Origin of the sequence: Methylocaldum sp. RMAD-M (genome assembly GCF_017832375.1) — a bacterium.
Taxonomy (GTDB): Bacteria; Pseudomonadota; Gammaproteobacteria; order Methylococcales; family Methylococcaceae; genus Methylocaldum.
The window spans coordinates 284004-340632 of sequence record NZ_JAFIBZ010000002.1 but is presented as its reverse complement, the minus strand read 5'-3'; the positions used below and the strand labels follow the sequence as shown (position 1 = coordinate 340632).

Below are 56629 nucleotides of genomic sequence, written 5' to 3'. Positions count from 1 at the left end.
CCTGCTCGGCGGCCCAGGCAACCGCGCCCCGGTGCCCGACTTGGAGATTGACCGGCGAAACCACCGGCAATCCGCCATTCTCGTAACCGATAGACGCCAGAAAATCGAAAATGCCTTGCCACCAGGCTACGATCGCGTCGTGGCCGACGAAGACCTCGGGGGTATCGGTGCCCAAGGCCAAGGCATCCGGCGAACGCGAGGTGATGAATTCCATGAAGTCGATATCGCCGGTCGTGGATGCATTATGGAACTGCATTATCAACCCTTTGATCTCGTCGTCGACGGCATCGGCGCGAACGGCTTGCGGTGCGGCAAAAGCGAGCATGAATCCGCATACGGTGGCTATTAATGGAAAAATGATGAATTTCGAGCGCGATGAGTTAGTCATTCCTGTAGTCCTTCGATGTAATGAAATCTATGGGAAATTGAAGGCTGGCTTTGTCCAATTCCTTATGGACGCCTCCCGAGCGACCTCCCTTCGATTCGGATTCTAGAGGGCTTGATCTCCGCCGGAAGTGAACTATTCACGCGAATCGAGGCGCTTGCTCGCCGCCGGAAAATCGGTGCGGCGCGCTGGCGGGATATGAATCGATTTGTCGAGATAAAATGGAACAGCGGCCGATAATCGGCTTATCGGCCATGATGGCAGGAAAAGCGAAGGAGGCGGAGAATAGATCTCCGCCCGTGGCTTCGTTGGATGTGAGAAAGTGTCAGGCCGAGCGCCGCTCCATCCTGTGGATCACCTCTTTGATTTCCTCGCCGCTGACGACTTCCCGTTCCTGCAATATCTTGGCGATTTCATCCAAAGTTGTGCGTCGCTGCGTGAGAATTTCCCGCGACCGGCGCTGCCCCTCCTCGACCAGTTCCCTGACTTCCGAGTCGATTAGCTGCGCGGTCTCTTCGCTAAAATTCCGCTCCTCGGTTCCTTCGATATTGAGATATGCGAGCTGCTGCCTTTTTCCGTAGGTGAGCGGGCCGAGTTTCTTGCTCATGCCCAATTGGCAAACCATGGCCCTCGCGATTTCGCTGGCTTTCTCGAGATCGTTGTGAGTGCCGCTGGATATATTGCCGAATACCAACTCTTCGGCCGCGCGTCCTGCAAGCAGGATGGCGATCTTGTCGCGGAGTTCGTCCTCGGTGGCGAGGAATTTTTCCTCGATCGGCAATTGTAGGGTAAAGCCCAAGGCGGCCGCGCCGCGTGGAATGATGGAGACCTTGTGTACCGGTTCGCCGGTGGGAACGACCTCGGCCACCAGTGCGTGGCCGGACTCGTGATATGCAACTCGGCGCTTCTCCGGTTCGCTGAGCGTACGGCTCTTTTTCTCGGGGCCGGCGATGATTCGGTCAATGGCCGCCTCGAAGTGCCTCATGCCGACCGCTTCCTGGTTTTCGCGCACGGCGATGATGGCGGCTTCGTTGCAGATATTGGCGAGATCCGCGCCAACCAGACCAGGCGTCCGTTGGGCTACGACCCGGAGATTCACGTCCGGCCCCAACTTGATATTGCGGGTATGCAGCTGGAGTATGGCAACCCGGTCGTCCAGGCCCGGCTTGTCGACCACGATCTGCCGGTCGAAGCGGCCCGCGCGCAGCAGGGCTCTATCGAGGATTTCCGGGCGGTTGGTGGCCGCCATGACCACCACCCCGATCGATGGATCGAAGCCGTCCATTTCCGTGAGCAGTTGGTTCAAGGTCTGTTCGCGCTCGTCATGACCGCCCATGACCACCGGGCCGCCGCGCGCCCGCCCGATGGCGTCGAGTTCGTCGATGAAGATCATGCAGGGCGCTTTTTGCCGGGCTTGTTCGAAGAGGTCGCGAACCCGCGCCGCGCCCACTCCGACGAACATCTCGATGAACTCGGAACCGCTGATATTGAAGAACGGCACCCCGGCCTCGCCGGCCACTGCGCGCGCCAGCAAGGTCTTGCCCGTGCCGGGTGCGCCGACCAGAAGGACGCCCTTCGGCATGCGGCCGCCCAGTCGTTGGATACGGGCCGGATTGCGTAAGAATTCGATGGTTTCCTTGAGCTCTTGCTTGGCTTCCTCGGCGCCCGCGACGTCCTGAAACGTGACCTTGACCGACGATTCCGCATGAATGCGAACCCGGCTGCGGCCGAAGTTCAAAAGCCCGCGCCCGCCGGTCATGCGGCGCGCCATCCAGGTCCAGAGCGCGAACAGAATGCCGATAGGCAACAACCAATTGAAGATGAAGTTGCCCAACCAGTTGTTGCCGTAGCGAACGGTGTATTTGACGCCTTTTTCTTCCAGGGCCTGCGCCAAATCCTGATTCCATAATGGCACGGTGATGAAACGGCGTCGTTCTTCGCCGGGAGCCTCGGGCTTCAGGTACCCGGTGATCACTTGATCCATCACGACGACGTCCTCTACCTGCTGTTCCTGCACGTATTTCAGAAAATCGCTATATGGGATTTCGTCCTGGCGCACTTCCTGATAGCCCTGCCAGAAATACAAGGTGGCTAAGATCAGAAGGAGATAAAGCCAGAGATTGATGCGCCGTCGCCGCATGCTCTGATAATCGCTCTCATCGCCGGCGCGCGGATTGATTTCCGTATCGGGTTTCCCGTCGAGGTCTGCGTTTCGCAAGTTGTCGGTCAGTTTTTTCCAGAACTCCTGAACACCTTTACCGAGGGAATCCAACAAGGAATCTCGTGAATTCTTATTCATATGAATCTCCCAATGGAACCGCGGGACAGCCGACGGATACAGTTTCGAACCCGATGGGGTGCGATTGGTTCCGCCGGCGGCGTTGACTCAAAAAAGGCTCTTTTTGACGTGGTCAGAACTCGGATTCGTCGGGTGCCGTAGAATCCGCTCGAGAATTCGGACCCAGCCACTGATTGACGATCGCGAGATCCGCTGGGTTCAAGGTCCCGGCGGCCTGTTTGAGCGCCAGACTGTTGATGATGTAATCGTAGCGCGCCCGCGCATAATCGCGCTTGGTCCGAAACAGATTGCGCTGTTCGGCGAGGACGTCGACCATCGTTCGGGTGCCGACTTCCAACCCGGCTTCGGTCGCTTCCACGGCACTTTGCGACGACACTACCGCCGCCTGGAGGGCCTCCACCTGACTGATGGCGGACAGAATACCACGGTAAGCATCTTTCACTTGACGCTTGACCGACCGCCGTACGCCGTCCAGATTTTCCTGGGCCGCTTCGTATTCATGGCGGGCCTGGCGAACCCGCGAGTTGACGCCGCCGCCCGCGAACATCGGTACGTTGACTTGCATTCCGATGACTTGATATTCGGTAGGTATGCCGCGCGGCCGGTTGGTATCGGTGAATCCCGCCGAGCCGACCAGATCCATCGACGGAAGATGGCCGGCGAACTGAAGATCGATATCTTTTTTCGCCACCAGGCTGCGGTTCTCGGCTGCAACGATACTGAGATTGTTTTGCTGGGCCAGGTCGCTCCAGTTCTCGATGTTTTCGGGATCCGGGCCCTTCAACGGAATCTTTTCGGCGAGTTCGGCCAGGGCAAGGTCGTATTCGCCGATGATTTCCTGGAGCGCTTCCCGCGCGTTGTCCACCTGGTTTTCGGCCTGTATGACATTAGCCCGGGCCTGGTCGTAACCCGCTTGGGCTTCGTGCACGTCGGTAATGGCGATCAGTCCCACCTCGAACCGTGCCTTGGCTTGTTCGAGCTGGCGCTCGATGGCGCGCTGCTCGGCCAGCGCGAATTCGCGGCTGTCCTGGGCGAACAAAACATCGAAATAGGCCCGCGCGGTACGCAGCATCAGGTTTTGTTGCTCCGCCGCGTAATTGGCTTCCGCCTCGGCGATTTGATTGTCCGCCTGGCTCAGCTGGACCCAATAGTCGTGATGATAAATCGGCTGAGTCAGGTTGATGCTGGCCGCACTGTTCCAGAAGCCGACATTCCGGGCACCGGCGATGAAGGCGAGCTGAAACTCCTCGAACTTCGACAGCACGGAGTTGCGGTTGAGCTCGCCGGTCAGCGACAAAGTCGGCAATAGACGGGCGACACTTTGCGGCTTGGCTTCCAGGACGGCGTTGCGGGTCGCTTCCACTTCACGCAGCCTTGGATCGCGTTGCAACGCGAGTTCGAGGATTTGCAAGAGATCCTGCGCCTTCGCGCCTGCCGTCACGAGCAACAATAGAGCGAGCAAGATGCCTTTTTTCATTGGTAATGCAGCTTCACCTTATCGGTTCCGACACGCTTTTTAAGACGCGCGAGCAGTTCATCGCCGGGATGTACGCGCCATGCTTCCCCGAGCTGAATCGTCGTCTGTGCCGCTTTCCCTCGGTATTCGATATAAATCGGACAGCTGCCGCCTCGGAACGGTGCGAGCAGATCGACGAGTTCGTTGACCCACTGGGCTTCCGAAGGGGCGGTGTTTGGGCCCGACGGCGGCCATTGAATGAAGAGATGTTTGGCGAAGTGCGCGCGCGCCTGCGCCATGGTGAACAGGTGTTCCGCGGTCAGGCGGAGTTGGCCGGCATAGTCGTCGAAACCCAGATTGCCTTCGACGACTAGCAGCGCGTCCTTCACCAAATGCTCCCGGTATTTTTCCAAAACCTCCGAAAACACCGCTACTTCCAGCCTTCCGGTTCGGTCATCCAGAGTGGCGAAGGCCATGCGCTTGCCGTTCTTGTTCTGCCGGGCGCGAAGCTCCACGACGAGCCCCGCGACTACGGCGCGCACTTCCCGGCGTCCTCCGGGCCCCCGCTCGTTGTCGAGCGACAATTTTCCGAGACGGCCGGTAACGAAGTGCTGGATCTCGGCCTCGTAAGGGCCGATCGGATGGCCGGTGAGATAGAGCCCTAGCGTCATTTTCTCGTAAGCCAGGCGCTCGTCTTCCGGCCAAGGTTCGACGGCTGTTGCGACGCGCGGCGTATCCTCGGCCTCTGCCGGGCCCCCGAGCCCGAACAAGTCGTCCTGCCCGGTTTCGGCCATGGTACCGTGTTGTTCGGCCGCTTTGATCGCGTCCGACAGCTCCGCCATATGGCGTGCGCGATTCGAATCGATGGAATCCAGGGTGCCGGAGCGGATCAGCGCTTCGATCACGCGCCGGTTGACCTTGCGCAGATCGACCCGGCGGCAGAAATCGTACAGATCCTCGAATGGGCCGCCGCGTTTGCGCTCCTCGAGAATATCCCGGATCGCCGTTTCGCCAACTCCTTTGATCGCGCCTAGGCCATACAGGATGGTGCGGTCGTTGAGCACCGCGAAGCGGTATTCTGAGCGGTTGATGTCCGGCGGCTGGACGGCCAGTTTCATTTCCCGGCACTCTTCGATCAGGACCACGACCTTGTCGGTGTTGTCCATGTCCGAGGACAGCACCGCAGCCATGAAGGCAGCCGGAAAATGGGCCTTGAGCCAGGCGGTCTGGTAGGACACCAGCGCGTAGGCCGCCGAGTGCGACTTGTTGAAGCCGTAGCCGGCGAACTTCTCCATGAGATCGAAGATGTAGCCGGCGATATTCTCGTCGACCCCTAGCCCGACCGAGCCGGTGACGAAGATTTCCCGCTGTTTCGCCATTTCCTCGGGCTTTTTCTTGCCCATCGCGCGGCGCAGGAGATCGGCGCCGCCCAGAGTGTAACCGGCCATGTCGCGGGCGATTTGCATCACCTGTTCCTGGTATACGATGACGCCGTTGGTGGGCCTGAGAATCGGCTCTAGGACTGGGTGCGGGAATTCCGCCTTGGTGCGGCCGTGCTTGACGTTGATGTAGTCGTCGACCATGCCTGACTGCAGCGGGCCCGGACGGAACAGCGCCACCAGGGCGATGATGTCCTCGAAGCAGTCCGGTTGCAGGCGCCGGATCAGGTCCTTCATGCCGCGTGATTCGAGCTGGAAGACGGCGGTTGTCGAACAGCTTTTCAGCAGCTTGTAGGTGTCGGGGTCGTCCAGGGGAATTTGGGCGATGTCCACCGGCGGCGCGTCTTTCTCGGCCCGCTGTTTGTTGATGGTTTCCAGCGCCCAGTCGATGATGGTGAGAGTGCGGAGTCCCAGAAAGTCGAACTTGACCAGACCCACCGCTTCCACGTCGTCCTTGTCGAACTGGGTCACCAGGTTTTCGCCGCCCGGTTCGCAGTACAGCGGGGAAAAATCGATCAGCTGGGACGGTGCGATGACGACGCCGCCCGCGTGCTTGCCGGCGTTGCGGGTAATGCCTTCGAGCGACTTGGCGAGGTCGATCAGCGTTCGGACTTCCTCGTCGCTCTCGTACAGCTTTCTGAGGTCTTCGCTGTCGGTGAGGGCCTTGTCCAGGGTGATGCCCAGCTCGAACGGAATCAGCTTGGCGATCTTGTCCACGAAGCCGTAGGAATGGCCCAGCACCCGGCCCACGTCGCGTACCACGGCCTTGGCCGCCATGCTGCCGTAGGTGATGATCTGGGACACCCGGTCGCGCCCGTATTTCCGGGCTACGTAATCGATCACCTCGTCGCGGCGCTCCATGCAGAAATCCACGTCGAAGTCGGGCATGGACACGCGCTCGGGATTCAGGAAGCGCTCGAACAGCAGTTCGAATTCGATGGGGTCGAGGTCGGTGATCTTGAGGGCGTAGGCCACCAGCGAGCCCGCGCCGGAACCGCGTCCGGGCCCCACCGGAATGCCGTTTTTCTTGGCCCACTGGATGAAATCGGCCACGATCAGGAAGTAGCCGGGGAAATCCATCTGATTGATGACCGAGATTTCCAGTTCCAGCCGCTCTTCGTAGCGCTTGCGCCGGTCTTCGAGACTCCCGCTCCCGGTGGGCGGTCGGACCGCCAGACGTTCCTTCAACCCCTTGCGCGACTCCTCGGCGAAAAATTCCGCCGTACTCATGCCTTCGGGTACGGGGAATTGCGGCAGAAAGTTCTTGCCTAGGGTCAGTTCGAGATTGCAGCGTTTGGCGATCTCGACCGAGTTTTCCAGGGCTTCGGGGAGATCGGCGAACAACTCCGCCATCTCCTCGGGGCTTCGGAGATATTGCTGCTCGGTGTAATCGCGCGGGCGGCGCGGATCGTCCAATACCCGGCCCTGATGGATGCAGACCCGGGCTTCGTGAGCCTCGAATTCCGACGGGCTGATGAATCGTACGTCGTTGGTGGCGACCACCGGGACGTCGAGCTCGATCGCGAGGCTCACGGCACCCTCGATGTATTCCTCCTCGTCCGGACGTCCGGTGCGTTGCAGCTCCAGATAAAAGCGCCGGTCGAAAATTCCGAGCCAGCGTTCGAGCAGGCGTTTCGCTTCGCTTACGTTGCCCATCAGCAAAGCCTGTCCGATATCGCCTCGGCGGGCGCCGGAGAGCGCCAAGAGTCCCTCGTTTTTTTCTTCCAGCCACTCGGGCATCAGCAAGGGCACGCCTTGATGCTGATTTTCCCGATAGCTGCGGGAAATCAATTCGGTGAGGGTGCGGTATCCCGCGGTATTCTGCACGTACAGCGTCAAAGCATGCGGAGAGGCCGGGTCGGCTTCGTTGTATAGCTGCACATCGGCTCCGGCAATGGGCTTAACCCCTTCGGCCAAGGCCGCTTTATAGAACTTGACCAGGGCGAACAGATTGGACTGGTCGGTCACGGCCACCGCCGGCATGCCCAGCGCCGCCGTGCGCTTGACCAGGGCTTTCACGTCGACCAGTCCGTCGACCAGGGAGTATTCCGTGTGGACGCGCAGGTGAATGAAACGGGGATCGAGCGCTTCGGTCATGAAGTTCGGGTAGCTTGCAGGTTTGTCTAAAAGATCGTTTTCCGTCACTTGTTGCGGTGCGTGATCGGCATTCTCCTAGTTTTCGTGAGAATGTACGTTCTAGGCTCGAACGTGTTCTCGCCAATCAGGCGCATCCGAACTGCTGCGTTGTCATTTTATTCGCACGTGTGTCGACCATTCGTTCATCAGACGATCTTCCATCGTATGGTAAACATCGGCGTCAAAGTCGGCTCGATTTGGCTTCGCGGCCACTGGACCGGATTCGAACTTTGCGGAACCGCAGTAATTCAGGCGTGAGAAACGGTTCAGGCATGTTTGCCAACGCCGAGGATAGGTAATTCAATCCTTTGTTCGGTATGCAAATTCATCCAGGCAAAAACGGAGAGCCTGGTCCCAATCGGGTAAGCCCAGACCGAATTCCTCGAAGAGCCTTTTATTGGAAAGCACGGAATATTTCGGACGCCGTGCGGGAGTGGGGTATTCGGAGCTCGGGATTGGTTCGAGCCTGGCGGCGGATTCCGGCAACAATCCCTTTTCGAGGGAGTAGTCGCGTATATTGCAGGCGAAGCCGTGCCAACTCGTCTGTCCGTCGCAGCTCAGATGATAAATTCCTTGCCGATCGCCCGGCTCGAACCGTCCGTTCGCGGTGGACTTGGCAAGCATCAAGGCGGTGGCCTCGGCGATGAGACGGCTCCAGGTAGGAGCGCCGTACTGATCGTCCACGACGCGGACGAGTTCGCGTTCCCGCATCAGTCTCAGCATCGTGAGCAGAAAGTTCTGGCCGCGCCGTCCGTAAACCCAGGCAGTGCGCAGGATGAAGTGAGGCACGCCGACCTGGCGGATGGCCTCTTCGCCGGCCAGTTTGCTTCGGCCGTAGGCATTTTGCGGGCCCACCGGATCGTCCTCGCGATAGGGCGCATCGTCGTCGCCGTCGCCCGGGAAAACATAGTCGGTGGAATAATGGATCAGGCCGGCGCCGACGTTCAGCGCTTCCTCCGCCAGGATGCCCGGCGCCAAGGCATTGACCCGGAAGGCGAGATCGTTTTCCTGTTCCGCTTTGTCCACGGCGGTGTAGGCACCCGCATTGACGATCAAGCCGGGCCGGATTTGCCGCACCGACGCGCGGATGGAATCGGGATCGGTCAAGTCCAAAGCCGGAGTCGACCGGCGATCCAGCGCTATCGTTTCTCCCAGGCAGGCGAGACTCCGGCGTAGCTCCCACGCCACCTGTCCTTCACGTCCGATCAGGAGAATCTTCATGCTTGCCAGACGGGGAGCAGCTCGCGGGGAAAATCCTTCAAATTCCGGGCGGATTGGTCCTTCGCCGACAAAACGGGATTGTCGATCGGCCAAGTGATGCCCAGATCCGGATCGTCCCAGCGGAGGCTGTATTCCGCGCTCGGATTATAAAAATCGGTGCACTTGTAGGAAAAAAGCGCAGTCTCGCTCAGCACGCAGAACCCATGGGCGAAACCTTCCGGCACATAAAGCTGATGGTGGTTTTCTTCCGAAAGGAGCGCACCGAACCACTGGCCGAAAGTCGGCGAGCCGGTGCGGATGTCGACCGCCACGTCGAATACCTCGCCTTGCAAGGCCTGCACGAGCTTGCCCTGCGGGGTGGGATTCTGGAAGTGCAGACCGCGCAGAATGCCTTTGCGCGACAGCGATACGTTGTCTTGAACGAACTCCCGGTCCAAACCGGCGTCCCGATAGCGCCGCCGATTCCAGGTTTCCAGAAAGAAGCCGCGGGCATCGCCGAAGACGTCGGGCTTGATCAGCAACACGCCCGGCAATGGAGTGGATTCTATATTCATGCGGGGCGGCCCAGTTCTAGAAGTCTGATCAGGTATTCTCCATAGCCGCTCTTGTTCAGCTTCATGGCGTGCTTTTCCAGATCGCCGCCGCTGATCCAGCCCTGGCTCCAGGCAATTTCCTCCGGGCAGCAGATTTTCAGGCCTTGGCGTTCTTCTATGGTTTGAATGAAATTGGAAGCTTGCAGCAGCGAGTCGTGCGTTCCGGTGTCGAGCCACGCCACGCCGCGGCCGAGTTTTTCGACCTGAAGCCGTCCTTGCTCCAGATACAGGTTGTTGATGTCGGTGATTTCGAGCTCGCCGCGGGCCGAGGGTTTCAGGTCGGCCGCCATGTCGACCACCTGGTTGTCGTAAAAGTAAAGACCGGTGATGGCGTAATTGGATTTGGGGCGCTTGGGTTTTTCCACGAGATTCACCACGCGGCCACTCTCATCGAACTCTGCGACGCCGTAGCGTTCGGGGTCCTTGACCCAATAACCGAAAACCGTAGCACCGGTTTCGCGGGCAACCGCTTTTTCCAGATAAGTCTGGAGGCCATGGCCGTAGAAAATGTTGTCGCCCAGGATCAGGCAGGAACGATCCTTGCCGACAAACTCCCGTCCGATGATGAAGGCTTGGGCGAGTCCTTCGGGTTTCGGCTGCACGGCATAACGGATAGACATGCCCCATTGCTCGCCGTCGCCCAATAGACTTTGGAATAAAGGCGCGTCCTGGGGAGTAGTGATGATCAGTATGTCCCGTATGCCCGCCAGCATTTGCACCGACAGGGGATAATAGATCATCGGTTTGTCGTAAACCGGCAGTAGCTGTTTGCTGACGACATAGGTCAACGGATGCAGGCGAGTGCCCGAGCCCCCGGCCAGAATAATCCCCTTCAAGTTATCGGACTTCAAAGATATTCCCCCCTTGCATGCTGTTTGTTGTCGCCGGCAGACCGCTGCACTCAGGACTTTTCGATTCCCAGGCGTTCTCCCCGGTAACTGCCGTCCATGACCCGCTGGCACCAGTTCTGGTTTTCCAGATACCACTCCACGGTCTTGCGGAGTCCGGTCTCGAAGGTTTCGGCCGGTTCCCATCCCAGATCCCGGCGTATCTTGCCGGCATCGATCGCGTAGCGGAGATCGTGGCCGGGGCGGTCCGTAACGAAAGTGATCAGTTCGCGGTGCGGACGGTATTTGGAATTAGGCAACAATTCATCGAGCAAGCTGCAGATGGTCTCGACGACTTCCAGATTGGTTTTTTCGTTGTTGCCGCCGATATTGTAGACCTCGCCCGCTTTGCCATCCTCAAGGACTCGTTCGACGGCCCGGCAATGGTCCTCGACGTAAAGCCAGTCGCGCACGTTGGCACCGGTCCCGTAGACCGGCAGCGGCTTGCCGTTCATGGCATTGTGGATCATCAGCGGAATCAGCTTTTCCGGGAATTGGTATGGTCCGTAGTTGTTGGAGCAGTTGGTGGTTAGAGTCGGCATTCCATAAGTGTGGAAGTAGGCTCTGACCAGATGGTCCGACGAGGCCTTCGAAGCCGAGTAGGGCGAGTTTGGTCGGTAAGGGTTTTCCTCGGTGAAGAACCCCTCTGATCCCAGCGTTCCGTAGACCTCGTCGGTGGAGACGTGGAGGAAGCGAAACGCTTTGTGCGCCTTGGGAGAAAGCGACCGCCAATAACGGCGCGCCGCTTCCAGCAATTGGAATGTGCCGAGAATATTGGTCTGAATAAAAGGTTCCGGCGAGTCGATCGAGCGGTCCACGTGGCTTTCCGCGGCGAAATTGACGATGGCGTCCGGCTGATAGCGTTCCAGTAGATAATCCACCAGGCTGCGGTCGCCGATGGAGCCCAAGACAAAGACGTGGGCGGGGTTGTCCTTGATGCTTTCCAGCGTATCCAGATTGCCCGCATAGGTCAGGGCATCCAGGTTGACGACTTGAAGATTCGCCCGGCGCATTTGGCGAAGCACGAAATTTCCCCCGATGAATCCGGCACCTCCGGTTACCAATATTGTTTTCGATTGTGTCATGCGGCTGGTCCACCCTTACGTTGCATCATTCCTCGTGAGGGATTGTATCCGATGATGGCGATGATCAGAAAAACAATCAGCGCCACGGATGTGTAGATACAAGCGTAAAGATTGAACTGACCGTAGAGCGCGAAACGGATGAGTTCCACGGCTTGGGAGAATGGGTTGTACGAGGCGAGAGTGTAGAGGAGTTCGCTGGATTCCTGGATTTTCCACAGCGGATAGAGCGCGGTGGACAGGAAGAACATCGGAAAAATCACGAAGTTCATGACGCCGGCGAAATTCTCAAGCTGCTTGACGAAGGAAGACAGCAGCAGGCCGAGCGCGCCCAACATCAAACCGGAGAGGACCAGCGCCGGCAACACGCTCAGATAGCCTTCCAAGGGAGCTCGGATGTCGTAAAACCAGGCGATGAGGAGAAAGGTGTACGCCTGCAATACCGCGACCAGAACGCCGGCCAGGAGTTTGTCCACCAGCAAATACCAGCGGGGCAAGGGACACACCAAGAGGGTTTTCATGCTGCCCATCTCGCGGTCGTAAACCATGGAGAGAGAACTCTGCATGCCGTTGAACAGCAGAATCATCCCGAGCAGTCCCGGCGTGATGTAGACCTCGTACAGAATATACGTTTCATAGGGCGGAATGATCGCGACGCCCAAAGTCGAGCGGAAACCGGCAGCGAAGATGAACAGCCAGACCAGGGGGCGCACCAGGGCCGAGACGAAGCGTTCGCGCTGGTGCACGAAGCGCAGCAGTTCCCGCGCCATGATGCCGCGCAAGGCGCGGAGGTAGTGCATGAGCCTCATGCGGCCTCCCGCGTCAGCCTGTGGAACGCGTCGCCCACGGTTTCAGCGCCGGTGGTTTTCAATACCTCCGGGATAGAACCGTCGGCCCTAACGGCTCCCTTGTGCAATACGACCAGACGATCGTTTTCGTAGATCTCGTCGATCAGATGAGTGGCCCAGAGCACGGCGATGCCGCTATCGGAACACAGCCGATGCACGTAGTCGACGATGGCCTTACGGCTCGGAACATCCAGGCCGACCGTGGGTTCGTCCAAAAGCAGTAGCCGGGGCTCATGCAACAAGGCCCGCGCGATTTCGACCCTGCGCCGGTGGCCGCCGTTGAGCTGCCTAACCTTCTCTTTCCGCCGCTCGAACATACCTTGACGCTCCAGTTCTTCCCGGATGCGCGCGTCGGCGCGGCGGCGGCTCAGACCGTGCAGCGAAGCGTGATAGTGAAGGTTTTGCAGCACGGTCAGATCGAGATCCAGGGTCGTTTGCTGAAAAACGACGCCCAGTTGCGCCAGGGCTCGGCTGAATTCTTTCCTGACATCGTGTCCCGCAATAAGGATTCGTCCTTCGCGACTGTCGTACAGCCTTGTGATCAGGGAAAACAGCGTGGTCTTGCCGGCGCCGTTGGGGCCCAGCAAAATGGTGCATTCACCGGGCGCAACGGCAAAGCTCACGCGGTCAAGCGCCTTCTTTTTGCCGTAGGCATAGGAAAGTCCCGCCACGGTCAGGGCAGGTGTGGCATTAAGAGTCATGGTTCAAGGTTTAACGACGAGCCCCCATGGGTAATGGCCCACGGCGACGGACTTCAGAACCTTGTGCTGTTTGAGATCAATGATCGAAATGTCGTTGCTCACGCCGTTGGTGGTATAGAGCCGGGATTGATCCGGCGAAAATTCGAGGTTCCAAACCCGCTGACCGACCAGGAGATAGTCGACGACTTCCAGCTTTTGCGCGTCGATGACGGCGACCCGGTTCGCCGGCCCCAAGGCCACGTACCCGTAACGTCGATCCTTATCGATACGAATGCCGACCGGCTGGATTTTCTCCTGAGTGACGCCGGGAATCTTGAAGCCGATCTTTTTGACCGGCTGTTTGGTGTCGACATCGAATACGGTCAAGGTGCCGGCAATTTCCGAAGTGACCCAGAGCTGCCGGCTGTCGTCGGTGAATGCGCAGGCGCGTGGACGCGGATCGACCAGCGTGTTGTCCACGATGTCGAGACTACTGCGGTCGATCCAGTGGGCCATATTGGTGGTTTCGCTGGTGCTGACCACCCATTTCCCGTCCGGGCTGACCGCGATGCCTTCCGGTTCAACCCCGACCGGAACGGTTTTGACGGCCTTCTTGGAGGCGATCTCGATCACGGTCACCTGATTGTCGTCTTCGTTGGAGACGTACAGGAACCGGCCTTCGGGGTCCCTCGCGAAGGTTTCCGGATCTTCCCCCGAAGGCAGTTTGCCGACCACTTTCAAGCTTTCCGTATCGATGACCTGAATGGTGTTATCGTCGCTGGCCGCGACGTAGAGCTGGCGTTGATCCTTGCTCAGCACGATGCCCCGAGGGCGTTTCCCGATCTTGACGGTTTTTATGAGTTTTCCTTGTGCGGCATCGACCACGGCCAGAGCATTGTCTTTTTCCAAGGTGACGAAGACCGTTTCGCCGAAAGCGGAGCTAGAGGCCATTCCTCCCAGCAAAAGGGCCGACATCATCAGTTTTTTCATCGATTGTTTCCTCTGGTAAGACTGGGATTTATTGCGCGGCTTAGAAGCGGCACTTCGACTCGGGTTCATCGTAACCCAGGGTATCCAATTCGTTCTTGGGATGGAGAAAGCCTTCCACCGGAGCGACGGCTACCATCGACCGTTCGGAAGCGATCAGCACCGGTTGCCGCAATTGGCCGTTCCAGCGTCGGAACGACAAGGGCACGCCCTTGAATCCGGCCAGGGCGAATTCTTCTCCGAGCATAAAGGTTTTCACCTTGTCGAAATCGACCGATTTGGTGCGCGTGGCCGATTCACCGATGGCCCGAACCGCCAGCCAGGCACCGTAATCTTCCTCGGTCATCCAGCGGCCGGCTTGATCGCGGAAACGGTTCTGCAATTGCAGCGCGCCCCATGCCTCGTGCGTCCGGTGCCAAGCGGTCGCCACCAGCCCTTGAGTGCCGGCGACGGGGCGCGGCTGCCAGGTGCGATAAGGAAGAAAATCGCCGAATAAACCCGATTCGTCGGCGACGATGAGTATGTCGTAGTCGACGCCCTGGGTGAAAACCGGTACTTCCGATTCCGGCGTGCGGCGTTCGTCGAAGCTGTGTTGCCAGGTCCTTTCCGCAACGATTTTCGCTCCGAAACGTTTGGCGGCGCGTTTAACCGCTTCGGCGTAAAGCTTGTCGCCATCGTTGGGTCCGGCAGCCAGGAACCACTTGTTCCAGCGCTTCTTCGCCAGGTATTGCCCCAAGGCATCGGCGCGCATCGCTCGGCTGGGCAAAAGGTGGAGTACGTTGGGGCGGCAGGCTTCGCCGCGGAATTCATCGTCCCGGGTGGCGATATCGTATAGCAAAACATTTTGCGATTCGGGCAAAGCCGCCAGTTCGCGGATCCTTGTGGACTCCAGGTTGAGGAGGATGTGTCTATGGCCGTCTGCCAGCAGGGCTTTGAATGCTGCGGCAACATCGCCGTCCGGCGGCACGATGCTTTCACGCACGCTGAAGTTCTGGCGGGTGAAGCGGCCGGTGGTATTGTTGTCCTGAATGCCGAGACGTGCGCCCTGTAGCCCTCCGTCGGTGACCGCCTGCTCGAAAAAAGGCAGGATCGGCGGGCCTTGAGGGGCCTGCGCGAGATAAGCGATGGGCAATTTATCGAGCTTCGCTTCGGCGCTTGCCTTGGGTTGGGATTTCGGCGCCGGCGCCGTTTTCTTGGCTCCGTAGGCCGGCGTGAAGGCCGCCAGAAGGAGGCTGAGAAAAATAAGCGGTAGTGTTTTTGAAATTGAAAGCATGATTCCGCACCGTTCGACCGTGGGAATTATAACGAAACCGGCTGTGGCCCGGAAAAACGCCAGACCCGATGTCCGTGCGGTCCGGCGTCGGGGCTAATTCAAGTCCCTATGCCGAACAAGAATATCGTACGTATCCGAACGGAAGCGCTCTGCCAGCGCTTCCACCAGATAGACCGAACGATGCTGTCCGCCGGTGCATCCGATGGCGGCGGTCAGATAGCTGCGGTCTTCGTCCGCGAACCGGGGTATCCAGCGTTGCAATAGGGCGACGACGTCGTCCAGGTAGCTTTGAACCTCGGTAATGTTTGCGAGAAACTCGATCACTTCCGCGTCTTTACCGGTCTTGCTGCGCAGGCTGGGTTCCCAATGCGGGTTGGGTAGACAGCGCGCATCGAACACGAAGTCCGCGTCGAGCGGAATGCCGTTCTTGTAGCCGAAAGACAGGAAATACAAGGACATCGAATGCTCCTGCTTCGCTCCGAGACGGCCTCTTATCAGTTCACGCAACTGATGTATGTTGGTGTAAGTGGTGTCTACAAGGAGATGGGCGCGACTCGCGACCGGTTCCAGCAGCTTACGCTCCAGTTCGATCGCTTCGCTGAGCGGACGAGCCGAATCGGTTAACGGATGCTTGCGGCGGGTCTCGCTGAAACGCTTGAGTAGAGTGTCGGTCTCCGCCTGTAGAAAGAGAATCTGACACTCTATCCCGAACCTGTCGGCCAGTTCCAAAGTCAGGGGAAACTGGTCCAGACTCGCGCTCTGATTTCGGGCATCGATGCTGATCGCGGTTTTCCGGAACGCTCCCGGGTTGCTGATCACGGCTTGCCGTATAAAAGATTCGAACAGCGAGACCGGCAGGTTATCGATGCAGTAGTAACCGGAATCCTCTAGAGTTTCCAGCGCGATACTCTTGCCCGACCCGGATAAACCGCTGACGATGACGAGTTTCATGGCGACGTTTTGCTCACGCCTATATCAGCCGAAAAAACGAATGTGCTGTGGGGCGAGTGATCAGTGCTCTTGAACTTTTTCTTTATGTTTGACGACTTGTCGATCGAGCTTGTCGACCATGCCGTCGATGGCGGCATACAGATCCTCGCTTTCCTCCTGAGCGAACAAGCTGGCGCCGTTGACTTGCACCGTCGCTTCCGCTTTTTGAGCCAGTTTTTGCACTTCGAGCACCACGTGCACATTTACGATCTTGTCGAAATGACGTTCGATCCGCTGCATTTTTTCCATGACGTAATTTCTCAGGGCTTCGGTTACGTCGATGTGATGGCCGGTGATGCTGATTTGCATGATGATCTCCCTAGTTTTGGATGATTGTTATCAAAAAACACGTTTTCTTTCGTTGGACGGCGGAATAGCCATGGCTTCCCTATATTTGGCGATGGTGCGGCGCGCCACGTTGATGCCCCGTCCCTTCAGCATGGCTGCGATCGTGTGGTCGCTCAGAGGCTTCAGCGGATCTTCGCCTTCGATGATTTCTTTCAAATATGCTTTGATGGCGGTTGCCGAACATTCTCCGCCGGCATTCGTCGAGACATGACTGGAGAAGAAGTACTTGAATTCGAAGACGCCATTCGGCGTGTGGATATATTTCTGCGTTGTAACCCTGGAAATGGTGGATTCGTGCATTCCCACTTCTTCGGCGATGTCTCGCAAAACGAGCGGTTTCATGGCCGTCTCGCCGTATTCCAAAAAGTCTTTCTGGCGTTCGACGATGCAGCGAGCCACTTTCAGCAGGGTGTCGTTCCGGCTTTGCAGGCTTTTGATGAACCAGCGCGCTTCCTGCAGATGGTTCTTCATGGTGACGTTGTCCGCGCTGTTGTCGGCGCGCTTGATCATGCCCGAATAAAACGGATTGACGCGCAGCTTGGGCGAAATTTCGGGGTTGAGAGCGACGATCCAATCGTTTCCCTGCTTGACCACGAACACATCGGGAATCACGTACTGAGATTCCGAGGCAGAGATCTTGCGGCCGGGTTTGGGTTCCAAAGTACGGATCAAAGCCACCACGTGGTTCAGATCCTCTTCGGACAGCTCCAGCGTGCGTCTGAGCTTGGCCAGATCTTTCTTGGCCAGGAGCTCCAGATGCCGGGTCACCAGCGTGAACGCCTCCTTTTTCCACGGAGTGTCATCGGGCAGCTGATTCAATTGGATCGCCAGGCAATTCGCGAGGTCCGGCGCGGCCACTCCGGGCGGATCGAAATTCTGAACCCGATGCAGAACGGCCGTCACTTCCTCGATCTCCAATCCGTTGATTTGATTGACGAGGCCCTGATGGATGTCTTCCACGCTGACCGTCAGATAGCCGTCGTCATCGATAGCGTCGATAATCGCCGTGGCGATGGCGTAGTCCTGTTCGCTGAACGTCGTCAGCTCCATCTGCCAGTGCAGGTAATCCTGCAAGGACTGGGCCGGCGCCCGCTGAAAAATGAAATCGTCGCTGTCCGAATCTGAGGCCGCGACGGAGTAGCTCTGAAAACTGTCGTACACCTCGTCCCATGAGGTATCGACCGGTAATTCCTGGGGGATATCGGTTTGGGCGTCGAGATTCGACAACTCCTTGAATTCCGGCTCGCTGGACGGGGCAGGGGTTTCTACCGAGTCATGAAACTCCCCGTGGCTGCCTTCGTCTTCCGCCACTTCGAGCATCATGTTTGAGTCCAGCGCCTGTTGTATTTCCTGCTGTAAATCCAGGCTTGACAACTGCAGCAGCTTGATAGCCTGTTGCAATTGGGGGGTCATGGTCAGCTGCTGACCCAACCGGAGTTGCAGAGTTTGCTTCATGAAGCTTTACGTCCAGAAATGCGCGTTGGCAGTGTGAGAGTGAAAAATCAGAACCATTCTAGTGCACAGGTACTAACCATGAAAGGGACTGTCTAAAGGGAAAAATGTTCGCCCAGATAAACTTGGCGTACTTCCTTGTTTTGTACTATGTCTTGCGCCGTGCCTTCTGCGATCACGACGCCTCCGCTGAGGATATAGGCGCGGTTGCATATTCCGAGCGTCTCGCGCACGTTATGTTCGGTAATGAGAATACCGATGCCGCGGTCTCTCAGGTGCTCGATGATCTTTTGGATGTCGATGATCGAGATCGGATCGACCCCCGCGAACGGTTCGTCCAACAGCATGAACTGCGGCTCGCAGGCCAGGGCCCGCGCGATTTCCACTCTTCGGCGCTCTCCGCCCGAGAGTCCCAGGGCGGGCTGGTTGCGCAGATGGCCGATACTGAATTCCTCGAGAAGCTCCTCGATCACCAGTTCTCGCTGTCCGTTGGTCAATCCTTTGCGCAATTCCAATACCGCCCGCAAATTGTCGGCTACGGTCAACTTCCGGAAGATCGAAGGCTCCTGCGGCAGATAGCCTACGCCGAGTTGCGCCCTGGCATGCATGGGGAGATTCGTGATGTTGTGTTCGTCGAGGTAGATTGTACCGCTATCCGGACGTATTACCCCCACGATCATGTAAAAACTGGTGGTTTTTCCGGCCCCGTTGGGCCCCAGCAAGCCTACGACTTCTCCGCTGTGGATTTGCAGCGAGACACCGTTGACGACATTGCGCTTGTTGTAGCGTTTGAGTAGATCGGTAGCAACTAGAATCGCCATCGCTTATTCGGATTTCTCTTTCGGCTGCATTTTTACATGTACGCGTTTGCTGCCGGTGGTGGGGCTGCCGGCCTTGAATAAACCGTTTTTGGTGTCGTACTCGATGATGTCGCTGGCGGTCGAATTCTGTCCCTGCCAGACCAATGCCTTGTCGTAGAGGATCAGTATTCCGGTATCCGGAAAATAATCGGCACGTTGCGAGGTCCCGTGAATGTCTTCCTTGCCGCCTTCCGGGGTTTGTTTCAGCCGGGTGGGATTTCCGGTAACGATAATTTTCTCGGTCTGGCCGCCTTTCTGATAAACGGTCATTTGGTCGCCTTGAACATCGAGGCTGCCTTGAGTGGCTTTCACATCACCGGTGTATACGGTTTGGCCGGTCTTTTCATCGTAAGTCGCCGTGTTGGCTTCGATATAAATCGGCTGCTTCGAGTCGCTGTCCAATGCGAACGTGTTCTCAGCGGCGAATAAAAACCATAAGGCGATCAGCAGGGTTGAAATAAAACCGACGATCCTTTCAGGGAACGCTTGCTGAATACGTATTGGAAGGGTCATTCCGGTGCTCCAATCGCAAACGGCCTGGCCGGGAGCGCCGGCCAGCCCCTTCCCGAAGACGCCGTTTGCGATTGGATAAAAACGGTAGGTCTCGCATCCGGGGCTGTCGCTCGGATCTACCGAGTTGCAGCCGCGGCTCTTAGGGGAATTCATGCTTTCTTCGTACATTGGAAAGAATCGTGACTTTTAAATCATCGCCGAAGTGAACTCGTGCGCCATTGCCGGTCAGTTCGTCCGGCGGACTCAGTACCTGTATGAACTCGTCGGTTTCGGCGTAGTTGTTGTCCGGTTGGACTCTGGCGTTCTGGGTGACGATTTTCAGCGTACGGCCGTTTTCGTCCCGCTCGCGCAGAATAAGGACGTTTCCGTTCAAAAATATGGTATCGCTTTCGCCCGGCATGAGGGCGTTATCGGAATGAATGACCCACGGCGGTCCGTCTTTTCCGTAGAGCGTCAGAACCGGCTGTACCAATTCGGTACGGTCTTGATCCACATAATGGGTAAGGTTTACGGCAAACAGCAGTTGCTTCGGTTTGCCGTTTTCGTCCATCAGCGTACGACTCAGGTTTTTTGAATAATAATCGATCGTTCCGTGGGTTCTCGGTCCGGCAGATTCTTCGGCCGGCATAAAAACGCCGGCAAGCCACCAGGTAAACAATGCCAGGGTGGCCAATCCCAGATAGGTTACCAGCGATCTCAGAGCAAAAATGCTCATCAGAAATGACTCTCGATAACGCCTTGCAAGGTGCCTTGGGCTTTCATAACGAGATCGCAGACTTCCCGTGCGGCGCCCGCTCCGCCGGGACTGGGCGTAACCCAGTGGGCATGCTGTCGAATGCTGAAGTGGGCGTCCGCTACCGCCACCGCCAGTCCGACTCGGCGCATGATCGGCAGATCCAGGAGATCGTCGCCGACATGGGCGATTTCATCGGGAGCCAGCGCCAGCTCATTGCGAAGATGCTCGAACGCGTCCAGTTTGTCTTGGTACCCCTGATAGACATGACGAATGCCGAGGCTCTCCATGCGCAGCGCCACCGACTGCGAACGCCGACCGGAAATCACTGCCGTCGCTACGCCCGTCCCCTGAAGCAACTTGATGCCATGACCGTCGCGGGCATGAAAGCTTTTGTATTCCTGGCCTTGCTGGTCGAAAAAAAGCCGGCCGTCGGTCAGAACGCCGTCCACATCGAAAATGACCAGGCGGATGCCGGCCGCGCGAGCCAGCACGTCTTGAGGCGCATGCTCGGGCATCAAACCACCCCGGCTCTCAGCAAATCGTGCATATTGAGTGCGCCGATCAGCCTGTTCTCCTCGTCGACGACCAAGAGAGCGCTGATCCGCTTTTCCTCCATGATGCGTACCGATTCCGCGGCTAACAGTTCGGCCGAAACTTTGGTGCAATATTGTGTCATGGCTTCATTGATCGGCGTGGTGTGAATATCGCCGGCCTTTTCGAACAATCGCCGGAGGTCGCCGTCGGTAAAAATTCCGAGCACTCGATAGTCGCTATCGACGATAGCGGTCATTCCGAGCTTTTTCGCCGTCATTTCCAGAACCGCGTCGCGTACCAGGGCCGTTTCCGGCACCGCCGGAATTTCCGGGCCGGTGTGCATGACGTCCTGCACCCGGGTTAACAGTCGCCGTCCGAGACTCCCTCCCGGATGCGCGAATGCAAAATCCTCCCGGGTGAATCCTCGCGCTTCCAACAATGCGACGGCCAAAGCATCTCCCATCGCCAGCGTCGCGGTCGTGCTCGATGTGGGGGCCAGACCGAGCGGGCAGGCTTCTTCCTTTACGGATGTGTCGATATGCACCAGCGATTGCCTGGCCAGCGTGGATTTGGGGTTGCCCGTCATGCCGATCAAAGGAACGTCGAGTCGTTTGATCAGGTGCAAGATGGCCAAAATCTCGGGGGTTTCCCCCGAATTCGACAAGGCCAGAACGACATCGTGCGCCGTGATCATGCCGAAATCGCCATGGCTGGCTTCTCCGGGGTGCACGAAGAAGGCAGGCGTACCGGTACTCGCCAAAGTGGCGGCGATCTTGCCGCCGATGTGGCCGGATTTTCCCATTCCGGTCACCGCGATCCGGCCCTTGCAGGCCAGTATGAGTTTGCAGGCCGCCGCGAAATGACCGTCGATGCGCCCCATCAAGGCGGCTACCGCCTCGGCCTCGGTCCGTACGACCTTGAGTCCGGCCCGGCACAGGCTGTCTTCATCGTAGGTCGTGGCGAGTGTGGTGCGCTGTAAGCTCGACGTCATGCGTGTGAACTGCTCAAAATGAAGCAATTATGCCATGAATATTGCATACCGATTTCGGGTTTTCCAAGAGCCTGGATATTCGCGATGGGAATGGAGGCATTTGGTGCCGCAAAAGCGGTCACTCCCGGGTGACAAACGCGAGCTTGGTAATGCCTGCCTTGTGAGCGACGGCCATGGCTTCCGCGACCCGACCGTAGGGAACGGCGGTGTCGGCCTGGAACTGCACGATCAGTTCCGGATCGGCCTGTTGCAGATCGCGCAGAAGCTGCTCCATGGCTTCCAGCGGTTGCGGCTGATCGTTCAAGGTGATCTGACCCTGGGCGTCGATGGCGATGGTGGCGAGGTGCTTGTCGGGGGCGGGGTCGGTTTTTTCGGTCTTCGGCAAATCGACTTTCACCGCCTGGGTCAGCAGCGGTGCGGTGACGATGAACACGACCAGCAATACCAGCATGACGTCGACCAGCGGCGTCACGTTGATTTCGCTCATGGCCTCCCGATCGGAAGACGAATCGGTTTTGAATCCCATGGTTACTCGCTCCCGTCGGCTTTAAGGCCTGTCTTCACGGCGAGATTAAGGAAGTCGGTGGCAAAATATTCGAGGTCCGCTTCGCATAGCTTGATGCGTCTCAAAAAGAAATTGTAAGCCAATACCGCCGGAATGGCCGCTGCGATGCCGATTGCCGTGGCGACCAGTGCTTCGCCGATCGGGCCGGCGACCACATCCAGGCTGGCCGATTTGGCCTCGCCGATGTCCTGCAAAGCGTGCATGATGCCCCATACCGTGCCGAACAGCCCGACGAAGGGCGACGTGCTGCCGATGCTGGCCAACATGGACAGCCCTTGTTCCAGATCCTTGCGTTCTCGGCTGATCTGTTGGCGCAGGGACCGTTCCAGAATCGACTCGATGTCGCCGCTCCACTCGAGCATGCGCGAGGTTTTGCTGCGCATGTCCTTGAGAACGCCGAATCCTGCTCCTGCGATGCGGCCCAAGGCACTCGCCGAATGTTCCAGACCCGAGGCAGTGGCGAGATCCGGCGCCGCCCAGAAGTCTTTGCTGTAGCCGCGATTTCGCTGGCCGATATTCCAGAGCGTCCAGCTCTTGAAAAAGATGATGCTCCAAGTAATGACGGAAAATCCGATCAGCACCCCTAAGGTGATCTGAACGATATCGGTAGAAGAGATCTGAATCATGCGATAGCCTTTTTCATCGTTTTAGTTTGTATTCAATCGGGACGATAACCCAACTGACCACGGCCCGGTCGCCCCTGCGCGCGGGGATAAAGCGCCAGTTCTTGACCTGATCCACGGTCGCGTCGTCCAGAATCTCGTGGCCGCTGCTGCCTTCGATTTTGATCTCGCCCGCCGAGCCGTTCGGCATGACTTGAACGCGCAAGGTGACCTTGCCTTCCCAGCGTCTTTCCAACGCGACACGTGGGTAACGCGTCGGCGGATTGTTCAGGCCCGGCGCCTTGTAAGAGGCTTCGACGAATGGCGCAGGGGCTGGTGCGGCCGGCTTGCCCTGGGTCGACGCGGTCGGGACAGTGGCCGGCGCGCTGGGCGTCGGAGTTTCAGAGGGCTCGGGTGCCGGTGTCGGCCGAGCCACCGGTTTAGGCTTGGGCTTGGGTTTAGGTTTGTCCGGTTTTTTCGGTGCGGGTTTTTCCGGTTTGGGCTCGGGTTTGGGCGGCGGCTGTTGTACCTGCGGTTGGGGCGGCTCGGGACTGGCTTCGGGCTGTGCCGCGACAAGCGAGACTTCCAGCAGTTGCGGTGGAGTTTCCGCCGGTTCCCGGTCTACCGGGGCGGCGAGCCAGGCGGCCCAAACCGCGGCATGCAGTGCCGCTGCGGCAGCGATCGAGAAAGCGGTCTCCAGCCACGAGCGACATCCTTGCTTGGTGTCGGCGGACATCGAAGTCATATACAGATGTGCGAGTGATGGTTCGGTAGAAATTGGAGGGTACAACTCAAATTGAGAATAATAACGAGAATTTTTACTGTGTAAGCATTTTACATACGGATTTTAATCCCAAACGTCTAAATACCGGTGCTATGACCATCTATTCTTAGCAAATATCGGTCCATATCAAGTTGAGTGGAGCGCTGCTCGCCAAATCTAGGCTGTCGGTACAAATGAGCTCATCGCGCATGTCCGATTGTGTGATATGACGCAATCCGGATATCCCATCTTGGGTTTCACGGAGACTCCGTTCCTGGACAGCATCGTGTTGTGGCGGCGTATTTTATAGATCGTTGAAAATAAATGCTAAATGAAAATTGCTCATGTTCGTTTCCGGTGGGGAAGAGCGATTTGGCGGAAAGCGATATCGGTATTTGACACATCAAGGTGTGGCATATCACGCAGTTCTTGCCTGTCGGCAGCGTGCATGGCCGCTGTGGACCGGATGGTTGCTGACGAAAAGGAGTGGCACGAATTTTCCTATTAAAAGGCTCGGTCTTAATAAAAGAAAAAATAAATATGAAGATGCAGGAGGATGTATTGATATTGCCATTTCGTGTTGGGATGGCGGTTTTCAGTCTGAATTTATTGTTTTCCGGATTCGCTGTCGCCGATCATACCGAAGAACATCGTTTGCAGACGATCGAAGTGACGGCCCCCGAAGAAACCGGGGAATCGCTGACAACGCCCAGCGCGGAAACGGCCAAGTACAAGCTTTCCCAGGTTCCGGGCGCAACCACCTTCATCCATTCCGAAGAGTACCGCAGCCGTCCGACGCCGGGTGGCGTGGCCGATGTCCTGAGTTATTCGCCGGGTGTTTTTTCTCAAAGCCGATACGGCAATTCCGAAACCCGCATTCTGGTGCGCGGCGCCGGAACTTCGCTGACTTTCGGTTCGGCGGGGCTGCGCTATCTGCGCGACGGCCTGCCGCTCACCGGAACCGACGGCTTTACCAATCCGGAGCTTCTGGAGCCGATGAACGCGCTTTACACCGAGGTTTATCGCGGCTCCAACGCCCTGCAATACGGTTCGGCCTTCTTGGGCGGCGCGGTGAACTTCGTCTCGCGCAACGGCCGCAATACGCCGGGCATTCATACGACCTTCGTCACCGGTTCGCACGATTACTACCGTCCCCAACTGATGGTCGGCGGCGTGCTGAACGAGGATCTGGATTATTTCGTTTCTTATACCGGGACCTACAACAATAGTTTCCGGGACCATAGCGAAGAGGATATTTCCAGGGGCTACGCCAATTTCGGTTACCGCTGGAACGAGGATCAGGAAACCCGCGTGCATCTGTTCGCCAGCAAGAACCAGCTGCAGCTGCCGGGGTCTCTTTCGTTCGAGCAGTATTATGATGACCCTTACCAAGCCCAGAATGGTCTATCGCCGGGATCGTTCTTCAATAAATTCGAAACCCTCGACGTTCAACGTAACCTCGAGACGCTGCGCGGCGATGTCCGGCATACCATCAAGTTCACGCCAGATGACGTGCTGACGGTGGGGGCTTGGTACGAAAATCGTCGGCTGTGGCACCCCTTATCGCCTTTTAATTCTTTCAACCGAAACTCGCCTTGCCGGGGAACGCCGGATTCGGAGGGCATCGTGACGATCAATAATCCCGCGTGCGGCGGTCTTCTGATCGACTACGGCAATTTGGCGGGCTCGTTCAACCGCAACCGGCAGCAGGACGCCGGCCTCAGTTGGCGTTTCACTCACGACGGATCGCTGTTCGGTTCGCGTAACAGCTTCGTGCTGGGCGGCTTCTTCGGCTGGGGCAAGTCCTACGGCACGGTGGACAACACCCTGCCGGGCGCGGAGATCGGCACCAAGCTGAATAACGCCAAGAGCGAGGCCTTCAACATCGAAATCTTCGGGGAAGATCGTTTCGCATTGACCTCCAGCCTGGATCTCGTGGTGGGCGGTCAATTCATTCATGCCAAGCGGCGCAGCCTGACCGATTTCTTCGTGCCCACGTCACAGATCGGCAACGCCTTCGAGACGGATGCGTCTCGCTGGTACACCGCCTTCAGTCCCAAGGTCGGGCTGCTTTGGCAGGCGACCGAGAAGCAACAGTTCTTCGCCAATTTCAGCCGCAGTTACGAGCCGCCGACCAATACCCAATTGGCGTTCCGGGATCCGCGGTTGAATCAGACAAGCAGCGAATCTGCTCTTGATGCGCAGGAGGGGACGACGATCGAAGTGGGGACCCGCGGCGAGGCAGGCGTCTTCAATTGGGACCTCGCCGTCTACCACTCTTGGATCAACAACGAGATTCTCTCCACGCTGCTGCCCGGTCAGACTCAGACGAGCACCAATAATGCCGACAAGACCACACATACGGGCGTCGAAGTCGGTACGGGCGCTCTCATTCCTTTGGATTTGATGGGGGATGATCTGCTGCGCGTGCGATTGACCTATACCTACCAGCGATTCCTGTACGACAACGATTCCGCCTACGGCGACAATTACATTCCGGGGGCGCCCAATCATTTCGGCGGCGCGGAAGCCGTGTACGAACATCCCTCCGGTTTCTACATCGGCCCGAATATCCGCATGACCAGCAATTATTACGTGGACTACGCCAACACCCTCAAGGCGCCTGCTTATACCTTGTTTGGCGCCCGTGCCGGCTATAAGAATACGTTCAATAAACTCGGCTATCACGTGTTTGTCGAAGGACGTAACCTCACGGACGAAAAATGGGTCGCCAGCACGAGCGTGGCTGATAGGGCAACTCGGAGCGGGACCGCTATCCTGAATCCCGGTTTCGACCGCACGATCTTCGGGGGCATCTCGATAGATTACTGATTGCTTGGCAACCAGCGGCGGAGGAGGCCCTGCTTCTCGCCCGCCGTTTTTCCACCCGAGGTCCCTCCAGGGCGCCTAGCCCGACAGGGATTTCTCGGTTATTTTCCGTTTGAGGTTGTGTTAACCCGGAAAAGGTGAAGATTGATGAATGTGTTTTGCAGATTGGTCGGCTTGCCGGCGTTGGCCCTGGTCAGCCAATTCGTCTGGGCCGGGCACGGGAGCGCCCCGTCCTCCTCTCAACCCGCTTATTGCAAGGATTCGGCGGCCGCTCCGACACCAAAATGCGCGCGGACGCCCAGCGTGGTATTCGATGCCGACGGTCGGTTATGGCTTTCATGGGTCCAGCAAGGGCGAATCTATGTTCAGTCCTCGAAGGATGGCGGCAAGACCTTGAGCAAGCCGGTGGCGGTCAATCGCGAGCCGGAAAACGTTTTGGCTCACGGCGAGAGCCGACCTAAGATCGCGATCGGCCCGAAAGGCGAGATTTATCTCACCTGGACGCAAGGTTTGGAAAAACGTTTCAGCAGCTATATCCGCTTCGCCCGCTCCGTGGATGGCGGCAAGACGTTCTCCAAGCCGGTCACGGTTAACGACAACCTGGACATCATCGGCCATTCTTTCGACAGTCTGGCGATCAGCCGCGACGGCAAGATCTTCATTGCCTGGCTGGACGCGAGGGACGTCGAAGCCGCGAAGGCCAAGAACCAGCCGTATAACGGTTCTTCTCTCTATTACACCTGGTCCGACGACGGCGGCAAGAGCTTTAAGCCGAATGTCAAGGCGGCCGATTACACCTGTCAGTGCTGCCGGCTGCAGGCCGCCATCGACATCGACGGCTTGCCGCTCATCGTCTGGCGCAACGTCTATCCCGAGAATATCCGCGACCATGCGCTGCTCAAATTTGCCGATTGGGACAAGCCGGGCCGGCCGGTTCGGGTGACGCATGAAAACTGGCACATAGAAGGTTGTCCCCACCACGGGCCAGGGCTGTCGATCGCCAGGGATGGACGCTATCACTTGACCTGGTATAGCGCCGCGCCCGACGCGACGGGTTTGTTTTATGCCTATTCCGACGATGTCGGCTCGCACTTTACCCAACCGATCAAGTTCGGGAATCCGGCGGCCATGCCGGCCCATCCGCACGTCTTGAGCGTGGGGCGGCGGGTGGATTTGGTTTGGCTGGAGTTCGACGGCAAGAACAATCAGCTCAAGACCATGCGCTCGACCGACGGCGGAGCGAATTGGACCGAACCGCGCGTTCTGGCCGAAGCCGAAAGCGGGGCTGACAACCCCTTCCTGCACGCCAACGGCGACCGGGTTTATGTTTCCTGGGCTACGGAAAAGGACGGGCTCAAGGTGATTGCGCTCGATGGGGCCGGCCGCTAGAACATTTTCATACCTGCTGTGCGGGTACTCGCGAGTGCGGTTGGGCCAATGGGGTCGTCGGCAAAGGATTGCCGACCTACAAATGCTCTACCCATCATCTACGAATCTTTTGATGCGTCATGGCAACCGGGATTTCGTAGGATGGGTTAGGCGCACGCCGATATAAGTTGGCCGTCGATTAATGCGTTGCGAGTGCGCCGTAACCCATCAAAGCGACGTGCCAAGGGAGTCCTCGTCGAACCTCAATCCAGATAGCGCCGCTTGCCCCATTGGGCGAGGCGCATCAATCGCACCAGAGCCCACCCTGCCAAGATGCGGACAAAGCGGAGAAGGTCCGCCGACTGGCGCAAAAAAGCGCTCCAGGCGCGTTCCAGCTTAGGCCGAAGTGTCGAAAGATCGATCTCCCTATCCGCGATCGAACCGCGCCGGTGCAGCCAGTGCAATAGGCCGGTTACATAAAGCACGAGCGGCATCAGGCCGACACAGAACCAGACGAAGCGGCCCGTCGCGCCGAAAGCCTCGCCGGTGTGCCAGGGCCATATTCGGCTGATGAAAGTCTGCCCGCCGGTGAAAGTGCTGGGGTTGCGCGCCTCGCGAATCTGCCCGCTCCAGCGGTCGACCCAGACCAGGGTGGCCGGGTGCTTGATGTTCGCGTCTCCAGGGCGGCGCAAATTGATGCGGTAGGTGCCGTTTTCCCCGGCCGGCGTCGCGACGCGCTTCACCTCGGCGTGCGGAAACAGCCCCCGCGCGACCAAAACCGCTTCGGCCAGGCCGACGGGACGGCCATTGGGAGCGGCCGTACTCACGATTTCCGGACCCTCGTCGCCGTGGCCCATATCCGAGGCTCCCAGCATCGTTTCCAGCAGGCTCGGATAAGCCAGATGAAATCCGGTGAAAGCCAGCAACAGCAGGACAACGGCACTGGAGAGGCCGAGCGTGCGGTGCAGGTCGAAAGCGAGTCGTGCCAGGCCGGCGTCGTGCCGGATTGCGAAGCTTTGAAGGAGCCGGCTGAATCCCGGCCACCAGAGATAGAGACCGGTGCTCGCCGAAACGATCAGCAACAGCCCCAGGATGCCGACGGCGTTCCACCCGAACCGTCCGAAGTGCAGTTGAGTATGGAGGTCATATATCCAGGTCGCCGCCGTTCGGCCCCAGAATCGGCTGGCTACGATTTCGGCCGTGTACGGATTCACCGAGACCATGAGCGGCGCATAGAACTCGCCAAAAGTCTCGTAGGGTTTTTCGTACCAGACGGTGATCATGCCGTTGCGGGAGCGCGGCATTTCCAGTACCCACGCGCCATATCGATCAGGATGCGCCTCCCGCACCGCCGCCATGATGCGGTCCAAGGGGAGGTATTCCCCTTTCGGCTCATCGACCGTCAGCCGAGGATTGAGAAGTTCGTCCAGTTCCTCGCGATAGACGCTGAGACTTCCGCTGAGCCCCAGCAGGACGAATAGAAAACCGCCGCCCAGCGCGAGATAAAGATGGATCTTGAGCCAGGCAGTTCGTGCGAAATTCACGGCGATGGCCGCTTGAGACGATAGAGGGCCGAGATATCCTCGTCGCCGTGGCCGTCCGCGATGAGCTTGGCGTAATCGGTCATGGCCATTTCGGTGACCGGGAGCTTGAGCCCCAGCTTGTCCGCCATGCCCTTGCAGATTTTCAGATCCTTTTGGTGCAGAGCGAGCTTGAAGCCGGGTTTGAAGATGCCCTGAGTCATGGTCGGTCCGCGCTTTTCCAGAAACCAGTTTCCGGCCGCGCCGCCGGAAACGACGTCGATGACCTTGCGCATGTCGAGTCCCAGCGCCGCTCCGAATGCCATGGCTTCGGTCACGGCCTCGTTGATGCCGGCCGCCATGGTCTGGTTCACCGCCTTGGCCGCCTGGCCGGCACCCACGTCGCCCATGTGAACGATCCGGCTGCCCATGGTTTCCAGTACCGGCAGAACTCGCTCCAAGGTCTCGAGCTTGCCGCCGGCCATGATTGCCAGGGTCCCGTTCTTCGCGCCTTCGACGCCGCCGGTCACCGGAGCGTCGAGAAAATCCGCGCCCTTGCTTTCAACCAGCCTGGCGGCTTCTCGCGCGGTATCGCTGCTCACAGTGGACATGTCGATCACCACTGTGTGCGGGCGCAGCGCCGGTAACATGCCGTGTATCACCTCCAGCACGTCGGCATCGGCCGAGACGCAAATTAGAGTCACGTCGACGTGCGAGGCGAGCAGGGCGGGCGAGACGGCGCACTGTACGCCCAGTTCTTGAGAAAGCGTTATCGCGCTGGCTTCGGTGCGGTTCCAGACGGAAGCCAAATAACGGCCCTTGGCCACGTTCCGCGCCATGTGAGTGCCCATCGCGCCGAGACCGATGAAGCCCGCCCTAATGTCCTTTTTGCCTTCGGTGTTCAATGCCGTTTACTCCTCGAGATAGGTGTAGCTTCGCAAGCCGGCGATCAATTCGCTCTCGAAGCGCTTGCGCTGTTCGGGGGGGATCCGCGCCTCGACCAGCTTCTTGCGATAGGCGCGTTCCAATTCTTCCGGGTCGATATGCACATAGCGCAAGAGGTCGTGGGCGCCGTCGCCCCGCATGGGCTGGATGAAACGGTAGCCGCCGGCTCCATCGAGTTCGACGTTGACCGAATGAGTATCGCCGAACAGATTGTGCATGTCCCCCAGAATTTCCTGGTAGGCGCCGACCAGGAAGATGCCGATGAGATAGGGTTCGCCCGGCTTGTGGGTATGCAGCGGCAGGGTGGCTTCGAGGCTCTGCCGATCGATGTAGGTATTGATCCGGCCGTCGGAATCGCAGGTCAGGTCTTGGATCACCGCGCGGCGCGTGGGTTCCTCGTGCAGGCGCTGCAGCGGCATGACCGGAAACACCTGTGCGATCGCCCAGGCGTCCGGCATGGACTGGAACAGCGAGAAATTGCAGAACACCTTGTCGGCAAGCCGCTCGTTGAGTTCGTCGATCAGCTCGCGATGGGCGCGGAGACGGATGTCGAGGCGCCTATGAACGGCATGGCAAATGGCTGCGTTGAGCCGTTCCGCATCGGCGAGTTCGGCCAGGCTCAATTTGCCCTGCACGTACATCGCTCGGGCTTCGGCGAGATCGAATTGCGCGTCGTGATACACGCCCAGCGGCGACTCCTGGGGCAGGGCGCGGAGCAGGTCGGCCAGGTCCTGCAAGGGTTTTGCCTTGATTTCGGCCGGAGGGCTTCCGTCTTCGGCCACCGATTCGATATCGATGATATTCGTGATCAGCACCGCATGATGTGCGCTCATCGCACGTCCGGATTCGGTGATCAGGTTAGGATGCGGCAAACCGTATTCGGCGCAGGCCTCCGAAAAGGCGCGCACGATGCTGTGGGCGTATTCGTCGATGCTGTAATTGATGGAACAGTCGCTGACCGAATGGGTGCCTTCGTAATCGACGCCGAGTCCGCCGCCCACGTCGGCCCAGGCGAGATGGGCGCCGAGTTCCCGCAATTCCGCGTAATAGCGGCTGGCTTCCCGCAGCGCCGTCTTGACGTCGTTGATGTTCGCGACCTGCGAGCCCATGTGGAAATGCATCAGTTTGAGCCATTCGAGTCCGCCGGCTTCTCGCAATTTGACGATCAGCTTGAGGAGTTCGTTCGCGTGCAGGCCGAACTTCGATTTTTCGCCGCCGCTGTTCTGCCATTTGCCGGCGCCGATGCTGGACAGTCTGATCCGGACGCCCAATTGCGGCGCAATCCCCAGATCTCGCGATTCGGAAAGCACCAGCTCCAGTTCGGACAGCTTTTCGATGACGATGAAGACGTTCAGTCCCAGGCTGAGTCCGATCAAGGCCAGGCGGATGTAGGATCGGTCCTTGTAGCCGTTGCAGATTACCGTGCCGGCATCGGATAAGGCCAGTATGGCCAGAAGTTCCGATTTGCTGCCGGCTTCCAAGCCGACTGACGTATGACCATTTTTTAAAATGCCCTCGACCACGCTCCGCTGCTGATTGACCTTGATCGGATAGACCGGCGTATAGCTGCCTCGATAATCGTGCTCGTGGCAAGCCTTTTCGAAGGCCTTGTGCAGCAGGCCCACGCGGTCGCGGAGGATATCGGTGAAGCGCACCAGGACCGGCAGCGACAAGCCTTCCTGGCGTACCGCCTGGGCGATTTCGAAGAGATCCACCGTGCCTTGCACCGGATTCTTGGTCGGATGGACGACCACGTGGCCTTCGTCATTGATGCCGAAGTAGCCTTCTCCCCAGTGCTCGATGGCGTAGGTATCGACCGCCTGCTCTAGACTCCAACTCATTTCGGTGGCCAAGCTCTTTAAAAAAGGTTGAATTATGTGGAAAATCCTCCGATTTTTCCATTGCGAGGAACACCATGCTGAGCGACGAAAACTGGTTTACCGAGGTTTATCCGAAACACGGGAGCGCGCTCTCTTTGAAGGTGACTGATAAGCTCCACGAGGAGCAGACGCCGTTTCAGCGCATCGAGATCTACGAGACTGAATGGCTGGGCACGCTCATGGTCATCGACGGCTGCACGATGGTGTCCGATCGGGATAATTTTCTTTATCACGAGATGATGACCCATCCGGCGCTATACACCCATCCGAATCCGGAAACCGTCTGGATCATCGGCGGCGGCGACTGCGGGAGCCTCAAGGAAGTGCTCAAACACCCGGAGGTCAAGCGGGCGGTTCAAATCGAGATCGACGAGCGGGTGACCCGGCTTGCCGAGCGGTATTTTCCGGAGTTGTGCGAATCGAACGACGACCCGCGCGCCGAGCTGCTCTTCATCGACGGCATTCAGTGGGTAAAGGATGCGGCGGCCGACAGCGTCGATCTCATCATCGTGGACAGCACCGATCCGGTGGGGCCGGCCGAGGGCTTATTCAACGAGGCGTTCTACCGCGAGTGTTTCCGTTGCCTGCGCAAGGACGGGATTCTCGCCCAGCAGAGCGAATCGCCGCTGTTCCACATGCCGCTGATCGAGGCCATGCACAAGACCATGCGCCAGGCGGGATTTCCCGAAACGCGCACCTTGTTCTTTCCTCAGTTCATCTATCCATCTGGCTGGTGGAGCGGGACCCTGGCGGGAAAATCGGGTCTGACCCATTTCCGCGAGGCCGATGCCCGAAACAAACCGTTTGCAACGAGCTACTACAACGCCGAGATCCATAAGGCAGCTTTCGTCGCGCCGGAGTTCTTCAGGGCGGCGATGGCTTGAGCGGACGGCGGCCTGTGTTACGATTTGCGGAAAACGACGGGTTTGAGGAAAAGATCCCATGACTGAGAAAGAAATAAGCGAAGCGCTTTTCAACCTGCGCACCGAGATTGAACATCTGAATACCAGCGACCCGGAAGTGAGGGCTCGGCTGGAAACGCTGCTTGCCGATCTCGAGCGGCGGCTCGAGGCATCGGAAGACGAGCATCACCTGCATTTGGTGGATGACATGAAAGAAGCGATTTCGCAGTTCGAAGTCGAACATCCCCGCATTACCGGCATTCTCAACGACTTGATGGTTGCCTTGAGCAACCTGGGGATCTGATCCTCTTCTGAAACACTCGGCAAAGGCGGGTTACGTTAAACCCGCTTTTGCCCGAGTCTGGCTGTCGACATTCCGCAAATAATCCGACCCTCCCAGCTGCTTCATCTGTCTTAGTATCCATAACCGGCGATGCATCACATAAGCCGAAGGTTTGTCCGCACGTAAACGCACGGGGTTGGGCAGAACGGCGGCGAGCAGGGCGGCTTCGTTCGGGTTGAGTTTCGATGCCGATTTGGCGAAAAAGGCTTTCCCGGCGGCCGAAACGCCGTAAATTCCTTCGCCGAATTGGGCGATATTCAGGTAAACCTCCAGTATCCGCCGTTTCGGCCACATCAATTCAATCAACGCAGTGAAATAAGCCTCCAAGGCCTTGCGGAAGTAGTTTTGCCCCGGATAAAGAAACAGATTCTTGGCGACTTGTTGGGAAATCGTGCTGGCGCCCCGGACGTGCTTACCTTGCTGGTTATGCTTCCAGGCTTGGCCGATAGCGTTCAAATCGAAACCATAGTGCCGGTCGAACAACTGGTCTTCGGCGGCGATCACGGCGACTTTCGCATAAGGCGAAATGTGGTCCCAGGAAACCCAGTTATAGCGCGGCCGGAATCCCGGTTTCCCTTCGATAAGCGCCAGAAATTGCGCGCGCAGCATGAACGCGCTGGTCGGCGGAGGAAGCCAGCGAAGCAGGGCGACGGGGATAACGGTGAGGGCGACGAACGTCAGGATGAACTTGCGAAGAATGTTTCTCAGCGCCATTTCGCGTTTGCGGATTTTTATTAAGATTCCTTTGATGCGGCGCCCCGGACGGACTAATCGGCAGGGGCTCGAATGGGTTGTCAGATCCATTGCAGCCGCTTCAAAGTTGACTCACGCGTCATAGCTGGCCAGAATACGCCATTTTTCCGACCGATTTAAGTGGCGCTTCATCAAAACATGGCTGGCGGGAATGCGGGTGGCGAAGTTCTAGTTTCTATCAGAAACCTCACGTTCAGCCGCGGCAGCCGCAAGATCTTCGATGGCGTCAATCTGGACATCCCCAGAGGCAAGATTACCGCCATCATGGGGCCCAGCGGCACCGGCAAGACCACTCTCCTGAAACTGATCGGCGGTCAACTGCGGCCGGACAGCGGCACTATCACCGTGGACGGGCGCATAGTGCACGAGCTATCGCTCGGTCGTTTGTACGAGCTTCGCAAAAAAATAGGGATGCTCTTTCAGACCGGCGCTCTTCTGACCGATCTCAACGTATTCGAAAACGTCGCTTTTCCGCTCCGGGAGCATACCAAACTGCCCGAGTCCATGATCAGGACTCTGGTCTTGATGAAACTCCAAGCGGTAGGCTTAAGGGGCGCTCGCGACCTGATGCCGGCGCAGCTTTCCGGAGGCATGGCCAGGCGGGTGGCATTGGCGCGGGCTATCACGCTCGACCCCATGATGATCATGTATGACGAGCCGTTTACCGGACAGGACCCGATTTCCATGGGCGTGCTGGTGAAGCTGATACGCGACCTGAACCGGGAACTGGGACTCACCAGCATCGTCGTATCCCACGATGTCGAAGAAACCGCATCCATTGCCGATTACATCTATCTTATTTCCGAGGGCAAGGTAGTCGGCCAAGGCACGCCCGACGCGATCCGTCATTCGGAGTCGCCTTGGGTCCTACAGTTTATGGAAGGTTTGGCGGATGGTCCGGTGCCGTTTCATTATCCAGCGCCCGATTATGCGGCCGATTTACTCAATCCGCCTGCCTGAAATAGACCGTCATTTATTCGGAAAATCCCATGTTAGCCCCATTCCAGCAACTTGGACACGCGACCCTGGGCACGATGCAAAAGTTGGGTCGGGCCAACTTGTTTATCTGCCATGTCCTAACGGGGCTGCCTGAAATACTGAGGCGCATTCGCCTGCTGCTGGCGCAGGTTTATTCGGTGGGGGTGCTCACCATTCTGTTGGTAAGCGTTTCCGGCTTGTTTGTCGGCATGGTATTGGGGCTTCAGGGCTACAATGTACTTTCCGATTTCGGGGCGGAGCAGACCTTGGGCGTGATGGTGGCGGCCTCTTTGGTGCGGGAACTGGGGCCGGTGGTCACGGCCTTGTTGTTTGCGGGGCGAGCGGGTTCCGCTTTGACCGCGGAAATAGGCTTGATGAAGGCGACCGAACAACTTTCCGGAATGGAAATGATGGCGGTCGATCCGTTAAAACGCATTATCGCACCACGCTTTTTCGCCGGCTGTTTGTCGATGCCTCTGTTGGCCTCGCTGTTCAGCATGATCGGCGTCATGGGGGGATATTTCGTCGGCGTCGGGTTGCTCGGGGTGGACGAGGGTGCGTTCTGGTCTCAGATGAGAAGCAGAATCGATTTTTACGATGATATCGTTAATGGTCTCATCAAAAGCGCGGTATTCGGGGTCATCGTCACCTGGATTGCGGTGTTCGAAGGTTACGATGCCGTGCCCACTTCCGAAGGGGTCAGCCGGGCGACCACGCGCTCGGTCGTTTATTCGGCCTTCGCCGTGCTCGGGTGGGATTTCGTGCTGACAGCTTTAATGTTCGGGGGGGATTGATGCAGTCATCGAAAGCAATCGAGATCTGGGTTGGTTTGTTCGTTGCCGTTGGTTTGATCGCTTTGTTTTTCTTAGCTATGCAGGTCAGCAATCTCGCCGAACTGCGGAGCAACGATGACAGCTACAGGATCGTCGCGCGCTTCGAAAATATCGGCAGTCTGCGAGTTCGGGCTCCGGTATCGGTGGCCGGTGTCACGGTGGGACGGGTCAGCGCCATATCGTTCGACAATCAAACCTACGAAGCCGTGGTGGAGATGCGGATCGATCCGAAATACGACACGCTTCCGATCGACACCAGTGCCAGCATACTTACGGCCGGTCTGTTGGGCGAGCAATATATCGGTCTGTCGCCCGGCGGCGCGGAAGAGCACCTGGCCGACGGCGACGAAATCGAACTGACTCAATCGGCGATCGTGCTCGAGCAGGTCATCAGCCGTTTCCTGTTCAACAAAGCGGAAGGCGGCGGAGCGAGTGGCGGGGCTGCCACGTCCTCCGAGTAATACCGGAATTACGCGATGCTCGTTATGGCTGAATCCCCCGTCCCATTCGAATTTATCGATGAAGGTCAAGGCCGCTACAGGCTCGAGGGCGAGCTGAGCTTTTCGACCGTAGCGGATGTGCTGAAGAAGACTTTGGCCGTCTTCCGGGATGCGTCCAGGCTTTCGTTCGATTTGGGGGGGGTCTCCCGCGTCGACAGCGCCGGCGTCGCTCTTATGGTGGAGTGGATGCGGCAGGCGGCGCAAGCCCGGACAGAACTGCGTTATGTGCATCTTCCACAGCATGTCATGGCGATCGCTCGAGTCAGCGGTATCGAGCACTTGATTTCCGTCGACTCAACCGACGCGGTCGATCGATCGATCTCGGACTAGCAAAAACATATACAAACAATGGATAAGCTTCTTATTACCGGCGGCAAACCTCTTCATGGGGAGCTGCGCATTTCGGGGGCCAAGAACGCTGCATTGCCGATACTCGCGGGTGCATTGTTGTCGGAAACGCCCGTGATCATCGGCAACGTTCCGCATCTCCACGACATTACCACCACCATGGAATTGCTCGGGCGCATGGGAGTGCACCTGATGGTGGACGAAAAGCTCAATATCGAGGTGGATTCCGGACCGATCGAGAATTTTTTCGCGCCTTACGAGCTCGTGAAGACCATGCGGGCTTCCATTCTGGTCTTGGGGCCCTTGTTGGCGCGCTTCGGCCGTGCCGAGGTTTCGCTGCCCGGCGGTTGCGCCATCGGCAGCCGGCCGGTGAATCTGCACCTGCACGGTCTGGCCGCAATGGGAGCCGATATCAATGTGAAGAACGGCTATATTCACGCCGGCGCCAAGCGTCTCAAAGGTTGCCGCCTGGTTCTGGATCAGGTTACGGTTACCGGCACCGAGAATCTCATGATGGCGGCGGTGCTCGCGAAAGGGACGACCATCATCGAAAATGCCGCGCGCGAGCCCGAGGTGGTGGATTTGGCCAATTTCCTCAATCAGATGGGCGCGAAAGTTTACGGCGCGGGATCCGACATCATGGAAATCGAAGGTGTCGAATCCCTATCCGCCAACGGGCTGCACTACCGTATCCTGCCGGACCGCATCGAGACCGGCACGTATCTGGTGGCCGCCGCCATGACCGGCGGCCGGGTTAAATTGAAGAATACCCGCCCGGATTTGTTGGACGCGGTCTTGGCCAAGCTTCGCGAGGCCGGGGCGCTGATCACGTGTACCGATTCGACCATCGAACTCGACATGCAGGGCAATCGGCCGCAAGCGGTATCGCTGCGCACCGCGCCCTATCCGGCGTTTCCGACCGATATGCAGGCGCAATTCACGGCCATGAACACGGTTGCCGAGGGCGTCGGCGTGATCACCGAGACCGTGTTCGAAAATCGGTTCATGCATGTGCACGAAATGCAGCGCATGGGGGCCGACATCCAGCTGGAATCCAATACCGCCATCGTTCAGGGCAGGCCGAACCTGACGGCTGCACCGGTCATGGCCACCGATTTGAGGGCTTCGGCAAGCCTGGTGCTGGCCGGACTCGTGGCCGAAGGCCAGACCATCGTCGACCGGATTTATCATATCGATCGCGGATACGAGTGCATCGAAGAGAAGCTATCGCAGCTCGGCGCGGAGATACGCCGCATACCCAATTGAAACGCCCCGCATGCTCACTCTAGCCATATCGAAAGGACGTATCTACGAGGAGGCGCTCCCGCTGCTGGCGCAGGTCGGGATAGCTCCGACCGTGGATCCGGACAAGAGCCGTAAGCTGATCCTGCCGACCAATCGCGAGGATGTTCAGCTCCTGATTATCCGGGCTACCGACGTGCCCACCTACGTGGAATACGGAGCCGCCGATCTCGGAATCGCCGGCAAGGACGTATTGGTCGAGTACGATGCCCAAGGGCTGTACGAGCCGCTGGATCTGGGCATTGCCCGCTGCCGATTGATGACGGCGGCCATGAAGGATTCGGCGCCCGTGCCGAGAGGTCGATTGCGGGTGGCGACCAAATATGTGAAAACTACCCACCGTTATTTCGCCAGCCGCGGCATTCAGGCGGATATCATTAAGCTTTACGGTTCTATGGAACTGGCGCCTCTCGTAGGTTTGGCCCACTGCATCGTCGATCTCGTCGACACCGGAAACACGCTGAAGGCCAATGGACTCGAGCCGCGCGATCTGATCATGGACGTCAGCAGCCGGCTCATCGTCAACAAGGCCGCGATGAAGATGAAGCACCGCGAGGTCACGTCCTTCGTCGAAGAATTGAGGCAAGTCGTCAGCGAACGCAGCAAGCAAGCGGGGTAAGCACCATGTTGGATATCTCGATTACCCGTCTCGAAGCGGGGTCAGCGAATTTCGCGAAGGGTCTGGACGCGGTTTTGGCCTGGGACGAAGCCGAGGACGCGGCGATTCACGCGCGGGTGATGGACATCATCGCGCGTATCCGGAAGGAGGGCGATGCCGCGCTGATAGAACTCACCCGTCTTTATGACCGTTTCGACGCGGTGAACGCCTCGGGTCTCGAACTGTCGCGCGACGAGCTGAAAAAGGCGTGGGACGGTTTGCCCGCCGAATCGGCCGAGGCGTTGATGAAGGCCGGGGATCGCATCCGGCTGTACGCCGAGCGCCAGAAGATGGACTCCTGGCGGTATGCGGAACCCGACGGCACGGTGCTGGGACAGCAAGTGACGCCCTTGGACAAGGTCGGCGTCTATGTGCCCGGCGGAAAGGCGGCTTATCCATCGTCGGTATTGATGAACGCCATTCCGGCGAAGGTGGCCGGCGTGCCGGAGATCGTCATGGTGGTTCCGACTCCGGGCGGCGAGACCAATCCCCTGGTTCTCGCGGCCGCTTATCTTGCCGGTATAGACCGCGTATTTCGGATCGGCGGCGCGCAGGCGGTGGCGGCGCTGGCTTACGGCACCGCCACGGTGCCGCGCGTGGATAAAATCGTCGGCCCCGGCAATATCTACGTGGCTACCGCGAAAAAGCTGGTGTTCGGCCAGGTGGGCATCGACATGGTGGCGGGCCCGTCGGAAATTCTCGTCATCAGCGACGGCGGCACCGACCCGGACTGGATTGCCATGGACCTTTTTTCGCAAGCCGAGCACGACGAGGATGCCCAGGCGATACTGGTCAGTCCGGACCGCGCTCATCTGGATGCGGTGAAAGCGAGCATACGCCGTCTGTTGCCGACCATGGAGCGGGCCGAAGTCATCCGGACCTCGCTGTCCCGCCGCGGCGCTCTGATCGAAGTCCGGGATCTGGACGAGGCGGCGGAGGTGGCGAATCGCATCGCGCCCGAGCACCTTGAGCTTTCCGTGGAAGATCCGGAAAGTTTGGCTACCAAAATCCGCAATGCCGGCGCCATTTTCATGGGCCGCTATACGGCGGAAGCTCTGGGCGATTATTGCGCCGGCCCCAATCACGTGTTGCCCACCTCGGGGACCGCCAGATTTTCGTCGCCTTTGGGCGTTTACGACTTTCAAAAGCGGTCCAGCCTGATTTTCTGCTCACCGCAAGGCGCCGACCAATTGGCGAGGACCGCGTCCGTGCTGGCACGAGGCGAGGGACTGACGGCCCATGCCCGTTCCGCCGAATACCGGATCGTAGAACGCTCATGAGCGATCTCGCGAGCAAGGTCCGTTCCTTGCTGAGACCGGAAATACTGGCTTTGTCGGCCTATCACGTTCCGGATTCTTCGGGTTACGTCAAATTGGATGCCATGGAAAATCCTTATTCGTGGCCGGATGACATGGTCGAGGAATGGCTGGTCCGGCTCCGCGAAGCTCAGCCGAATCGCTATCCCGATCCCTCGTGCAGCCGGCTCAAAGCCAAGTTGCGCGAAGCTTACGGGGTGCCCGAGGAAGCCGATCTCCTGATGGGGAACGGTTCCGACGAAATCATTCAGATCATTCTCATGGCACTGCAAGGACGCGACGCGACGGTTTTGGCGCCCGAGCCGACTTTCGTCATGTATCGGCAGATCGCGTCCTGCTTGGGGCTCAAGTTTGTAGGCGTACCCTTGCGGGAAGCGGACTTTGCTCTGGACATGGACGCGATGCGGGCGGCGATCGAGACGCATCGACCTGCCGTGATCTTTCTGGCCTACCCCAACAACCCGACCGGCAATTTGTTCCATACCGACGATATCGCCGAAATCCTGCAAATAGCTCCGGGATTGGTGGTCTTGGACGAAGCCTACACGGCCTATGCGGGGCGCAGCTTCATGCCTCGACTCGCGGAATTCGATAGGCTCCTCGTCATGCGCACACTGTCCAAATTGGGGCTGGCGGGGCTGCGCTTGGGTTTCTTGGCCGGCGCCAAGGCCTGGATAGACGAATTCGACAAGATTCGGCTGCCATACAATGTCAACGTATTGACCCAAATCAGCACCGAATTCGCCATCGAGAAGCGGAGTGTGCTAGAGGCTCAGGTGGGGCTCATTTTGCAGGATCGGCAGTACTTATACGAAGAACTTGGCCGGCTTTCCGGTGTCCAGGTCTATCAGAGCGACGCTAATTTCATCTTGTTCAGGCTGTTGCGGCACGATGCCAATCAAGTGTTTCGGAAGCTGAAAGATTCGGGCGTCTTGATCAAGAATCTGCACCCTTCCGGCGGCCGGTTGGTAGGGTGTTTGCGTGTAACCATCGGAATGCCGGAGGAAAATCGCAAATTCCTTAAGGCGCTTGCGAACGTTCTGGCTTCGTAGGGCATATATCCTGTGCTATTGCTTTCTGAGCCTTTCTCAAACAAAATCCTCCCCCCTGGAGAAACGCATTGTCAACTATAACGATTCAACGATATGGAACTGGCGGGTTCCGGAATTAGAACCAAATACAATTGAAAACGATAAGACCTAGCTTAGAGGGGTACTCGGGAGATGTTGGCATGACTACTGAAGGCGTGGATATCGACAAACGCCGTTTTTTAACCCAGGCGGCGGTGGTTATCGGCGCCATAGGCACCGGCGCCGCAACGGCGCCGTTCATCTCGTCGATGAAGCCCAGTGCCAAGGCAGAAGCCTTGGGGGCTCCGGTGGAAGTCGATATCAGCAAGATCGAGCCGGGACAATTGATTCGCGTCTTGTGGCGGGGCAAGCCGGTTTGGATATTGAACAGAACTCCCAACAGCTTGGCGATCCTGCCGACGCTCGACGATCAGTTGCGTGATCCCCGGTCGAAAGAGTCGGAACAGCCGAAAGCGATGACCAACGAGTTTCGGTCCATCAAGCCCGAGGTTTTTGTCGCTGTCGGCATCTGCACCCACCTCGGATGTTCTCCCGTCTATCGTCCCGAAGTTGCACCCGCAGACTTGGGGCCGGACTGGAAGGGCGGATTTTTCTGCCCCTGCCACGGCTCTCGCTTTGATTTGGCGGGACGCGTGTACAAGGCGGTTCCGGCACCGACCAATCTGGTAATTCCGCCTTATCACTTTGTAGGCGATACGCGCATCGTAATCGGTATGAGCGGCGGCGAGGAGTAGGCGAGATGGCTTCGGAAAAAGCAAAAGCTCTTTTGAATTGGTTGGACGAGCGGTTTCCGGTCACGAAGCTCTGGACAAGCCAGCTCACTGAATACTACGTTCCGAAGAATTTCAATTTCCTGTATTTCTTCGGCTCCCTGGCGATACTCGTACTCGTCAATCAGATCCTGACCGGGATTTTTCTGACGATGCACTACAAGCCCTCGGCCGAACTCGCGTTCGATTCGGTCGAATACATCATGCGCGATGTCGATTACGGCTGGCTGCTCCGGTACATGCACTCGACGGGCGCGTCGATGTTTTTCATCGTCATCTACGTTCACATGTTCCGGGCGATCTTCTACGGCTCTTTCAAGAAGCCTCGGGAACTGATCTGGCTGTTCGGCATGACGCTTTTCCTGCTCCTCATGGCGGAAGCCTTCATGGGCTATCTGCTGCCTTGGGGGCAAATGTCCTACTGGGGAGCGCAGGTCATCATCTCGCTGTTCGGTGCGATTCCGGTCATCGGCGAAGACCTCGCGATATGGGTCCGGGGCGATTACGTGGTCGCCGATGCGACCTTGAACCGGTTTTTCGCGCTCCACGTCGTCGGGATTCCCCTGGCCATCCTGATTCTGGTGGTGTTTCACCTGGTCGCCCTGCGGACCACGGGTTCCAGCAATCCGGACGGCATCGAGATCAAGAAACAGAAGGCCGAAAACGGCGTTCCGATCGACGGCATACCGTTCCATCCGTATTACACCGTCAAGGATCTGTACGCCGCGGTCATTTTCCTGATCGTCTGTTCGATCGTCATCTTCTACATGCCGGAAGTGGGCGGGTATTTCTTGGAGCATCCGAACTTCGAACCGGCAAATCCGGCGGCGACGCCCGAGCATATTCAGCCGGTATGGTACTTCACGCCGTTTTACTCGGTGTTACGCGCGATTCCGAATAAGCTGGGCGGCGTCATGGCGATGGGGGCATCGATCGTTCTGCTGTTCTTGCTGCCGTGGCTGGATCGCTCGCCGGTGAAATCGATCCGCTACCGAGGGGGGATTTTTAAAATCGCGCTGGCGTTGTTCGTGGTGAGTTTTTTCGGACTCGGCATACTCGGAACCAAGCCCGTCACGCCGACTGCAACGGCTTTTGCTCGGCTGTTCACGATCATTTATTTCGCTTTCCTGCTTTTGATGCCGTTTTATCCGAGTTTTGAAAAAACCAAACCGGTACCCGAACGCTTGGCCGAACCCGTCATTCCGCTAAGCAAGCGCGAGGGCAAGCATTGGCGGATGGTCGAACGCGGCGTGGAGGCAGTCCGGACCAGTGCGTTCTATCGGAACGTGAAAGCGCGGTTAGAGGCTGTTGGAGCCCATCCCTATTATCAAAACGTAAAAGAACGGCTATCGGCGGTAACCGGATGGCTGAAAACTTACGGAAGCAAATAAGAATGAAAACGGCATTCGGCATAACACTGTTGTTATTTTCTTTTGCTGCGTCTGCGGTAGATCCGGTAAAGCCACTCTTGGACACCGATGTGGATATTTTCGATACCGATTCGGTTCGGAGAGGAGCCGGTTTCTTCGCCAACTACTGCATGGGTTGCCATTCCGCGAAGCAGATTCGCTACTCGCGGATCGCCAAGGACCTGGAGCTCAGCGAGGACACCATGCGACGCGAGTTCATGTTCGGCAATGTCAAAATTCACGACTATCTCGAGACCGCAATGAGCAAGGAGGATGGGGAAAACGCCTTCGGCGTGGCGCCGCCCGATCTTTCTCTCGTCGTGCGGGCCAAGGGCGGGGATTGGGTCTATAGCTATCTCAAAGGCTTTTATACCGATCCCAAGCGGCCGTTCGGGGTAAACAATCTGGTTTCTCCAGACGTAGCGATGCCCAATGTCTTATGGGAGCTGCAAGGCACTCAAGAGCCTGTGATCAAGAAGATCAATGGCGCAGATGCGGTCATCGACGTTCGGCTGGTCAAAAAAGGCGAGATGCCGCCTAAGGAATTCGACCAAGCCCTGACGGACATCGTCAACTTTCTTGCATATGTGTCGGAGCCTTCCAAGCTTCAACGTCTTCCGCTCGGAAAATACGTCATCTTATTCCTAGTGGTGCTGGCGGTAATCATGTACCGATTGAAGAAAGAATATTGGAAGAATATTCATTGACGTTTAATGGTAAAATGAGCGGCCGGCCGGTTGGAAACCGATGATGTTCGTAGGCGCTCGCAGCGAACGACTTTTCCCGGCGGAGGCCGGTGCGCCAACCGTTAATTTTTTCCAACCGGAACCTTTTAGTCTTTCTTGAGGTGTTCAGCGTGGCAACCACTGCCAGTCGCAAATCGGTAATGACGCTTTTTTGTTCCCCGACCTGCGCCTATAGCCACAGAACACGGATTGTTTTATTCGAAAAAGGAATTGCGGCGGATATCGAATATGTCGATGCCAATCAGCCGCCGGAAGAATTGCTTGCGCTGAATCCCCACGGGAACACCCCGACGATGGTGGACCGCGATCTGGTGCTGTACGAGTCCCGGATCATCATGGAATACTTGGACGAACGTTTTCCTCATCCGCCGTTGCACCCCATGGACCCCGTATCGAGAGCGCGGGCTCGCATGTTGGTCCATCGTATCGACCAGGATTGGTACCGATTGCTGGACGAAATCGAAAGTTCGGAGGATAAAAAGGACACCAAAGCGAAGAAACTGCTGCGGGACAGTCTTATTGCCGCGGCTCCGGCATTCGCTTCCAAGCCTTATTTTCTCAGTGACGAATTTTCTTTGGTAGACTGTACGCTCGCTCCGTTGCTTTGGCGCTTGCCCACGTTGGGCATAGATCTGCCGAAACAGGCGGAGGCGATTACGGCCTATGCTCGACACTTGTTTGAGCGCGATGCGTTTCAAGCCAGTTTAAGTGAACAAGAGCGGGATTTAACCTCTTTTGCCGAGCCGCTGAGTGCCTGATGACTTCGCTCAAGCCGTATTTGATACGAGCGATATACGACTGGATAGTCGATAACCAATTCACGCCCTATCTGCTCGTCGATGCCGAGGCGCAGGGTGTCGTCGTGCCCAGGCAGTACGTTCAAGACGGAAAGATCGTGCTGAATTTGCGGCCGCAAGCCGTGCACGGCCTGTCTCTGGGTAATCAAGAGGTCGAGTTCGGTGCCCGATTCGGCGGAACGCCGATGCAAATAACCGTCCCGATGCGCGCAGTTCTGGCTATATATGCGCAAGAAAACGGAAAAGGAATGATTTTCGACGATGAGGGAGATGACGACACGCCTCCACCCGCCGATTCCGCGCCTCAGACACCTAGCACGAAGAAAAAGCCGGTGCTCAAGGTCGTCAAGTAACTCACTTGTAGGTCGGCAATCCTTTGCCGACAAACGTGTGCGCTACGACTTGTCCGGCACGTAAAACTTCGTGACTTTGCCCGATTGACCCGCCTCCCGATCGAGGGGAATGATCTTGGCGGTCCCGCGGCGTTCCACCTGATCGATGCGAATGATTTCATGCATCGGAATGAATGAGCGCCGGACATTGGCAAATTCCGTCTTTAGCTTCTCTTCATAAGGATCTACGACCACGGATGTGGTCTCGCCGAAAATAAAATCCTCAATCACCACGAATCCGAACATCTCGCCCTGGAAAACCCGCTTGGCATACATTTCGTAAACCTGGTTCTGATTGATAAAGACGACCTTGTAAATCAGATTATCCGACATGATAGTTAGCTAGGTATTGGGGAGGTGGTTCGGGGCGGACGGGACGTGGGGCTTATTATAAGGCAATTAGCGCACTCGACGTACGTTGCTGTCAGCCTCAAGCATTTCGCGCGGCCGGCTGACTGTATGTTAGTTGCCATCGATTTCGTGGTTTCGCGAGGAGTCTTCATGGTAAGTGTGAAACGGGTCTACGAGATGCCGGCTGCTGGCGATGGAGAACGCTTCCTGGTCGAGCGGCTCTGGCCGAGAGGAATCAAAAAAGAGGCGTTGGCGATGACGGCCTGGATCAAAGAGGCGGCACCGAGCGGCGATCTGCGGCGCTGGTTCGGCCATGACCCTTCAAAATGGGACGAATTCAGGCGGCGTTATTTTACCGAACTGGACCGAAACCCCGAGGTGCTCCGGCCGCTCCTGGAGGCTGCCGCTCGCGGAAGGATCACCTTGCTCTACAGCGCTCGCGACACCGAGCACAACAGTGCGGTGGCTTTGGCGGAGTATCTTTTGAAGCGCTTATCCTCGCCTTTGGCTTAAGGTATCGTACATTGGAGCGACTGATTTATGGACCCTATCCATTTCGATTCCCGCGTTTTGTTCAGCTATGCCTTCCGCGCCTTTTTCCTGCTGGTGGGTGTTTACGCCGTTCTGGCTATCTCGGCTTGGGGGCTTCACCTTAGCGGAGTCCTGGCCTGGCCGGATGCATTGCCCGCCGCGGTTCGGCACGGGCATGAAATGATCTTCGGGTTCGCCGGAGCAGCGATTGCGGGGTTTTTATTGACAGCCGTCGCTACCTGGACCGGCCGGCCTCCGGTTGCGGGAACGCCACTGATGATACTGTGTGTGCTTTGGGGCGCGGCCCGGATAGGCGCTTTCCTTCCAAGTCTTTTCGGCAGCAGTTTATGGGCTTCGGCCAGTGTCCTGTTTTGGGGAGGAATGCTGGCGCTCGTTTCCCGCGAGGTCATCGCGGTCCGGAATACCCGAAACTATAAAGTGCTGGGTTTGCTATTTGCATTTCTCGCAACCGAGGCATATTTCTTCTTCGTGGCATCCGGCGATGTGGCGGGACAGGAGGCCGCATTGCGCATCGGGTTATGTCTCGTGATCGGCATGATCCTGCTGATCGGCGGCCGGATCATTCCCAGCTTCACTCAGAACTGGCTGCGTCTGAATCGTCCTCAGCTCGGGACAAGTTTGCCTCCCTTCGACCGATTCGAGGGCACCACCGTCGCGGTAAGCCTGTTGTTTGCCCTAGGCTTCGTTTTTTGGCCCCACTCGGCGGAAATCGGCTCACTGGGCGTCATTGCGTCCGTATTCCAGTTCATCCGCCTCGCTCGATGGCGCGGTTGGCTGGCCTATCCGGAACCGCTGCTCTGGATTCTGCACGTCGGCTATGCCTGGATACCCATCGGGCTGGCCTTGCTCGGAACGAGTCTGCTGTTCGATCATCCGGGACTTTGGGATAGCGGTCTGCATGCGCTCGGCTACGGGGCTATCGGCACGATGATTCTGGGTGTCGCGGCTCGAGTCGCGCTCGGCCACACCGGACGGCCATTGCGAGCCTTTCCTTCGATGACCGCCGCTTTCGCAATGATGACCCTCGGAACCGTTTTCCGGCTTTTCGCGCAACCGGATGGTCTACCCATGTTAGCCGCGATAGGGTTCTGGGTCGCGGCCTATCTGCTGTTTCTGGTGCGCTACCTCCCCATCTTGCTCGCACCGCGCCTCACGTCTTAAGGAAGCTCTGAACAAGTGGATTCCGTTCATGCCCCTTCGACAGGCTCAGGAGAGCGTTCGACAAGCCTGTCCTGAGCCGAGTCGAAGGGCTCACCACGAACGGAATCAATACATTACCGTTCGTCCTGAGCCTGTCGAAGGACTTGATCAGAGCTTCCTTAACGGTCTCGACTGGGATGTTGGTATTTCCCTGGTGAAGTTTCAATCCACTCCCGGCTATTAAGCCGGGAGATACCGTCAAGCTGAGGAAAAATCAACGCGTCCAACAGCGGTTTCAATCCACTCCCGGCTATTAAGCCGGGAGATACATGGAAACGCGGATTTTTAAACGCTGAGACTTGAGTTTCAATCCACTCCCGGCTATTAAGCCGGGAGATACCGCCGCTTGATATTGCATCGATGTAGCGGCTAACTGGTTTCAATCCACTCCCGGCTATTAAGCCGGGAGATACCACGCCAACCCGGCGCACATCGTTTACGAGTGCGTGTTTCAATCCACTCCCGGCTATTAAGCCGGGAGATACCAATTACGGCGGGTGGCCGCACATCCCGCTCAAAGTTTCAATCCACTCCCGGCTATTAAGCCGGGAGATACGAGCATGAATCAGCCACAGCACGACCGCGGCGAAGTTTCAATCCACTCCCGGCTATTAAGCCGGGAGATACGGTGTGGAAACAGCCAGACGCCTGGCCGTGGAATGTTTCAATCCACTCCCGGCTATTAAGCCGGGAGATACTCAGGACCGTGGCCGAGCTGATCGGCGATCTGGTGTTTCAATCCACTCCCGGCTATTAAGCCGGGAGATACGGTGGGCCACGTCGATGAAAATGTCCTGGCCGTAGTTTCAATCCACTCCCGGCTATTAAGCCGGGAGATACCTTCTGAGCCGCGGCTACGACATCGATCAGGCCGTGTTTCAATCCACTCCCGGCTATTAAGCCGGGAGATACGCCCGGCACTTTGCAATACCAGGAGGATGACTGATGTTTCAATCCACTCCCGGCTATTAAGCCGGGAGATACTAGAATCTATGGGACAAAGATACCGAAGGGCACAAGTTTCAATCCACTCCCGGCTATTAAGCCGGGAGATACCGCCCTCGGCGATGGTGGCCGCCGGCTTCGGCGTGCGGTTTCAATCCACTCCCGGCTATTAAGCCGGGAGATACCCCGGCTATAGGGATGCCGGAATATGGCGCTATGTGTTTCAATCCACTCCCGGCTATTAAGCCGGGAGATACGGCCCCAGCCAGCCGTTTCTAAGCGCCTCGTGCGAGGTTTCAATCCACTCCCGGCTATTAAGCCGGGAGATACCCCATCCGCACTGCCGATTGCCTCATGAGTGACGAGTTTCAATCCACTCCCGGCTATTAAGCCGGGAGATACGCTCCGCGGTCTCCTTCGAGAGGCCGGCATCCGACGTGTTTCAATCCACTCCCGGCTATTAAGCCGGGAGATACGGTCCGGTAATTGTCTCGGAAGGTCAGCCCGATCGGTTTCAATCCACTCCCGGCTATTAAGCCGGGAGATACGGACCGACGTCCTCGCGGTGCCGGCGGGATTCGTGTTTCAATCCACTCCCGGCTATTAAGCCGGGAGATACACGGTAATCCGGAGGTCACGGCCGGGATGACGGTGTTTCAATCCACTCCCGGCTATTAAGCCGGGAGATACGTATTTGGGCGAACTCATCGCAGCCATGGAAAAAGTTTCAATCCACTCCCGGCTATTAAGCCGGGAGATACACTGCTCCCGCACCTCGAAATGCGGCTGGGACGAGTTTCAATCCACTCCCGGCTATTAAGCCGGGAGATACCTTCAGCAGGGAGAGCATCCGCGATTGCAGCCGATGTTTCAATCCACTCCCGGCTATTAAGCCGGGAGATACTCGATTGTTACTCACGAATTTTTCAATGTTCATGCTGTTTCAATCCACTCCCGGCTATTAAGCCGGGAGATACGCGTTAAAGCGTCAAACGCTGTTAATTCGTAGTGCGTTTCAATCCACTCCCGGCTATTAAGCCGGGAGATACGCTTGAAATTAAAATTCAACACGTTTTACGATTTAGTTTCAATCCACTCCCGGCTATTAAGCCGGGAGATACGCCCGTGCTGCTGGTAAATCCCTCGAACAGTTCGGTGTTTCAATCCACTCCCGGCTATTAAGCCGGGAGATACCTTTGAAGAGTGGTATGACAAGATTGGCCAGTTTCGGGTTTCAATCCACTCCCGGCTATTAAGCCGGGAGATACGCACCGTTACGCGGGAATATGGGCCGCAATTGTACGTTTCAATCCACTCCCGGCTATTAAGCCGGGAGATACTTGTGCAACGGGAGCCATTATCGCGCATAGTAAAGTTTCAATCCACTCCCGGCTATTAAGCCGGGAGATACGCTATTGGGGTTATTTTTTTACGTCCGATTCGCTCTTGTTTCAATCCACTCCCGGCTATTAAGCCGGGAGATACCCTTGTAGCGGGTGCTGTCGCCGTACTGACTCGTGTTTCAATCCACTCCCGGCTATTAAGCCGGGAGATACAAAAAAAACAAAACAAATACTATGCAACCGTTTCTGTTTCAATCCACTCCCGGCTATTAAGCCGGGAGATACAAACAATTGTTGATTCTCCCCAATGAATAGCCTTGTAGTTTCAATCCACTCCCGGCTATTAAGCCGGGAGATACCTCACGGCAACACTTCAACCTTGGCCGACACCTCGGTTTCAATCCACTCCCGGCTATTAAGCCGGGAGATACCCCGTTTTCTTGGTCTTTTCCACGTCCCGCGCTACGGTTTCAATCCACTCCCGGCTATTAAGCCGGGAGATACATTCTACCGCCTGTCTGCTTATACCGGATTTCATGTTTCAATCCACTCCCGGCTATTAAGCCGGGAGATACATCCGGTCGTAACCCCGCGATGCCGCCCGAGTGATGTTTCAATCCACTCCCGGCTATTAAGCCGGGAGATACCTAAACTCATTCATTTTTACTTTCTCCGCCGTTAGTTTCAATCCACTCCCGGCTATTAAGCCGGGAGATACACGATTAAATTCGGCGTGAATGTTCGACATGTTTTGTTTCAATCCACTCCCGGCTATTAAGCCGGGAGATACGACGCTGACCTAATCGTATTGGCCGACTCGAACGGCGTTTCAATCCACTCCCGGCTATTAAGCCGGGAGATACTCGCATTGAAATCGTTTTTGTTTATGCCAAGATGTTTCAATCCACTCCCGGCTATTAAGCCGGGAGATACAGCCTTTCGGCAAAGCAAGAATAAATCAGGAAAAAACGGCAGGAAAGCGCGAACGGGAGGACCGGGAGTGTCAAAGCCGGAAGAAATTTTGAATTCTTGGCAACGAAAGGGAATAAAGTCATAAGTTTATGGTCTGCGCGAATGTCCCGGCATTTTGCCATTGCTTCCAGTTCGCGCATCGGCAGAGCACTCATACGATCAAGGTATCCGTAAAGTCGACCGCCTTGAACTTGCCGAATTCCATGACGTTTTTTTCAAGCGGCTCTACGATGCGGTAAATCCGCAAGCTGTCTTCCTCTTCATTGATGATGTCCAGCAGGTCGTTCTTCAAGATTTCCAGTTGCATCGGCTCGACCTTGCACTCGAACACCGATTTTTGCACACGCTGACCGTAGTTGAGGCAGACCTTGGCGACTCGCCGGAGCCGTCGGCGGCCTTCCGAGGTTTCGGTCGAGACGTCGTAACTGACCAGAAGCAACATGTTTACCTCAGCGGTTCAGGAAGGGAACGTAGTGCGGGATATCGCCGCGTAGATAGCGGGCCAACAGCCTCGCCTGCAATTGCGCCAAGAGACCGATGGATACCTCGGCATCCAGCACCGGATGCTTCAAGGTTTCCTGCTTGCGGGTTTGATACGCGGCGATCACGGTCTTCCGGCCGCTGTCGTTGAGCAGCACCGCACCGCCTTCCCGTTCGTCGAAATCCTTGGGTTGAATCTGGCCGCGATTGATCAGGGTCAGCGCGAGCCGATCGCACAGGGGCGCGCGGAATTCCTCCAACAAATCGAGCGCCAGTGCCGGACGCCCCGGCCGAACCGCGTGAAGGAATCCCAGTTGCGGATCGAGCCCGACCGTTTCCAGCGCCGATCGGCAGTCGGCCAGCTTCAAGGCGTAGAGAAACGAGATCAGAGCATTGAAGCGGTCTCGCGGCGGGCGGCGGTTTCGGGTCGAGAAAGGAAAAGCTTCGCGGGCCGACGGCTTCATCAGATAGGGCAGGGCATCGAAGTAAATGCGCGCGGAATCGCCTTCGAGCCCCCGCAACGTGTCGAGATTGTCCGCTTGGGGGATCTTGCGGATCTGATTGGCGATGAGACGCGCCGCCTGAACCAGTGCGTCCCGCTCCGGCGGGCTGTCGGTTTCCCGTGCACCCCGCATGAGCACCTGGCGGCTGTTGCGCAGCTTGCCGGCGACGGTGGCGCGGGCGATTGCCAGCGTTTGCGACTCGTCGTCGGCCGCCCGATACTGGGCCTGGCGCAGCAGCACGTTGCCGTTGACCGGGCCTTCGAGCCGTGCCTTGAAGCGTCCCGACCGGTCCAGCCAAACGATGGAGCGGCCATCCTCCGCGCAGCGCCCCAGCAGTGCCGGGCTCAGCATTACATGATCGAACAGCACGAAGGCTCCCAAATGATGCAGCGGTACCTGTAGCCGTTTTTCCTCTTCGATCATCACACACACGGTTTCGCCTTCGAGGCGCAAGTATGCATCCGGCGTGGTGATGTAAAGGGTGTTGAGAAGAACGGTCATACGGCGTCCTCTTCAGGCTGGAACAGACCGGCTGCCAATTTCGATACATGGGCAACCGCCCGCAGAAGCTCCGGTTCGCATATCGTCTTGAGAGAGCATTCCCCGCAACGCCGTGAGTCCTCGATAGGAGGTGGGCTGACGCCTGCGGCAAGCATCGAGCGAATTGCTGAGGCCGTCTCTTTCACCAGCGAGCGAAGGGAATCGTCGATAATCACTTCGCGCCGTCGTCGCGATTTTTGGTGAAAGATCGCTCCCTTGGGCGCGAGTTTGCCGGTTATTTCTTCCACGCACATGGCTTGAGCTGCGAGCTGCAGGTCATCGTTTAGCCAGCGCCGTTTGGGACCGTGCTTGTATTCCACGGGATAAATCGTTCCGTCATCTCGAAACTCCAGTACGTCGCATTTCCCGGTCAGCCCCAAGCGATCCGACCAAACGGGTACCGCATACTCGACCCGGACATCGGCTTTGTGTTCATAGCCGGCGTTATCGACCCGTTCGTGTTCCCGCGATCCGCTCACGGTATGCACGTTGTCCGTGAACTCGCCCTCACCGTGAATGAGGAAGCAGCGCCGCGCGCAATAGGCGTATTGGTTGAGAGCGGAGAGGGGGATGAGATCAGGTGGTTTTGTGTCGGTCATTGCTTGACCAACGCCCCGCGTTCAGCGTCCCACATCCAGAGTTCTACACCGGCGGGGATCCTATCTGCGCGGACATTGATTTCGTAATCGTTGAAGCGACGGGGCGATGCCGTCTCAAGTTGTTTCTTCAGCCAAATCTCGATTACTTTGCCTTCCTCCGGGGTCCTGCCAATATCCAGCAGCTTGTGAGCGGGAGCGCAACCGAGCATCGCTTGGCGTTTGCGCTGTTCCAGATTCGAATCGGTGCCGACATGCTTGAACACGTAAAGGCCGCGACACGACATAAAACCCTTGCTGGCGGAACGGTCATGGTCGTACATATTGGCGAGCGCCTCCCAAAACAAGGCCAAATCGTCGTCGCCGAAGCCTGTATCTTGGGCTAGATTGGCGCTGATGAAACCCTTGGCAGCATAGAGACCATAGGGAATCAGGTTTTTGCGGCCCATGGTGCGGAGTTTGTCTTCGGGCTGTTCTTCCTCCCACTGCTGAAATTCCGCCGACGTTTTTGCGCCTTTGACGTCCTCGGCAACGGCCATGCGCGTAATGGAAATATCCAGCGGCAGGACCGGGTCGAGCGATCGGGCGAAAGTGAATTGGACCGGGCCGCGTACCTGACCAGCGTTAGCGCCGGTGCTCATTACGGCGCCGAATGTGCGTACGTCGAAAAAGCTTTGGCACATCCATTTCCTAGCTTCGCCAACCTTTTTCTTGGACGCTCCTTTTTCCGGGATACCCCCGGTTTCTTCATGCGCCTTAAGTATCGGCCGGTTCATATTGGTGGCATGCTCCACCAGAATGGCGTTGGGCATCTGGTTATTTCGCGCTATCTGTACATAGTTCCGCACCCGCCGTTTCAAAGCGACATCCGAAACCAGTCCTCGCATATCTTCGGGATCGATCCTGGGCGCATTGCCCGCATCCGGGTCGCCGTTGGGGTTGCCGTTTTCGCAGTCGAACAGAAACAGGAATTCGTAACGGTTTACGATAGCCATAGTCCGTGATCCTTGTCGTTGTTGTTAGTCTTGTGATTCGGGTGAAGTGCTTTGATCAGTCTCTATGCCTGAATTTCTATTGCCATTGCCTTTGCCGGCATTCAATGCGGCGAGCTGCTGGTAATAACCGAGGGCGAACAGGCTTTGATTTTCCAAGGTCAAGGTGCCTGGAATTTGGTCGCGAATCCGGCTCATTACGTCGGCGATCTGGTTTTCGTACCACCACGCCAAGCCTCCCTCCAGCTTGCTTAAATGATTTTTGGCGTTCGCGGCCAATCGTCCCAATACCAGTCCCGGCGTTTGGCTGGCGGCCGTGTAGTAGCGTTGCACGACACCGGCGCCGACATCGCCCAGAGCGGCTCGTTGCAGTCTAGCGAAGACGGCCAGCAAACGGCCGCAGTGATAGGCGGAGTTTGGATGTTCCGGATTCAAATATGCGCTCATGGCTCGATCTCCTTGTCGGATGTGAAAGGCTTTCAAGAGACCCATGCGGGGATGGGATGCGAGGTTGTGGTTGATGACGTCGATGCGGGCGCGCAGAACCGCTTGCGCCAAAGCGAAGGTTGGAATCGGCGCGCCGGTTATCGCCGCTCGCCAAAGCTGTTGGAGCCAGGGCGAAGGTAAATCCTTGAGATCGCGGACCAAGCTTCCGGCTACAGCGAGAAACTTGGGCGATTTGGCCACGCTTTTGCCATCGCGGGTAACGATGGCCAAGTCATCGAACCAATTACCAACACGCTCAGTAAGCTCCTCGAAACAGCCCTGCATTACGTCCCGCACCATGACTCTGCCGGCTTGGCCGGATAGCATCAGGGCGACATAACGATTGTTGGCAAGGTCGGGGCGCTTGCCCTCGCGGATGGCTTCTAGCAGATCGCGGGCCAGGGCTTCGGCGCCTGCGGCGGTCAGTTCCGGTGCTTCGGTTATCCAGCTGAGCGGATTCTCTTCATCAGGTAGTTCGGGAGTCTCGGTGTACCAATAGACGGCAAGAGTGTTGGCGAGTTTGACGCTCTTTTTGGCGATGAGCTGTTTGAGGGTTTCCGTGTAGGCCGTTGCGATTTCCTCGGACATGGCGGCGTTGGCCGATTGATCCAGTCCGTAGGATTGAAATGCGGCTTTGTCGAAACCCACCAGGACGTCACCGGCAGGGAGACCCCCTACGCTTGCCAAGCCGCTGATTTTGGGATGAGTAGGGGCTGGCTCGATCAGTTCCCCGGTAACGAGACAGCGCATCGGCGATGCTTTTCTACCTTTTGCGGTTCGTAGGCCCGAGCGGAATGTCCGCCACCAGTTCCGCCATTCGTCTCGTTCTAAGGGAGTGATGGAGTCGATACGCAGCGTTGCGGTTTCGGTGAACTTGGCTTTAGCTCCGCGCAGTTCTTCCCGAATTGCTGCCAGCGCCTCGGGATTTTCTAGAAGGCTCGCCGCAACAGTCAAATACGGCGCATGCTCCGCGGCCTGCTTAAGTAGATGAATGAAATACGCGTGCTTTGCTTCGAACTTGGCTTTCTCTTTTTCGTCGGCTTTCGGATCAAGATACAGAGCGACAGTAGGGAGTCCTTCGATCAGGAAATGACTGCGTACCTCACCGCCGCCGACCAATTCGGGTTGGGTCAGATTCGGGCAGGAAGAAAATGTACGGCCTCTGCCTTCGCCTAAAGAGACCAGCCCGGTAAATTGCCCTTCGCTCGTGCAGGTAATCAGCCATTTGACGGTCTTTTCGGAAAAGCCTGGCTCGGAGTTACCGGCTTGCTTAAGAACCGAATCAAGCATGTCCGGCTTCCTCGTTCTTACGGACTTCGGAACTGTTATAGGGCGGAATTTCGATCACTCCGCGTGACATTCGAGCGTGGAATACGCTGATGGAGGGTTTTCCGAAAGAATCGTTGGCAAGATTCAAGTCGAATACGTCATACAGCATCCAACCCAAATCCAAATCGAGGCCGATTGCTGGTTTCCGCGGAGAGGTCTCGTCGACGGGTTCGAAATAAGCCGGGAATTCGCGGCAGCCGAAATAGGGCTGGTAAAAGCATTTGCCGGTTCGTGCACGGCGGGCGAATTGTTCGTCGAGTTCGCGAATGTCGTGGGTTTCGTGTCGTAACCGAATATGGGCGTGAATCCGGTAGCGCACGTCTTGAAGCGCCATGGTTTGCCTTTGTGTGCGCCCTTTCTGATCGGTGCCGAGGGAGTCCCGATCGCCGTCCGCCCACAATGGTTCGGGTTCCTCTCTTCGTTCCATCCATGCCCACAGCGTGCGTTCGCTGGGAGCTTTGTCTTTTACTTCATTGCGGCGCAGAGCGACGTATTTCGGAAATGCCAAAACTTCTACCCGCTCTATTTGCCAGTAGAACCCGTAACTCCGTTTGAAATAAATCGCGTCGAAGATGCCGCGGGCGGCGGACGGCGTAATGACGGGGTAACTGAAGCGCTCGACCTTCATTTCCGGCCTGGTGAAGCAAGCGAAATCGCCCCACACTTCCAAGCAGTGCGTTTGTCCACGCATGAGTAATCCCCCCTTTGTCATAATTCGAACGAGCAATGCACTCGATCAATTGTAGTAGTGAGTCTTATTCGGCGGCTGATGACTGATTTAATCGCATGGTTCATGCAATCCACAAATTCAAGCTTTCCGGCGGCATGAAACCCAATTGCGGATGATAGTGCTCGGATTTCGCGGCGATATACCATTCTTCTTGTCGCCCCCGTCGCCCTTTTTTCAGAGTCTGAACTTCCAACAGACTGTCCCATACCGGGCTACCAGATTCGGGGCGAAACAGGCTGACAGCGAGCGGTCGTGCCTTTCTGATGAACTCTCCGGTTAATCCGGTTTCT

At 57.5% G+C, this 56629-nt stretch carries 54 protein-coding genes and 1 CRISPR repeat array (2 of these 55 only partly in view); of the genes, 19 read left to right on the top strand and 35 right to left on the bottom strand.

The window, feature by feature from the left end:
• From JOD69_RS03675 to JOD69_RS03565, 23 genes are all read right to left on the bottom strand, one after another.
• Positions 1-388 carry the 5' portion of a nuclear transport factor 2 family protein gene (locus JOD69_RS03675; RefSeq protein WP_077728068.1) on the bottom strand. The gene continues 131 nt to the left of window position 1, outside the view, so the window shows 388 of its 519 coding nt (coding positions 1-388); its start codon is at positions 386-388; the stop codon falls past the left edge of the window.
• Positions 389-710: 322 nt separating this feature from the next.
• The gene (gene ftsH / locus JOD69_RS03670) at positions 711-2684 is read right to left on the bottom strand and encodes an ATP-dependent zinc metalloprotease FtsH (protein ID WP_077728069.1); all 1974 of its coding nucleotides are present in this window, start codon (positions 2682-2684) and stop codon (positions 711-713) included.
• Between the two features lie 112 nt (positions 2685-2796).
• Complete coding sequence (locus tag JOD69_RS03665) at positions 2797-4161, bottom strand: TolC family outer membrane protein (RefSeq protein ID WP_086135239.1); 1365 nt, start codon at positions 4159-4161, stop codon at positions 2797-2799.
• Positions 4158-7676, bottom strand: coding sequence for a DNA polymerase III subunit alpha (gene dnaE / locus JOD69_RS03660; RefSeq protein WP_086135482.1), 3519 nt, complete (start codon positions 7674-7676; stop codon positions 4158-4160). The genes JOD69_RS03665 and dnaE overlap by 4 nt, the downstream gene beginning before the upstream one ends.
• 339 nt (positions 7677-8015) lie before the next feature.
• Positions 8016-8936, bottom strand: a complete 921-nt coding sequence (gene rfbD / locus JOD69_RS03655) for a dTDP-4-dehydrorhamnose reductase (RefSeq protein ID WP_077728071.1) — start codon at positions 8934-8936, stop codon at positions 8016-8018.
• Entirely contained in the window at positions 8933-9490 is a 558-nt protein-coding gene (rfbC, locus tag JOD69_RS03650; RefSeq protein WP_077728072.1) for a dTDP-4-dehydrorhamnose 3,5-epimerase, read from the bottom strand. The genes rfbD and rfbC overlap by 4 nt, the downstream gene beginning before the upstream one ends.
• Complete coding sequence (gene rfbA / locus JOD69_RS03645; RefSeq protein WP_240502361.1) at positions 9487-10380, bottom strand: glucose-1-phosphate thymidylyltransferase RfbA; 894 nt, start codon at positions 10378-10380, stop codon at positions 9487-9489. The genes rfbC and rfbA overlap by 4 nt, the downstream gene beginning before the upstream one ends.
• A gap of 50 nt (positions 10381-10430) precedes the next feature.
• Entirely contained in the window at positions 10431-11501 is a 1071-nt protein-coding gene (rfbB, locus tag JOD69_RS03640; RefSeq protein ID WP_077728073.1) for a dTDP-glucose 4,6-dehydratase, read from the bottom strand.
• Entirely contained in the window at positions 11498-12307 is an 810-nt protein-coding gene (locus tag JOD69_RS03635; RefSeq protein WP_210023802.1) for an ABC transporter permease, read from the bottom strand. Before JOD69_RS03635 ends, rfbB begins: the two co-directional genes overlap by 4 nt.
• Positions 12304-13047 (bottom strand): ABC transporter ATP-binding protein, encoded by a 744-nt coding sequence (locus JOD69_RS03630; protein WP_077728075.1) that lies wholly within the window; start codon positions 13045-13047, stop codon positions 12304-12306. Before JOD69_RS03630 ends, JOD69_RS03635 begins: the two co-directional genes overlap by 4 nt.
• A gap of 3 nt (positions 13048-13050) precedes the next feature.
• Complete coding sequence (locus tag JOD69_RS03625; RefSeq protein WP_077728076.1) at positions 13051-14016, bottom strand: PQQ-dependent catabolism-associated beta-propeller protein; 966 nt, start codon at positions 14014-14016, stop codon at positions 13051-13053.
• Between the two features lie 40 nt (positions 14017-14056).
• The gene (locus JOD69_RS03620) at positions 14057-15286 is read right to left on the bottom strand and encodes an ABC transporter substrate-binding protein (RefSeq protein ID WP_210023801.1); all 1230 of its coding nucleotides are present in this window, start codon (positions 15284-15286) and stop codon (positions 14057-14059) included.
• 93 nt (positions 15287-15379) lie between these two features.
• Positions 15380-16237 (bottom strand): RNase adapter RapZ, encoded by an 858-nt coding sequence (rapZ, locus tag JOD69_RS03615; protein WP_077728078.1) that lies wholly within the window; start codon positions 16235-16237, stop codon positions 15380-15382.
• A gap of 60 nt (positions 16238-16297) precedes the next feature.
• Positions 16298-16585, bottom strand: a complete 288-nt coding sequence (gene raiA / locus JOD69_RS03610; RefSeq protein WP_077728079.1) for a ribosome-associated translation inhibitor RaiA — start codon at positions 16583-16585, stop codon at positions 16298-16300.
• A 30-nt stretch (positions 16586-16615) separates the two neighbouring features.
• On the bottom strand, positions 16616-18079 hold the full coding sequence (locus JOD69_RS03605) for an RNA polymerase factor sigma-54 (RefSeq protein WP_077728080.1): 1464 nt from the start codon (positions 18077-18079) through the stop codon (positions 16616-16618).
• Between the two features lie 92 nt (positions 18080-18171).
• A complete protein-coding gene (lptB, locus tag JOD69_RS03600) occupies positions 18172-18897 on the bottom strand; it encodes an LPS export ABC transporter ATP-binding protein (protein WP_077728081.1) in 726 nt (241 codons plus the stop codon).
• Positions 18898-18900: 3 nt separating this feature from the next.
• A complete protein-coding gene (lptA, locus tag JOD69_RS03595) occupies positions 18901-19602 on the bottom strand; it encodes a lipopolysaccharide transport periplasmic protein LptA (RefSeq protein ID WP_240502362.1) in 702 nt (233 codons plus the stop codon).
• Positions 19589-20164 (bottom strand): LPS export ABC transporter periplasmic protein LptC, encoded by a 576-nt coding sequence (gene lptC / locus JOD69_RS03590; protein ID WP_077728082.1) that lies wholly within the window; start codon positions 20162-20164, stop codon positions 19589-19591. Before lptC ends, lptA begins: the two co-directional genes overlap by 14 nt.
• Entirely contained in the window at positions 20164-20700 is a 537-nt protein-coding gene (gene kdsC, locus JOD69_RS03585; RefSeq protein WP_077728083.1) for a 3-deoxy-manno-octulosonate-8-phosphatase KdsC, read from the bottom strand. Before kdsC ends, lptC begins: the two co-directional genes overlap by 1 nt.
• Entirely contained in the window at positions 20700-21710 is a 1011-nt protein-coding gene (locus JOD69_RS03580; protein ID WP_077728132.1) for a KpsF/GutQ family sugar-phosphate isomerase, read from the bottom strand. Before JOD69_RS03580 ends, kdsC begins: the two co-directional genes overlap by 1 nt.
• A 118-nt stretch (positions 21711-21828) precedes the next feature.
• Positions 21829-22236, bottom strand: a complete 408-nt coding sequence (locus JOD69_RS03575) for a biopolymer transporter ExbD (RefSeq protein ID WP_077728084.1) — start codon at positions 22234-22236, stop codon at positions 21829-21831.
• Positions 22237-22238: 2 nt separating this feature from the next.
• On the bottom strand, positions 22239-22901 hold the full coding sequence (locus JOD69_RS03570) for a MotA/TolQ/ExbB proton channel family protein (protein WP_077728085.1): 663 nt from the start codon (positions 22899-22901) through the stop codon (positions 22239-22241).
• 13 nt (positions 22902-22914) lie between these two features.
• A complete protein-coding gene (locus tag JOD69_RS03565; protein ID WP_077728086.1) occupies positions 22915-23622 on the bottom strand; it encodes an energy transducer TonB in 708 nt (235 codons plus the stop codon).
• A 558-nt stretch (positions 23623-24180) separates the two neighbouring features.
• Between JOD69_RS03565 and JOD69_RS03560 the strand changes: the two genes are divergently transcribed.
• Together JOD69_RS03560 and JOD69_RS03555 are read left to right on the top strand one after the other, a co-directional pair.
• Positions 24181-26472: a TonB-dependent receptor gene (locus JOD69_RS03560; protein ID WP_210023800.1), complete on the top strand. Its 2292-nt coding sequence runs from the start codon at positions 24181-24183 to the stop codon at positions 26470-26472.
• 144 nt (positions 26473-26616) lie between these two features.
• Positions 26617-27858 (top strand): sialidase family protein, encoded by a 1242-nt coding sequence (locus JOD69_RS03555; protein WP_210023799.1) that lies wholly within the window; start codon positions 26617-26619, stop codon positions 27856-27858.
• Between the two features lie 242 nt (positions 27859-28100).
• On the opposite strand, the gene JOD69_RS03550 is transcribed toward JOD69_RS03555, so the two are convergent.
• Genes JOD69_RS03550 through speA form a run of 3 tightly spaced genes read right to left on the bottom strand, consistent with a single transcriptional unit; the run spans position 28101 to position 32143 of the window.
• Positions 28101-29381 (bottom strand): PepSY-associated TM helix domain-containing protein, encoded by a 1281-nt coding sequence (locus JOD69_RS03550; RefSeq protein ID WP_240507109.1) that lies wholly within the window; start codon positions 29379-29381, stop codon positions 28101-28103.
• The gene (locus JOD69_RS03545) at positions 29378-30238 is read right to left on the bottom strand and encodes an NAD(P)-dependent oxidoreductase (protein WP_086135484.1); all 861 of its coding nucleotides are present in this window, start codon (positions 30236-30238) and stop codon (positions 29378-29380) included. Before JOD69_RS03545 ends, JOD69_RS03550 begins: the two co-directional genes overlap by 4 nt.
• 30 nt (positions 30239-30268) lie before the next feature.
• Positions 30269-32143 carry a biosynthetic arginine decarboxylase gene (gene speA / locus JOD69_RS03540; RefSeq protein WP_210023798.1) on the bottom strand — a complete coding sequence of 625 codons (1875 nt, stop codon included), beginning with the start codon at positions 32141-32143 and terminating at the stop codon, positions 30269-30271.
• A gap of 74 nt (positions 32144-32217) precedes the next feature.
• On the opposite strand from speA, the gene speE reads away from it, so the two are divergent.
• Both speE and JOD69_RS03530 read left to right on the top strand, forming a co-directional pair.
• On the top strand, positions 32218-33066 hold the full coding sequence (speE, locus tag JOD69_RS03535) for a polyamine aminopropyltransferase (RefSeq protein ID WP_086135251.1): 849 nt from the start codon (positions 32218-32220) through the stop codon (positions 33064-33066).
• Between the two features lie 58 nt (positions 33067-33124).
• The gene (locus tag JOD69_RS03530; RefSeq protein WP_077728091.1) at positions 33125-33388 is read left to right on the top strand and encodes a DUF4404 family protein; all 264 of its coding nucleotides are present in this window, start codon (positions 33125-33127) and stop codon (positions 33386-33388) included.
• A gap of 30 nt (positions 33389-33418) precedes the next feature.
• Here JOD69_RS03530 and mtgA read toward each other — a convergent pair whose 3' ends face one another.
• Positions 33419-34141, bottom strand: coding sequence for a monofunctional biosynthetic peptidoglycan transglycosylase (gene mtgA, locus JOD69_RS03525; RefSeq protein WP_210023797.1), 723 nt, complete (start codon positions 34139-34141; stop codon positions 33419-33421).
• 177 nt (positions 34142-34318) lie between these two features.
• Here mtgA and JOD69_RS03520 point away from each other — a divergent pair, with 177 nt between their 5' ends.
• From JOD69_RS03520 to JOD69_RS03460, 13 genes are all read left to right on the top strand, one after another.
• Entirely contained in the window at positions 34319-35140 is an 822-nt protein-coding gene (locus JOD69_RS03520; RefSeq protein WP_077728093.1) for an ATP-binding cassette domain-containing protein, read from the top strand.
• Between the two features lie 29 nt (positions 35141-35169).
• On the top strand, positions 35170-35952 hold the full coding sequence (mlaE, locus tag JOD69_RS03515; protein ID WP_077728094.1) for a lipid asymmetry maintenance ABC transporter permease subunit MlaE: 783 nt from the start codon (positions 35170-35172) through the stop codon (positions 35950-35952).
• Positions 35952-36452, top strand: coding sequence for an outer membrane lipid asymmetry maintenance protein MlaD (gene mlaD, locus JOD69_RS03510; RefSeq protein WP_077728095.1), 501 nt, complete (start codon positions 35952-35954; stop codon positions 36450-36452). Before mlaE ends, mlaD begins: the two co-directional genes overlap by 1 nt.
• A gap of 24 nt (positions 36453-36476) precedes the next feature.
• On the top strand, positions 36477-36821 hold the full coding sequence (locus JOD69_RS03505) for an STAS domain-containing protein (protein WP_166642485.1): 345 nt from the start codon (positions 36477-36479) through the stop codon (positions 36819-36821).
• A gap of 18 nt (positions 36822-36839) precedes the next feature.
• Positions 36840-38105 (top strand): UDP-N-acetylglucosamine 1-carboxyvinyltransferase, encoded by a 1266-nt coding sequence (gene murA, locus JOD69_RS03500; protein ID WP_086135255.1) that lies wholly within the window; start codon positions 36840-36842, stop codon positions 38103-38105.
• 10 nt (positions 38106-38115) lie between these two features.
• Positions 38116-38760, top strand: coding sequence for an ATP phosphoribosyltransferase (hisG, locus tag JOD69_RS03495; RefSeq protein ID WP_077728098.1), 645 nt, complete (start codon positions 38116-38118; stop codon positions 38758-38760).
• Positions 38761-38765: 5 nt separating this feature from the next.
• On the top strand, positions 38766-40079 hold the full coding sequence (gene hisD, locus JOD69_RS03490) for a histidinol dehydrogenase (protein WP_210023796.1): 1314 nt from the start codon (positions 38766-38768) through the stop codon (positions 40077-40079).
• Positions 40076-41167: a histidinol-phosphate transaminase gene (hisC, locus tag JOD69_RS03485; RefSeq protein WP_210023795.1), complete on the top strand. Its 1092-nt coding sequence runs from the start codon at positions 40076-40078 to the stop codon at positions 41165-41167. Before hisD ends, hisC begins: the two co-directional genes overlap by 4 nt.
• A gap of 179 nt (positions 41168-41346) precedes the next feature.
• Complete coding sequence (gene petA / locus JOD69_RS03480) at positions 41347-41940, top strand: ubiquinol-cytochrome c reductase iron-sulfur subunit (protein WP_210023794.1); 594 nt, start codon at positions 41347-41349, stop codon at positions 41938-41940.
• A 5-nt stretch (positions 41941-41945) separates the two neighbouring features.
• Positions 41946-43367, top strand: a complete 1422-nt coding sequence (locus tag JOD69_RS03475) for a cytochrome bc complex cytochrome b subunit (RefSeq protein ID WP_077728102.1) — start codon at positions 41946-41948, stop codon at positions 43365-43367.
• Positions 43368-43369: 2 nt separating this feature from the next.
• Positions 43370-44092, top strand: coding sequence for a cytochrome c1 (locus tag JOD69_RS03470; RefSeq protein ID WP_210023793.1), 723 nt, complete (start codon positions 43370-43372; stop codon positions 44090-44092).
• Positions 44093-44271: 179 nt separating this feature from the next.
• Positions 44272-44889: a glutathione S-transferase N-terminal domain-containing protein gene (locus tag JOD69_RS03465; protein WP_156879550.1), complete on the top strand. Its 618-nt coding sequence runs from the start codon at positions 44272-44274 to the stop codon at positions 44887-44889.
• The gene (locus tag JOD69_RS03460; protein ID WP_077728104.1) at positions 44889-45281 is read left to right on the top strand and encodes a ClpXP protease specificity-enhancing factor; all 393 of its coding nucleotides are present in this window, start codon (positions 44889-44891) and stop codon (positions 45279-45281) included. Before JOD69_RS03465 ends, JOD69_RS03460 begins: the two co-directional genes overlap by 1 nt.
• A gap of 42 nt (positions 45282-45323) precedes the next feature.
• Here JOD69_RS03460 and JOD69_RS03455 read toward each other — a convergent pair whose 3' ends face one another.
• Positions 45324-45653 carry a DUF1820 family protein gene (locus JOD69_RS03455; RefSeq protein ID WP_077728105.1) on the bottom strand — a complete coding sequence of 110 codons (330 nt, stop codon included), beginning with the start codon at positions 45651-45653 and terminating at the stop codon, positions 45324-45326.
• A 168-nt stretch (positions 45654-45821) separates the two neighbouring features.
• On the opposite strand from JOD69_RS03455, the gene JOD69_RS03450 reads away from it, so the two are divergent.
• Entirely contained in the window at positions 45822-46184 is a 363-nt protein-coding gene (locus JOD69_RS03450; RefSeq protein ID WP_077728136.1) for a DUF488 family protein, read from the top strand.
• A 27-nt stretch (positions 46185-46211) separates the two neighbouring features.
• Positions 46212-47384: an NnrS family protein gene (locus tag JOD69_RS03445; protein ID WP_077728106.1), complete on the top strand. Its 1173-nt coding sequence runs from the start codon at positions 46212-46214 to the stop codon at positions 47382-47384.
• Positions 47385-47582: 198 nt separating this feature from the next.
• Positions 47583-50644: a CRISPR direct-repeat array (repeat unit 37 nt; unit sequence GTTTCAATCCACTCCCGGCTATTAAGCCGGGAGATAC).
• Between the two features lie 190 nt (positions 50645-50834).
• Here the strand turns inward: JOD69_RS03445 and cas2 are convergent.
• From cas2 to JOD69_RS03410, 7 genes are all read right to left on the bottom strand, one after another.
• On the bottom strand, positions 50835-51125 hold the full coding sequence (gene cas2 / locus JOD69_RS03440) for a CRISPR-associated endonuclease Cas2 (protein ID WP_077731135.1): 291 nt from the start codon (positions 51123-51125) through the stop codon (positions 50835-50837).
• A gap of 7 nt (positions 51126-51132) precedes the next feature.
• Entirely contained in the window at positions 51133-52167 is a 1035-nt protein-coding gene (cas1c, locus tag JOD69_RS03435; RefSeq protein ID WP_077731136.1) for a type I-C CRISPR-associated endonuclease Cas1c, read from the bottom strand.
• The gene (cas4, locus tag JOD69_RS03430; protein ID WP_077731137.1) at positions 52164-52805 is read right to left on the bottom strand and encodes a CRISPR-associated protein Cas4; all 642 of its coding nucleotides are present in this window, start codon (positions 52803-52805) and stop codon (positions 52164-52166) included. The genes cas1c and cas4 overlap by 4 nt, the downstream gene beginning before the upstream one ends.
• Complete coding sequence (cas7c, locus tag JOD69_RS03425; protein WP_086135262.1) at positions 52802-53797, bottom strand: type I-C CRISPR-associated protein Cas7/Csd2; 996 nt, start codon at positions 53795-53797, stop codon at positions 52802-52804. The genes cas4 and cas7c overlap by 4 nt, the downstream gene beginning before the upstream one ends.
• A 24-nt stretch (positions 53798-53821) precedes the next feature.
• Positions 53822-55570: a type I-C CRISPR-associated protein Cas8c/Csd1 gene (gene cas8c, locus JOD69_RS03420; RefSeq protein ID WP_086135264.1), complete on the bottom strand. Its 1749-nt coding sequence runs from the start codon at positions 55568-55570 to the stop codon at positions 53822-53824.
• Positions 55563-56300, bottom strand: coding sequence for a type I-C CRISPR-associated protein Cas5c (gene cas5c / locus JOD69_RS03415; RefSeq protein WP_077731140.1), 738 nt, complete (start codon positions 56298-56300; stop codon positions 55563-55565). The genes cas8c and cas5c overlap by 8 nt, the downstream gene beginning before the upstream one ends.
• A 100-nt stretch (positions 56301-56400) precedes the next feature.
• Positions 56401-56629 carry the end of a CRISPR-associated endonuclease Cas3'' gene (locus JOD69_RS03410; protein ID WP_168183891.1) on the bottom strand. 2069 nt of this gene lie beyond the right edge of the window, so only the last 229 of its 2298 coding nucleotides appear in the window; its start codon lies beyond the right edge, outside the window — the gene reads right to left on this strand; its stop codon occupies positions 56401-56403.

Bases quoted from the DNA above. Each gene is read 5' to 3' on its own strand.
- JOD69_RS03470 (WP_210023793.1), top strand. From the start codon at position 43,370: ATGAAAACGGCATTCGGCATAACACTGTTGTTATTTTCTTTTGCTGCG.
- mlaE (WP_077728094.1), top strand. From the start codon at position 35,170: ATGTTAGCCCCATTCCAGCAACTTGGACACGCGACCCTGGGCACGATG.
- raiA (WP_077728079.1), bottom strand. From the start codon at position 16,585: ATGCAAATCAGCATCACCGGCCATCACATCGACGTAACCGAAGCCCTG.
- speE (WP_086135251.1), top strand. From the start codon at position 32,218: ATGCTGAGCGACGAAAACTGGTTTACCGAGGTTTATCCGAAACACGGG.
- ftsH (WP_077728069.1), bottom strand. From the start codon at position 2,684: ATGAATAAGAATTCACGAGATTCCTTGTTGGATTCCCTCGGTAAAGGT.
- dnaE (WP_086135482.1), bottom strand. From the start codon at position 7,676: ATGACCGAAGCGCTCGATCCCCGTTTCATTCACCTGCGCGTCCACACG.
- kdsC (WP_077728083.1), bottom strand. From the start codon at position 20,700: ATGCCCGAGCATGCGCCTCAAGACGTGCTGGCTCGCGCGGCCGGCATC.
- JOD69_RS03505 (WP_166642485.1), top strand. From the start codon at position 36,477: ATGGCTGAATCCCCCGTCCCATTCGAATTTATCGATGAAGGTCAAGGC.
- JOD69_RS03460 (WP_077728104.1), top strand. From the start codon at position 44,889: ATGACTTCGCTCAAGCCGTATTTGATACGAGCGATATACGACTGGATA.
- JOD69_RS03575 (WP_077728084.1), bottom strand. From the start codon at position 22,236: ATGGGATTCAAAACCGATTCGTCTTCCGATCGGGAGGCCATGAGCGAA.
- rfbB (WP_077728073.1), bottom strand. From the start codon at position 11,501: ATGACACAATCGAAAACAATATTGGTAACCGGAGGTGCCGGATTCATC.
- JOD69_RS03635 (WP_210023802.1), bottom strand. From the start codon at position 12,307: ATGAGGCTCATGCACTACCTCCGCGCCTTGCGCGGCATCATGGCGCGG.
- JOD69_RS03560 (WP_210023800.1), top strand. From the start codon at position 24,181: ATGAAGATGCAGGAGGATGTATTGATATTGCCATTTCGTGTTGGGATG.
- petA (WP_210023794.1), top strand. From the start codon at position 41,347: ATGACTACTGAAGGCGTGGATATCGACAAACGCCGTTTTTTAACCCAG.
- rapZ (WP_077728078.1), bottom strand. From the start codon at position 16,237: ATGAAACTCGTCATCGTCAGCGGTTTATCCGGGTCGGGCAAGAGTATC.
- speA (WP_210023798.1), bottom strand. From the start codon at position 32,143: ATGAGTTGGAGTCTAGAGCAGGCGGTCGATACCTACGCCATCGAGCAC.
- lptA (WP_240502362.1), bottom strand. From the start codon at position 19,602: ATGAATTCCCCTAAGAGCCGCGGCTGCAACTCGGTAGATCCGAGCGAC.
- cas4 (WP_077731137.1), bottom strand. From the start codon at position 52,805: ATGACCGACACAAAACCACCTGATCTCATCCCCCTCTCCGCTCTCAAC.
- mlaD (WP_077728095.1), top strand. From the start codon at position 35,952: ATGCAGTCATCGAAAGCAATCGAGATCTGGGTTGGTTTGTTCGTTGCC.
- JOD69_RS03530 (WP_077728091.1), top strand. From the start codon at position 33,125: ATGACTGAGAAAGAAATAAGCGAAGCGCTTTTCAACCTGCGCACCGAG.
- JOD69_RS03465 (WP_156879550.1), top strand. From the start codon at position 44,272: ATGACGCTTTTTTGTTCCCCGACCTGCGCCTATAGCCACAGAACACGG.
- JOD69_RS03625 (WP_077728076.1), bottom strand. From the start codon at position 14,016: ATGAAAAAACTGATGATGTCGGCCCTTTTGCTGGGAGGAATGGCCTCT.
- cas5c (WP_077731140.1), bottom strand. From the start codon at position 56,300: ATGCGTGGACAAACGCACTGCTTGGAAGTGTGGGGCGATTTCGCTTGC.
- JOD69_RS03455 (WP_077728105.1), bottom strand. From the start codon at position 45,653: ATGTCGGATAATCTGATTTACAAGGTCGTCTTTATCAATCAGAACCAG.
- JOD69_RS03665 (WP_086135239.1), bottom strand. From the start codon at position 4,161: ATGAAAAAAGGCATCTTGCTCGCTCTATTGTTGCTCGTGACGGCAGGC.
- rfbC (WP_077728072.1), bottom strand. From the start codon at position 9,490: ATGAATATAGAATCCACTCCATTGCCGGGCGTGTTGCTGATCAAGCCC.
- JOD69_RS03520 (WP_077728093.1), top strand. From the start codon at position 34,319: ATGGCTGGCGGGAATGCGGGTGGCGAAGTTCTAGTTTCTATCAGAAAC.
- JOD69_RS03475 (WP_077728102.1), top strand. From the start codon at position 41,946: ATGGCTTCGGAAAAAGCAAAAGCTCTTTTGAATTGGTTGGACGAGCGG.
- JOD69_RS03445 (WP_077728106.1), top strand. From the start codon at position 46,212: ATGGACCCTATCCATTTCGATTCCCGCGTTTTGTTCAGCTATGCCTTC.
- JOD69_RS03570 (WP_077728085.1), bottom strand. From the start codon at position 22,901: ATGATTCAGATCTCTTCTACCGATATCGTTCAGATCACCTTAGGGGTG.
- JOD69_RS03580 (WP_077728132.1), bottom strand. From the start codon at position 21,710: ATGACGTCGAGCTTACAGCGCACCACACTCGCCACGACCTACGATGAA.
- lptB (WP_077728081.1), bottom strand. From the start codon at position 18,897: ATGGCGATTCTAGTTGCTACCGATCTACTCAAACGCTACAACAAGCGC.
- hisC (WP_210023795.1), top strand. From the start codon at position 40,076: ATGAGCGATCTCGCGAGCAAGGTCCGTTCCTTGCTGAGACCGGAAATA.
- murA (WP_086135255.1), top strand. From the start codon at position 36,840: ATGGATAAGCTTCTTATTACCGGCGGCAAACCTCTTCATGGGGAGCTG.
- cas1c (WP_077731136.1), bottom strand. From the start codon at position 52,167: ATGACCGTTCTTCTCAACACCCTTTACATCACCACGCCGGATGCATAC.
- hisG (WP_077728098.1), top strand. From the start codon at position 38,116: ATGCTCACTCTAGCCATATCGAAAGGACGTATCTACGAGGAGGCGCTC.
- cas2 (WP_077731135.1), bottom strand. From the start codon at position 51,125: ATGTTGCTTCTGGTCAGTTACGACGTCTCGACCGAAACCTCGGAAGGC.
- JOD69_RS03450 (WP_077728136.1), top strand. From the start codon at position 45,822: ATGGTAAGTGTGAAACGGGTCTACGAGATGCCGGCTGCTGGCGATGGA.
- JOD69_RS03620 (WP_210023801.1), bottom strand. From the start codon at position 15,286: ATGCTTTCAATTTCAAAAACACTACCGCTTATTTTTCTCAGCCTCCTT.
- rfbD (WP_077728071.1), bottom strand. From the start codon at position 8,936: ATGAAGATTCTCCTGATCGGACGTGAAGGACAGGTGGCGTGGGAGCTA.
- cas8c (WP_086135264.1), bottom strand. From the start codon at position 55,570: ATGCTTGATTCGGTTCTTAAGCAAGCCGGTAACTCCGAGCCAGGCTTT.
- JOD69_RS03605 (WP_077728080.1), bottom strand. From the start codon at position 18,079: ATGAAGCAAACTCTGCAACTCCGGTTGGGTCAGCAGCTGACCATGACC.
- JOD69_RS03565 (WP_077728086.1), bottom strand. From the start codon at position 23,622: ATGACTTCGATGTCCGCCGACACCAAGCAAGGATGTCGCTCGTGGCTG.
- JOD69_RS03555 (WP_210023799.1), top strand. From the start codon at position 26,617: ATGAATGTGTTTTGCAGATTGGTCGGCTTGCCGGCGTTGGCCCTGGTC.
- lptC (WP_077728082.1), bottom strand. From the start codon at position 20,164: ATGAGCATTTTTGCTCTGAGATCGCTGGTAACCTATCTGGGATTGGCC.
- mtgA (WP_210023797.1), bottom strand. From the start codon at position 34,141: ATGGCGCTGAGAAACATTCTTCGCAAGTTCATCCTGACGTTCGTCGCC.
- JOD69_RS03630 (WP_077728075.1), bottom strand. From the start codon at position 13,047: ATGACTCTTAATGCCACACCTGCCCTGACCGTGGCGGGACTTTCCTAT.
- cas7c (WP_086135262.1), bottom strand. From the start codon at position 53,797: ATGGCTATCGTAAACCGTTACGAATTCCTGTTTCTGTTCGACTGCGAA.
- hisD (WP_210023796.1), top strand. From the start codon at position 38,766: ATGTTGGATATCTCGATTACCCGTCTCGAAGCGGGGTCAGCGAATTTC.